This window comes from Myxococcus sp. AM010, from assembly GCF_013372585.1.
GTDB lineage: Bacteria > Myxococcota > Myxococcia > Myxococcales > Myxococcaceae > Myxococcus > Myxococcus vastator.
Window position 1 is genome coordinate 1 of the sequence record NZ_JABXEO010000003.1, and the last position, 57,671, is coordinate 57,671.

The window sequence follows — 57,671 nt, forward strand, 5'->3', positions numbered from 1 at the left end:
TCCTGGGCGAGGGCGGGGGACGCGAGCGAAATGAGCAGTGCCAGGGACCAGTGGCGCATGGAACCTCCGTGGGCGGCGGAGCCTAGCAGAGGACAGCGGGCGGGGCCCGGCGTCCGTGCGAGCGGGCGGCTTCAACACAGTCCTCGCATGTGGGGGCGGAGGTTGGTATGGGGGCGCCCCGATGCCCAAGCGTACCGATATCCGCAAGGTTCTGGTGATTGGCTCGGGTCCGATTGTCATCGGGCAGGCCGTCGAGTTCGACTACTCCGGTACACAGGCCATCAAGGCACTCCGGGACGAAGGCGTGGAGGTGGTGCTGCTCAACAGCAACCCCGCCACCGTGATGACGGACCCTGAGTTCGCGCATCGCACCTACATCGAGCCCATCACGGTGGAGGCGGCGGAGCGCATCCTCGCCGCGGAGCGGCCGGACTCGCTCCTCCCCACCATGGGTGGCCAGACGGCGCTCAACCTCGCCAAGGCGCTGGCGGAGCAGGGCATCCTGGCGAAGTACGGCGTGCGCCTCATCGGCGCGTCCCTGGAGGCCATCAACAAGGCCGAGGACCGCCAGCTCTTCAAGGCGGCCATGCAGAAGATTGGCGTGGCCCTTCCCAAGAGCGGCTACGCGACGACGCTGGACCAGGCGATGCAACTGGTGGAGGACATCGGCTTTCCGGCCATCATCCGCCCGTCCTTCACGCTGGGCGGCACCGGTGGCGGCATCGCGTACAACCGCGAGGAGTTCGAGACCATCTGCCGCTCGGGCCTGAAGGCCAGCCCCACCACCACCATCCTGGTGGAGGAGAGCGTGCTGGGCTGGAAGGAGTACGAGCTGGAGGTGGTCCGCGACACGGCGGACAACGTCATCATCGTCTGCTCCATTGAAAACCTGGACCCCATGGGCGTGCACACCGGTGACTCCATCACCGTGGCGCCCGCGCAGACGCTGACGGACCGCGAGTACCAGCGGATGCGGCAGGCGTCGCTGGCCATCATCCGGGAGATTGGCGTCGACACGGGCGGCTCCAACATCCAGTTCGGCATCCACCCGAAGGACGGCCGCATGGTCGTCATCGAGATGAACCCGCGCGTGTCGCGCTCCAGCGCGCTGGCGTCGAAGGCGACGGGCTACCCCATCGCGAAGATCGCCGCGAAGCTGGCCCTGGGCTACACGCTGGACGAGCTGCGCAACGACATCACCCGGGACACGCCGGCCTCGTTCGAGCCGACGCTGGACTACGTGGTGGTGAAGGTGCCGCGCTTCAACTTCGAGAAGTTCCCGCACGCGGACCGGACGCTGACCACGAGCATGCGCTCGGTGGGCGAGGTGATGGCCATTGGCCGCACCTTCCCGGAGGCGTACATGAAGGCGCTGCGCTCCATGGAGTTGGGCCGCGTGGGCCTGGAGTCTCCGGAGCTGCCCGCGGAGAAGGAGGAGCGGGAGAAGGTGCTGCGCGAGGCGCTGCGCATCCCCCGCCCGGAGCGCCCCTGGTTCGTGGCCCAGGCCTTCCGCGAGGGCATGACGGTGGAGGACGTGAACGCGTTGTCCGCCATCGACCCGTGGTTCCTGCGCTACATCCAGATGCTGGTGAACGAGGCGCAGTCGCTGCAGGAGTACGGCCGCCTGGACCAGCTCCCGGATGACGTGCTCCGGCAGGCCAAGGCGCACGGCTTCTCCGACAAGTACCTGGGCAAGCTGCTGGGCTACCCGGAGGATGAGGTGCGGGCGCACCGGCACGCGCGCGGCATCCGGCCCGTCTTCAAGCGGGTGGACACCTGCGCCGCGGAGTTCGAGGCGTACACGCCCTACCTGTACTCCACCTACGAGGAGGAGGACGAGGCGCCCCCCACGGACCGCCAGAAGGTCCTCATCCTGGGCAGCGGCCCCATCCGCATCGGCCAGGGCATCGAGTTCGACTACGCCTGCGTCCACGCGGCCTTCGCCCTGCGCGAGGCCGGCTACGAGACGGTGATGGTCAACTGCAACCCGGAGACGGTGTCCACCGACTACGACACGTCGGACCGCCTGTACTTCGAGCCGCTGACCATCGAGGACGTGCTCGAGGTGTCCCAGCGGGAGAAGCCGGTGGGCGCCATCGTCCAGTTCGGCGGCCAGACGCCGCTGCGCATCTCCGTGCCGCTGGAGAAGGCGGGCCTGCCCATTCTTGGGACGCCGCCGGACGCCATCGACCGCGCGGAGGACCGTGAGCGCTTCTCCAAGCTCATCGAGAAGCTGGGCCTGAAGCAGCCGGAGAACGGCGTCGCGCGCAGCCACGCGGAGGCCTTCAAGGTGGCCGAGCGCATCGGCTACCCCGTCATGGTGCGGCCCTCCTACGTGCTGGGTGGCCGGGCCATGGAGACCGTCTACGACGTATCCAGCCTGGAGCGGTACATGCGCGAGGCGGTGAGCGCTTCGCCCGAGCACCCGGTGCTCATCGACCGCTTCCTGAAGGAAGCCATCGAGGTGGACCTGGACCTGGTGGCGGACCGCACCGGCGCGGTGATGATTGGCGGCGTGCTGGAACACATCCAGGAGGCGGGCGTGCACTCCGGTGACGCCGCGGCCACGCTGCCGCCGCACTCGCTGTCGCCGGACCTGGTGGAGCGGATGAAGGACCAGGCCATCGCCCTGGCGCGCGAGCTGGGCGTGGTGGGCCTGATGAACGTGCAGTTCGCCATCCAGGGGAAGACCATCTACATCCTGGAGGTGAATCCGCGCGCGAGCCGCACGGTGCCGTTCATCTCCAAGGCCACCGGCGTGGCGATGGCGAAGATCGCCGCGCTCTGCATGGTGGGCAAGACGCTCCAGGAGCTGGGCGCCACGCAGGAGCCGGAGTTCAAGCACGTGGCGGTGAAGGAGAGCGTGTTCCCCTTCGCGCGCTTCGCGGGCGTGGACGTCATCCTCGGGCCGGAGATGAAGTCCACCGGCGAGGTGATGGGCCTGGCGAACGACTATGCGTCCGCCTTCGCCAAGAGCCAGCTCGCCGCGGGCGTGAAGCTGCCCAAGAGCGGCAAGGTGTTCATCTCCGTCAAGGACGACGACAAGCCGGCGGTGGTGGACCTGGCGCGTCGCCTGCGGAGCATGGGCTTCTCGCTCATCGTCACCGCGGGGACGCACACCTACCTGGCGACGAAGGGCATCGAGGCGCAGGTGGTGCAGAAGGTGAAGGAGGGCCGCCCGAACATCGTCGACAAGATTGTCGACGGCGAAATCGTGCTGGTCATCAACACCACCTTCGGCAAGCAGGAGATCGCCGACAGCTTCTCCATCCGCCGCGAGTCGCTGATGCACTCGGTGCCGTACTACACGACGGTGCAGGCGGCGCGCATGGCGGTGGGCGCGCTGGAGTCGCTCAAGCGCGCGGACCTGGAAGTGAAGCCGCTCCAGGAGTACCTGGGCATCACCGCGGCGCCCCCGGGCACCCGGCGCTGACACGCGGCCTCAGGTGGGCTGGTCCGTCACGAAGCCGCGCCAGTTGCGCATGTAGTTCACGAAGACGTCGGACAGGCCCTCGGCGTTGAGCGCGCTGGGGGACAGCGGCGGCACCTGGAGCGCGACGCCTCGCTGCACGCGGCGCGGCCAGTCATGATTCGCGATGGCCGCGCGGCCCACGGCCACGGCGTCCGCGCCGCGCGCGAGCTGGGCCTCTGCCTCCTCGCGCGTGCGCACCTCGCCAGCGACGACGATGCGAACACCGGGGCCCACGGCCTGCCGGAAGAGCGGCGTCGCGTGCTGCTCAGGCCGCTTCCGGGTGTTGAGCGCTGCCTTCCACAGGGACAGGTGGAGGATGTCCACGCCCTCGCTCGTGAGCATGCGCGCGACCTCCAGCGACTCGTCCAGGTCCAGGCCCTTGGCCTGCCCCGCGTCCTCCGGTGACAGGCGCACGCCGAGGACCAGGGAGGGCGCCGCGCGCCGCACCGCGCGCACGGTCTCCTGCAGCAGGCGCCAGCGGTTCTCCAGCGCGCCGCCCCAGCGGTCCTGCCGGCGGTTGAAGACGGTGCTCAGGAACTGCGAGAGCAGGTAGCCGTGCGCGCCATGGAGCTCCACGGCGTCGAACCCCGCCTCGGCGCAGCGGCGCGCCGCGCTCGCGAAGGCCGCGATGGCGCCCTGGATGTCTGCCTCGGTGGCTTCGCGGCAGCGGAGGCCGTCCGCGTCATACGCGCTGGCGCTCCACACCTCGCGCTGGCTGACCTCGGCGTTGGCGCGCAGTCCGCCGTGGAAGAGCTGCGCGGAGAGCAGGGCGCCCCCTTCATGGATGCGCGCGGCCAGGCGCTTCAGCCCGGGCAGCATCGCGTCGTCGTGCACGCCCAGCTCTCCTGGCCACGCCTTGCCGTCCTGCGAGACGTAGGCGGCGCACGTCTCCACCATGCCGAAGCCGCCGTCGGCGCGCATCGCGAGGAAGCGAAGCTCCGCGTCGGAGAGCGAGCCATCGGGATGGCTCTGGGTGTTCGTCAGGGGCGCCAGCCAGATGCGGTTGGGCGCGATGACGCTCTTTCGGAGCTCGAGGGGCGCGAACAGGTCTGTCATGTCGGAACCTTGCTTTCGAAGGGCGGGAGTCGCCACCCCGTGGGGGCGGACTCAGAGTGCGGGGTAATAACCTGCGCCTCGTGCCTCCGCATGGCCTCGTGCGGAAGCAGGGGCCGAGGGAAAGCGTGGCTGGACGCCCGCGGACCCTGGCGGCTACCTTTCGCGCCGCGCCGCGCCGTTGCCTCCTTCCCCCTCGCGCCACCTCCGTGACCCAGGAGAGCTCTTCATGCCGTCCCAGCCCGCCCCCGACTTCGACATTTCTTCCGTGGACGTGGAGGGGTTTCTCCGTGAGCTGAAGGCGCTGCGAGAGCAACTGGACGCATCGCTCGGCGAGGCGGATGCGGCGCACCTCCGGAAGATTGAGCGCTGGGGCAGGGCGGCGACCGTGCTGGGCGCGGCGACGTGCTGGCTGGCGCCGAACCCGCTCAGCGCGGCGGCGCTCAGCGTGGGGCGGTCCACGCGCTGGCTGCTGATGCACCACGTGGGGCACCGGGGCTATGACAGGGTGCCGGGACTGCCGGCGTCTCGCACGGGCAAGGGCTTCGCGAAGGGGCGCCGCCGCTATCTCGACTGGCTCGACTGGATGCTGCCGGAGGCCTGGGTGTTCGAGCACAACGTGCTCCACCACTCGCACACTGGCGAGGACGCGGACCCCGACCTCCTGGAGCGCAACGCGGAGGGGACGCTGCGCAACCCGGAGCGCTCGCTGGCGCTGCGGTACGTGCAGCTCACGCTGCTCGCGCTGACGTGGCGGGCCAGCTACTACGCGCCGGAGACGCTCAGCTCGCTGCGCCGCAAGGGCCGACGCAAGGGTGGGGACCTGACGCGCGAGGAGCTGAAGGAGCTGCTGCTGAGCTGCTATCTGCCGTATTCGGCCGTGCAGTTCGGGCTCTTCCCGGCGCTCTACCTGGTGCTGGGGCCTTGGGCGTCGTTCAGCGCGTTCTGCAACTCGGTGATGGCGGACGTCCTCACCAGCCTGCACACGTTCCTGGTGGTGGGCCCGAACCACACGGGTGAGGACCTGTACCGGTTCGACTCGAAGCCGGAGAGCCGTGGCGAGCGCTACGTGCAGCAGGTGATTGGCAGCGCGAACTACCGGACGGGCGGAGACCTGAACGACTTCGCCCACCTGTGGCTGAACTACCAGATTGAGCACCACCTCTGGCCGGACCTGCCGATGCTGAAGTATCGGGAGGTGCAGCCGCAGGTGAAGGCGCTCTGCGCGAAGTACGGCATCCCCTACGTGCAGGAGAGCGTCTGGACTCGCGCGAAGAAGATGGTGGACGTCGTGGTGGGCAAGACGTCCATGCGGAAGCTCGCGCCGAAGCGTCAGGCCGGTGATGCCGGAGTGGCGGCGGCGCCTGCTCCCGCGGCGTGAGGCACGGGCGTTCGGCTACCTGGTGTAGGCCGCGAGGTTCGCCAGGGTCGAGGTCAGTCCCTCGATGTGGTCCTCCTGGCGAATGCCTTCGGGCACGTCTTCACAGGTGATGGTGACGCGGGTGCCCCCGGCGACGGGCGTCAGCGTCCAGGTCATGGTCATCGTGCCCGCGTAGGCGGGGTCATCCGATTCGAACGCGAATCGCTGCACGACGCGTTCGTTGGGGACGAGCTCCACGAAGAGGCCCTCGACGACGTCCTCGTGCGCGGAGGTCTTCCCGGGCGCGCTGTGGTCCGCGGTGTCGTAGGACAGCGTCATCCGGTACGTCCCGCCCGCGCGGGGTTCAAACGCGTGGACGTGGCCCTTCATGCCTTTCGGTGGGAGCCACGTCGCCACGGCCTCGGGCTCCACGAAGGCCTGGTAGAGAGCCTCTGGCGAGGCCGCGATGACTCGTGAAGCCGAGTCGGTTCTCTTCCCCGGGCCTGTCGTGTCCGTCACTCGGTCATCCTGTTCGTGGGCGGGGCGACTCACGCGCGCCGCGTGGTGCGTGCCAGCGTCTTTCGCGGTGGTGCTTCGGCGGCGTCGTGCCGGACGGCCTCGACGTCCACCACGCGGGAGCCATCTGGCGGAACCGGCGGGCCCAGCGTCACCACGAGCACGCGGTAGGACTCCTCCAGCCGCTTGTGCAGCTTGGAGAAGATCAGCTGGGCGGTGCCGGGCATGTCCTCGGTGTACGTGAAGTACCAGCGCAGCTCGTCCAGGCGGCCGTAGAAGTGGTCCACCACGGCTTGCTCCTGTTCGGGCAGGTGGATGAGCTGGTCGAACGCGCCGCTGGCGTACCGCGACGCGATGGAGTCCAGAAGCGGTTCGCGGCTGCGCAGGCGGGAGAAGAGCGCGAACATCTCATCCTGGCGGGCCTCGAGCCTGCGCATGATGCCCGCGGCGTCCATCGCGAGCAGGTTTCGGACGCGGGAGGCCAATTCATCGGCCTTCTTGCGACGAGCCATGGCGCGTCAGCCTAGCATCAGCGTGGACGCGCCTGCGTCCGCACCGTGCGCTGCCCACCGCAATGACTCGCTGCGACAAATGCTTCCTTTCGCGCGGCCTGTCTCGCACGTCGGCTACGCTCAGGGCTTCGAGGCCACCATGAACGACGCTCCTGATGATGGCTGTCCGGCCGACCCGGGCCTGCCCCGAAGACCGGGGAGAACGATGCCGGCCGCGCTCCGGCAGCTCGTCGCGGAGACCTGGGTCTTCCGCAGGCAGGAGGAGCTGGACGCGAGCCTGCGCTTCGCCCGGCTGGCAGGAGCGCTCAAGGCGCTGACCACTCCCGAAGCGCTGGTGGAGCTCGCGCGCCGCGCGGCGGAGGACGAACGGCGCCACGCGGGCATGTGCGAGCTGATGGCGCGCGCCTACGGGCAAGAGGTGATGCCGCCCGTGCCCCTGGTGGCGCGGGAGACCGCGCCGCGAGACCTCGGCCTTCGCGAGCGAGTGCTCTACGAAGTCGTCGCCGCCTGCTGCATCTCGGAGACAGAGAGCACGGCCGGGTTGACCTCGGTCCTGGCCGTGGAAGGACCGCCGCGGGTGCGCGCGGTGCTTCGGGACATCCTTCGGGACGAGGTCGCGCACAGCCGCCTGGGGTGGGCCTGCCTCACGCATGCCGCCGAAGCGGGCGACGTGTCGCTCCTGTCGCCGTACCTGCCTGAGATGCTGGAGGAGAGCGTGTCGCCCAGGCTCTTCGCGAAGGGCCTGTCCGCTGCGGACAGCGCCACGCTCCTGGCGCACGGCGTGCTGCCGCATGCGCGCAAGCTCGAGGTGTTCATCCAGGCCCTGCATGACGTCGTCTTCCCTGGTCTGGAACGGTGCGGAGTGGACACCACCCCCGGACGGCAGTGGGTGGAGCGCCGTCGTCAGTCCGGCGCGTAGCGGGCCCTGCTACGCTGGCGGCATGGTGCTCAAGATTGTCCAGGCGGGGGACCCGGTGCTGCGGCGCAAGGCGCGCGATTTGACGCCGGAGGAGCTTGCCAGCCCGGAGACGGCGCGACTCATCGAGCAGATGCGCGACACCATGCGGGACGCGCCCGGTGTCGGGCTGGCGGCGCCCCAGGTGGGCGTGGGCCTGCGAGTCGTCGTCATCGAGGACCGGGCCGAGTATCAGGCGGGCCTGTCGGAGAGGGAGCTGGCGGCGCGAGGACGCAGGCCCGTTCCCTTCCACGTCCTCATCAATCCCAGGCTGGTGGTGGAGGACGCGGCACCCGCGGAGTTCCACGAAGGGTGCCTGAGCGTGGCGGGCTTCGCGGCCCTGGTGTCGCGCGCCAGCGCCGTGCGCGTGGAGGCGCTCGATGAGCACGGCCAGTCCGTGACAATCCAGGCCCGGGGCTGGTACGCGCGCATCCTCCAGCATGAGCTGGACCACCTGGACGGCGCGCTCTACGTGGACCGGATGGAGACACGGAGCTTCACCACCGCGGAGAACCATCGCCGGTACCAGATGGGGCGCGGCACCGCGGAGCTGCGCGCCGAGCTGGGCCTGCCAGTGCCCGACAAGGGGTAGGGCACGGGGCCTTTCGCGTCAGCCTTCGCGGCCGTGCGCCGCGGCCTTCAATTGGGCCGTGTCGACGCGGACGAAGATGGAGTCGCCCACCGCGGTCAGCGTCTCGCCGGCGAAGACGTCACAGAGGACTCGGCTCTTGCGTCCGACTTCGCCCTCCACCCGCGCACGGAGGGTGAGTGGGACGCCCATGGGCGTGGGCTTGATGAACTTCACGCCCAGGCTCCCGGTGACGCATTCGATGGCCGGCGAGCTGCCAGGTGAGCGGCCTTCCGCGCGGTAGTGGTACGCCATCGCCGTCCAGTTCGAGTGACAGTCGACCAGCATGGCAATCAACCCGCCGTAGACGAGGTCCGGCCAGCCGCTGTACCGGTCATCGGGCGTGTGGCGAGCCACCACGTGGATGCCGTCCTCATCCCAGTAGCTCTGGATGTGCAGGCCGTGAGGGTTCTTGCTGCCGCAGCCGTAGCAGATGCCTTCCGGCGCGACGACTTCCTGAAGAGAGGCGTTTTCCATATAGGGCCCTGACTGGAGGGGAGTCGCAACGATGCGTACATCGCTCACTGAAGTCCAGGCAGGTCCCTACACGGTCCGAGGCGTCTCCGTGGGCGGCGTGTACACGTCGCTCCAGGTGCCCGAGCTGGACGTGGTGCTCGACGTGGGGCTGCCCATTCGTTCCTTTTGTGGCTCGGACCGCATCTTCCTGAGCCACGCGCACCCGGACCATGCCAGCGGGCTGGGCTCGCTGCTCGGCATCCGCCGGCTCATTGGCAAGGGGGCACCCCAGGTCTTCCTGCCCGCGGAGATCGAGGAGAACGTCCAGGCGTCGCTCGCCGTGATGTCGCGCCTGCACCACACCTCCATGGAGGTGGACACGGTGCCGATGTTGCCGGGGGACGTGCGGCCCCTGGGGCATGGGCTGTTCGTCCGCGCCTTCCGGACGCATCACCCGGTGCCGTCGCTCGGGTATCAGTTCTTCCGCCGGGTCGCGAAGCTCCGTCCCGAGCACCAGTCACTGCCGCCTCAGGAGATCGCCAGGCGCAGGCAAGCGGGCGAAGCGCTCTTCGACGAAGTGGAGCGGCTGGAGCTGGCCTACGCCACCGACACCGTGTCTCGCGTCCTGGACACGGAGCCGAGCCTGTTCGACTCGCGAGTCCTCATCCTCGAGTGCACCTTCGTCGGCGCGCACCACTCCGTGCAGGACGCCCAGGCAAAGGCGCATCTCCACCTGGACGAACTCCTCGCGCGCGCGGACCAGTTCCGCAACGAGGCCCTGGTCCTCATGCACTTCAGCCAGGCGCTTCCTCCTGACGCCGTCCATGCCACGTTGCGCGCGCGGCTGCCGCCGTCGCTGGCTGAACGCGTCCGCGTCTTCGCGCCCGAAGCGGGCCGTTGGTTCGGGTGAGCCGCGCACTCAACGTGAGTGCGCATGTGTGCGCGTCCGCCGCGCTTCGGAATCCACCCGGCAAGTCAAGGCCAGGGGTGGGTTCAATCGACCGTGCGGAATCGGGTAGAGATTTACGCCGAGGGTGTTCGAGCGCCTCCGTCCTGGGGGCGGCGCGTCGCGGACATCCGTGCCCAGGGGGTACATCCTGATGCCGTTGGTCCGTCCAAGCCCGTCGTCCGCGCGGTGGCTCGTCTCCGCCGCCCTGTTCCTGTTGGTCGCTTGCAAGAAGGAGTCTGCGGAGGCTCCGGCGAAACCGCCGGCACCTGCTTCAGCGGCCTCGGCGAACCCGGAGGATTCACCCTTTCCGGAAGCGGCCCTTGCGCCCACGGGCGCCACCACGGAGTCGGTGAGCGCGCGGATGAAGGAGCCTCCGTTCAAGGGAGACCTCCCGGAGCTCCAGAAGCGGGGCGTGCTGCGCGTGTTGGTGGAGGGCACCGACGAGGACTTCCTCCCGCGCCAGGGCATGCCCAAGGCGCAGGACCGGGCGTTGTTGGAGCGCTTCGGGGCGAAGCACGGACTGGCGGTCGAGTTCCTCACCGTGGACAGCTTCGACAAGCTCATCTCGCTGCTTCAGGAGGGCCACGGGGACGTCATCGCCGCCGACCTGGCGGTGACGAAGGACCGGGAGAAGCAGGTCGCCTTCACGCGCCCCCTGACGCGAGTCAACGAGGTCGTCGTGGGCCGCCGGGGCGCGGACAACCTGCCGCGGAAGGTGGAGGACCTGGCGGGCCGCACCGTTCACGTCCGCGCCAGCTCCACCTTCGCCGCGTCGCTCCAGGCGCTGGCGAAGAAGGAGGCCCCGGGGCTCGTCATCGCGGAGGCCCCTGAGTCCGCCGAGCCCGAGCACCTGGTGTGGCAGGTGTCGCGCGGGGAGCTTCCCCTGACGGTGGTGGACAGCCACCTGCTAGCGGCCATCGAGACGTACAACACGGATGTGGAAGGACTCTTTCCCGTCGCCAAGGCCCGTCCGCTGGCGTGGGCCATGCGGCTGGAGAACCCGAAGCTCCGCACCGCGCTGAACACGTTCCTGGTGGAGTTCGCCCTCACGGAGTACCGCGAGAAGCGGTTCACCGGGGACCTGGACGGCATCCGCAAGCGTGGCGTGCTGCGGGTGCTTACGCGCAACAGCGCCGTCAGCTACTACCTCCACCGCGGCGACCAGGCCGGCTTCGACTACCACCTGGCGAACATGATCGCGAAGGAGCTCGACGTCCGGCTGGAGATTGTCGTGCCGCCGACCTTCGACCAGCTCATCCCGTGGTTGAGGGAAGGGCGCGGGGACCTGATCGCCGCGGCGATGACGGACACCGCGGCCCGCCGGGAGTTGGTGTCGTTCAGCCGTCCGTACCTCTACACGGACGAGGTGCTGGTCCAGCGCAGCGGAGCCCCCAAGCTCGCGTCGCTGGAGGCGCTGAAGGGGAAGACGGTTCATGTGCCGAAGGGCACCAGCCACGCCGCGACGCTGAGCGCCTTGAAGGGCGCGCACGGCTTCAACGTCGTCGAGGAGCCCGAGGACCAGGAGATCAGCGCGCTCCTGGACCGCGTGGCGCGCGGCGAGATTCCGTACACCATCACCGACAGCCACATCCTGGCCGCAGAGCTGGTGTTCCGGGATGACGTGGAGGCCGCCCTCACGCTGCCGGGGCAGGGCGAGCCTGCTGGGAAGGACGGCCACTACGGCATCGCCTTCGCCGTCCGGAAGGAGAACGCGAAGCTGCAGGCGTTCCTCGATGGCTTCGTGAAGAAGACGTACCGGGGCGTCGAGTACAACATGACGCGCCGCCGCTACTTCGAGGGCCGCCGCCACCAGCCGCCCCCGACGAGCCTCGCGACGGCAGAGGGCAGCATCTCGCCCTACGACCCCCTGGTGCAGTCGTATTCGGCGCGGTACGGCCTGGACTGGCGGTTGATGGTGGCGCAGATGTTCCAGGAGAGCCGCTTCAACCCGAAGGCGCGCAGCTACGTGGGCGCCCAGGGGCTCTTCCAGGTGATGCCCGTCACCGGGAAGGAGCTGGGCTTCGTCAAGCTGGAGGACCCGGAGCAGGGCATCCACGCGGGGGTGAAGTACATGCACCAGATGCTGGGCCGCATCGCCCCGGAGATTCCCTTCAAGCAGCGGCTGCGCTTCGCGCTGGCCTCCTACAACGCGGGGCTGGGCCACGTCCTGGACGCCCGCCGGCTGGCCATCGAGCAGGGGTTGGATCCAAACAAGTGGTACGGCAACGTGGCGAAGGCGATGCTGCTGCTCGAACAGCCGCAGTATTTCCGGCGAGCCCGTCACGGCTATGTCCGCGGCTCCGAGCCGGTGAAGTACGTGTCGGAGATCCAGACGCGGTACGGCAACTACGCGGCGGTGGTGCAGCACTGACCTCCCGTCACTGGGTTGCACATGCGTCGCGACTCGCCGAGCCAGACCTGCTAAAGCGCGGCGCATGAGCACGTCATCACCCAGGCATGTTCTCGTGGCTGGGGCTGGAATTGGTGGACTCACCCTGGCCTGCGCGCTTCGGCGCGTGGGCCTCTCCGTCACCGTCTTCGAGCGTGCCGATTCCCTGAAGTGGGTGGGCGCGGGCCTCACGGTGCAGATGAACGCCTCGGCGGCCCTGCGCCGCATCGGCCTGTGTGACGAGGTGGCCCAGGCCGGTGCGTGTCCCACGGACAGCGCGATCCTGAGGCCGTCGGGTTCGGCGCTCACGCGGCTCCCGGTGACTCGGATTCAGGAGGAGCTGGGGCTGCCGCTGGTGTGCGTCCACCGGGCGCGGCTCCAGTCCGTGCTGCTGGCCCATGCCGGGGAGGAGAACGTCCGGCTGGGGCTCACCGTGACGGCGTTTCACGACGACGGCCAGACGGTGACGGTGCGGTTGTCGGACGGGAGTTCGGTGACGGGCGATGCGCTGGTGGGCGCGGACGGGTTGCGCTCGGTGGTGCGTGGGGCGCTGCTGGGCGACGCGCCGCTGCGCTATTCGGGCTACACGAGCTGGCGGGGCGTATGTCCAGACGTCCCGAGCGCGACGCCGGGACTTGTCTCAGAGACGTGGGGCCCTGGGGCGCGCTTCGGTGTGGTGCCCATTGGCTTCGGACAAACGTACTGGTTCGCCACGCGGAATGCTCCGGCTGGTGGGCAGGATGCTCCCGGGGAGACACGGGCCCGGCTGCGGTCCATCTTCGGCGGGTGGCACGCGCCCATCGCGGACCTGATCGCCGCGACGGATGAGGCGAACATCCTCCGCACGGACATCCACGACCGGCCGCCTGCCAGCCGCTGGAGCCGGGGTCGGGTGACGCTGCTGGGAGACGCCGCGCACCCGATGACGCCCAACCTGGGGCAGGGTGGGTGTCAGGCCATCGAGGACGCCGTGGTGCTGGCGGAGTGTCTGGCTGGCGAGGGCCCCGTGGACGCGGCGCTGGCGGCCTACGAGCAACGCCGACTCGAGCGCGCCAACAGCTTCGTGACGCGCTCCTGGAGCCTGGGGCGCGTGGGCCAGTGGGAGAATTCAGCGGGGCGCTTCCTTCGCGATGCGCTCTTCCAGCTCGTGCCGCAAGGGCTCGCCGCCCGGCAGGTCCGGGAACAGGTGCGCGACGCGGCTTCTAGAGGTCCAATCCAAGCAGCGCCCCAGCGAACGGCCCATCCAGCGAAACCGTGAACGGGGCTGCCTCGGGAGTCGGTCGAAGCCCACCCGCCTTCTCGAAGTAGTGCGTATATCCGCCGTGCATGCGGGCATGCACATAGCGACCGAGCTTGAGCTGGATCGCGGCCAGTCCGCCCGCGCCGAAGCTCCACTTGCGCATGCGGCCCTCGTAGAAGTTGTTGTCGCCGATCCGGCCCGTGGGCAGGGAGACCTCCGCCGCGTTGCCGAACGCGCTCACCCCGAGCGTCACGATTCGCGTCAGCGAGAACCGCTTCTCCAGCCCCGGCCGCAGCGCCAGGACCTGGACGTCACCTCCCGCCAGGTACCAGTCGATGCCGTTCGTCCACCACCAGTCGCTCCGCTCGGAGCCGCGGACGAGGTTGAAGTGCAGCCCTCCGGAGAGTCGCGCCGCGCCTTTCCGGGCGCTCACCGTCTTCACCCGTGAACGCAGCGTCGGCACCTCCGTCGCGGGATGCCGCATGGGAGATAGCGTCCCACCGACCTCCACCGCGAGCTGTGGCGGTGGGAGCGTCGCTTCCTGCTCCGGGGGCGGGGCTGCCCCCACGGCCTGAGCGGACAGGCAGGCAGACACCAGCATGCCGACGGTGCACACCGCGCGAGTGACGCTCATGAGGCTTCCTCCCGGGGGGATGAATGCTGCCGCCGCAGCCGAGGCGGAAGTCCCGGCCCCCCAGGGCTGTTTCGCGGTGGAACCCGAGCCTGCTCAGAGCCCGGCCACCTTCGCCGCGCTCGTCACCACGTAGTCCATCGCCAGCTCCTGCTGCGAGCGGGGCGACGCCGTCAGCTCGAAGCGGATGATGCCCTCCTCGCTGACGCGGGCGGGCGCGGGCTTCGTGCTCTCCCTCAGCAGCTGAATCTCCACCGCCTCCACCTCGGAGACGGGAATCCGCTCCTCGATGGCCACCGGCACCGCCTGCGCGCCCATGTTGGAGAGGAACAGCCGCACCTTGTGCGTCGTCACCTTGCGACCGGTGAGCCGGCTGGTCTCCCGTCCCACGTCCTCCGTGCGCGCCACGCGCAGCGCGTCCTCGCTCCCGAAGCCCAGCTTCACGCGCTCACCCTTGCCGGTGAAGCGCAGCTGCGCGCGCCCCACATAGCCGTGGGTGCGCACCAGCTTCACGGGCCCCGCGAGCAACACCGTGGGGCCCGTGTTGTCGAAGCGGGCCACCCGGTGCACCAGCGGGGACTGCTCCGGCATGGCCACCAGCTCGGAGGCCGCGGGCGCGGTGAACTGGAACAGGGGGACGCGATAAGGCTCGCCGTCGGGTGGCACGGTGGCCCGATGCGGGGCCGTCACCGTCAGGGGCTCACCGCCGTCGTCCATGCCCGGCAGCGCATCCTCCTGCCGCGCCGCGCCGGGCTCGCCCGCGGTCTGGATGACCTCCTCGCGGATGGCCACCTCCACCACCTGCTTCTCGCGCTCCGTCTTGTCCCGCAGCCACAGCCGGTCCTCCTGGAGCCGCGGCGGCGTGGCGCCCAGCGTGGGCCGCGCGGTGGAGAAGGCCAGCTCCACGTCCTTCCACTCCTCCTCGGTGCGCTGCCAGACGACGGCCTCGCACTCCAGGGTGACGGACTCGCCGGAGCCTTCGCGGGACAGCGTGGCGCGGTAGGAGGGCCGCCAGGCCGTACAGGGCACCAGGTACGTGACGGACAACGTGGCGGGCCCGCCGGTGGGGTGGCCCACCTCCAGCTCCGCCTGGACGTCGGCCTTCGGCTCCAGGAGCTCGACGGCCGTCTGCGAGCCCCGCGCCTCGTCGAGCTGCTCCCGCAGTCGCAGCGTCTGGCGCTGCGCCTCACGGAGCGCCGAGTCCGCCGACACCTGCTCGCGGCGCACGGTCTCCAGCTGCTCCCGCCACGTCTCCGGCCGCGATTGTCCGGCGCCTGCCTGCTCGGAGATGGCGCGGTGGACCTCGGCGCGCGCGGTGTCCAGCAGCCGCAGCCGGGCCGACAGCCGGGTCTCGTCGGCCGCCACGCGCCGGAGCTCCTGCTCCAGCTCCGCGACGCGCTTTCCGAGCGCCGTGCGGTGTTCGCGCTCGGCCTCGGGCGCTTGCGGCTTCGCGGCCCTGCGGATGCGCGCCTGGGAGATGGTGCCACCCGCCACCTTCGCCTGGAGCGAGCGGTCCACAGCGAGCGGGGACAGTCCCTGGATGACCAGCCGCTGCGTTCCCACGGACAGGGGAATCTCCCCCCGCCGCTCGACGAGCGCCCGGTCCTCGAGGACGGTGACCTTGACCACGGGCAGGATGAAAGGGGTGCCCATCATGTCCTCCGGTTTCCGCCGCCGAGCATCTTGTTGCCCGGAATCTTGACGGTCCATGTCGCCTTCAGTGTCTGTGCTTCACCCGGCTGGAGCACCACGCGCCACGCGCGCTCGCCCTCCACCTTCTCTTCGCCGGGCAGGGGCAGGCGCTTCTGCCAGAGCGGGGCGACCTCCAGCTCCTCCACCTTGATGTCCTTCTCCGTGCTGGCGGGGACGGTGGGCACGCGCTCGCACACCTCCACCAGGACGCGGTTGGCCAGCCGGTTCGCCAGCTCCACCGAGACGTGGTGCGTCAGCATCGTCGAGCCGCCGAACATGCCGCCCGTCGCCTCGTCAAAGCGCGTGTTGCGCGCGACCTTGATGGACTCCTCCACGCCGAGCCCCAGCCGCTGCGTCGAGCCCGGGGCCATGGTGGGCAAAGGAGACGTCATCAGGAACTCGTTCTCCAGCGTGACGTCCACCGGACCTGCCAGCAGCGGATATGGCGTCCGGTTCTCCACGCGCACCGTGCGGAACGCCCGCGACTCCACGGAGGGGACGCAGACATATTCCGCGGACAACCCCACCGGCACCGACAACACCGGCACGGTGTGCCACGCGCCGTCCGAAGGCACGTCCGCGCGCGTCTCCACTTCGAAGCGCGCATCGAAGTGCGGTGAGGACGTCCGTGGCGGCTGCGACCAGGCCGGCGCGGGGGCCGCCCACACGGATGAGGTCTGCTGCAGGCTCAGCGCGACTCGCACGGTGATGTCGATCTGCGCGTGGACCTCCGCCAGGGCCACCAGCTCCCGGGTGACGTGCCCGGGACGCGGTTGCAGCCTGCCACGCGCGCCCAGGTCCTCCGCGGGCGCCATCGTCAAGCGGTCGTAGTCCAGCAGCGCGTCGGAGGGCTCCTGCCTCGGAGGAGAACGCTCGCCACCACCACCACCACCGCCCAGCGAGGCGGCATCCAGGCTGAGCCCGTCCTCGTCATCGTCGAACGAACCTTCGTCCTCCGCCTTGAACGGGTCCGGAGGTGGCGGCCGGCTCGCGCGCGGCATCATGACGCCGCCCCGGGACTTCTTCTTCTCTGGGAACGGGGCCGCGGCGCTGGGGCGCGCCGGTGCGCGTCGAGGCGCCGCCCCCGGTGGTGGAGGAGGTGGCTCGGCCACTTCCTCCATGGCGGAGTCTGGCTCGGCCTCCATGGGCATGGCGCCGCTCTTGTTCTTCTTCCGGGGTTGTTCGAAGACGGCGGGCTGGGGCGTGGGCTCGGGCTGAACCGGCGTGGGCAGGCTGGCGTCGTAGCCCGCGAACAGCTCCTCGAGCCCCGGTGGCGCCTCTCTCCAGCCCGAACGCGCGGGAGGCGGCTGGTGGCGGCCAATGCGCAGCGCCTTCAACTCGGGGACCTCCGCGTGGCGGGCGAGGTCCGCGGTGGAGACGGCGAGCTTCACCCCCGTCCAGTCCTCGCCGGTGCGCTGGAGCACGGACGCGCGCATGCGCAGCGTCCCCTCTTCCAGCGTGCGCGGCAGGCGCAAGTCATAGGTGGGAACCCAGCGCGCCCCCTGGACGGCGTACTCCAGCGCGAGCCGAGCACCCTGGTCCGCGGGGAGGGGGCCTGACAGCGTCAGCACGACGGCGCGGTACACGCGAGCGCGCTGGCCTCGCACGGATGATGAGGCCTCGGCCACGCGGCTGCGCCGCAAACGCAGCTCGGCTTCGGCGTCACGCTGCTGCCGCTCCAGCTCCAGCTTCCGCGAATGGAGCGCCGCCAGCTCCGTGTCCACGAAGGACATGAGCGACAGCATCGCGGACACGGGGGCGTCCCGGGGCTCCTGTGCTTCCTTCGGTCGGGGGGGGAATCCAGGGGACAGCTTCGACAGCGCCTCCAGCTCCTGACCCACGCGGGCGAGCTGTTGCGTGAGGTCGGAGAGGCGGTGCTCGGCCTCCTCGACGGCACGGTGCTCCGTGGGCACGTCGACTTCGGGCGGAAGCTGGACGTCGTAGGTGGGACGAAGGTCGCGCACGGCGAGCCCCGACGGGCCGTGGACCACGGACGCCCGGAGCGAGCCTGGCTGCAACGACAAGGGCAGGCCATTGATTCGCACCTGCGAGGGCAGCATCCCTCCCGCCATGGGAACCGTGGCGACCCGCGTACAAAGCGCCCCCTCCGCGTGGACGGTGACGGCTTCGAGGTTCGATGTGACGACGAGCATGGCTGCTCACCGTAATCGAGATGTCTGATAAAAATCAGTCCCCCCGGCCAAATGGCCCCAACCCGTGAGGTCGGGATGCCCTGGGGTCGGATTGACGACGCCCCGCGTTGGAGCTAGCGCGCCTCAGCTCTTCTCGGTGCTCGCCACGGGAGGAGGCCCGGGCCGCGGGCGCTTCAAGGGCCGGCCCACGCAGTCGCGGCCCGGCGCCGGCTCGCGGGTGCTGCGCGGGCGGTACTCCCAATGCCAGGGCTCGGAGCGCACCGTGCGCTTGAAGCCGAAGCGGCAGGCATTCGACACGAGCCAGTCATAGGTCGGCGTCTTGACGCCGCCGATGACCAGGTCCACCGCGAGGCCCCGTTGATGGTTGGAGCGCCCGGGCCGCGCCGCCTGGGGCCCCTTGCCCTTGCGGTAGCGCTCATAGAGCCGCCGTTGCTTCGCGGGGGAGCGGTAGCCACTGCGGACCCAGAGGTAGATGTTCTTCGAGCGGGCTTCAGCCTTCATCCGCCGGTACGCGTCCGCGGCGTCGTGGTGGAGCAGTTGCCCGTTCTTGAGACGCACGAGCCGCGCCCCTTTCGCCTCACTTCGCCGGGGCTTTGCGTCGCCGGCGAGGGCTTGGGGCGCGAACAGGCACAGGAGGATGAAGACTCCCCAGCGGAGCAGCGCGAGCGGCATGTTTGGACGCCGGCCCCGTGGCCGGAGTCCGAACTTTCGCGCGTCTGTGCCTTGACGCAAGCAGACGGGAAGGCGACCGCCTGTTCAGAACAGATTCAATTGCGCGCCGGGTGTCTTTACGACTTCGCGCGGAGGCAACGGCTGGAACCCATGGGCGCGGGCCCACGTCTCGCTGGGCCCAGTCCAGTGATGTGACGCCATCCGGACGTGGTCTCGCTCGTCGAAGGTGACGCCCTCCGCCTCCAGGGCCTCGCGCTGTCCATAACCGGAGGTGCTGATGCCTCCCGTGCGATTGATGATGCGTTGCCAGGGCACGCTGTCCGCGCGGGTGCCCAACGCGCCCAGTGCATGCCCCACGACGCGGGCATCGCAGCCCTCACCGACGATGACGGCGATGTCCCCATACGTGGCCACCTTCCCATGCGGCACCTGCGCGGTGACGGTGTAGATGCGCTCGAAGTAGTCGCGCTCGTCGCGTGGCGGTGTGGACATGCGGGCTCCTGTCGCGTTCGGAAACAGCGTGGGCGTGGGGACGCGTGAAGGGGCTCAGCCGCTGCGTGAGCCCAGCCCGGTGGCCTCGCCCGCGCGCAGGCGCTCATGCAGGGTGCGGGTGAGCAGGTACCAGAACTGCACGTTGCCCACGCTCAGGATGTCGCCGTCGCGCAGCACCGCCTCGCGGCCACCCAGGGAGCGGGCGTTGAGGAAGGTGCCGTTGGTGGAGCCCAGGTCCTGCACGGTGCAGCGCTGGTCGGCTTCGTTCCACCGCAGCTCCGCGTGCATCTTGGAGACGGACGCGTCGTCGACGACCAGGTCGCAATCCATGCGGCGGCCAATGCGCAGCCGGTCAGTGGCGTCGAGCGGCGGCAGGGTGGCGACGCGCAGGTGTTCGAATTCGAACAGCAAGGCCAGCATGCCCTGCTCGATTTCCGAGGGCGCCGCCATGCGCGTGGGGGCGAGCACCGCGGCCGAGGCCTCGGAGGGCGGGCGCTGGATGAGTGCGAAAGGCCCCAGTTGACGCTGGAAGGTACTGGAGGGCAGCGCGGCACCGAGCGCGCGCAATTCCTGGACGGACAGCACGGGGGCAGACTAGCGGGTCACCGGGCGCGCGCCCAGCCCATCTCCCGTTCCCTGTACGGGTTTCATTGACCAACTTGTCAGTGGTTCCCTACATTGGACGCTGGTCGCGGGGGCCGGGCTCTGGAAGCGGAGCGTCGGCCCTCCATCGTCTTGAACCTGGGTGTGGTGGAAGGAGCTGTGTCGATGAGCAGCGGGAGCGACAACATCCCGATGACCCCGTCCGGACTGCGCAAGCTGAAGGAGGAGCTGAAGCACCTCCAGTCCGTCGAGCGGGGGAAGATCTCGCGCGAGATCGAGGTCGCTCGCGCACATGGCGATCTGCGCGAGAACGCGGAGTACCACGCGGCGAAGGAGAAGCAGTCGCACATCGAGGGGCGCATCCTGACCCTCAACGACTGGATTGCTCGCGCGGAGGTCATCGACCCTTCGAAGCTGGGCGGCGACAAGGTCATCTTCGGGGCGACGGTGGACCTGCTCGATACCGAAACCGACAAGCCGGTGAGCTACCGGCTCGTGGGGGAGATCGAGGCCGACCTGAAGAAGCGGTGGATTGCCGTCACCTCGCCGGTGGCGCGCGCGCTCATCGGCAAGAAGGTGGGTGACGTCGCCACGGTGCAGAGCCCCGGCGGCGTGCGCGAGCTGGAGATCCAGGAGATCCGCTTCGAGGAGCCCGAGGAAGAGGCCGCGGCGAGCGAGAGCTGATTCTCGGAGGCCGCAGTGAGTTGCCGGGGGAGCGGGCCAGGGCTCGCTTCCCCGGTCTCGTTTTGTGGGCGACGTCATCCCCGTTCCGTAGGATGTACGGCGGACCCCCCGCGTGAACCACCCGCTCGCCAGCCTTGTTGGGCCCCTTCGGTACGTGTGCCAGCGCGACTTCGCGATGCTGGCCACCGTGAAGTCGTTGCGCCCGGTGCTGGAGCGCGCGCTAGCCGGGGCCAGCGGCGTGGACGCACGGGCCCTGGACCACCTGAGGGCCGCGCTGCCCGACGTGGACCACGCCATGCCCGAGCGCCGCAAGGCCGCGCTCCGGCGCGTCGTGGCCGGGCTGAAGGTCAGCGGTGTGGAGCTGCCCGCGGAGCTGCACGGCGTGACGATGGAGGGCGCGGTTCCGGCTCGGCCACTCACCCCGCAGGCTGTTCCGGTAACCTCGGGAGGCACGACGCCCCCGGGGTATGTGCCGCCCTGGAAGTCGGCGGAGCCACTGCCCTCGTCGCGCCCGCGGCCGGAGGCGCCTCGAGGACCGGCTTCGCGGGGAGCCTCGGCCCCTGTGCGTGGAAGCGGCGGTGCGGGGCCCCTGCCGCGCATGAGTCCCGATGGGCCGCAGGGACGTCAGGCCGGGATGGACTCGGACCTCCTGGCGGCCCGGCCCCCGCGGATGGCGCCGCCGCGGGCGAACGTCGCCGCGCCGCAGCCCTCGGACGGGCGGCAGGGCGCGCCGTCGTCTCGGGCGAAGCCGGGACTCCGGCAGGCCGCGCTCGACACGGGGCCGGAGGCGGTTCCCGGCGCGAAGACGCGCAAGGAGAAGGCGCAGCGAAAGAAGAAGCGGGCTGTCGCGGCGGAGGCCTCTCGCTCCGAGGCGAAGCTCCTCTCCATCGCGCCGCGCTCCGGGCCGCTGTCGTCGCCGCTGAAGACGCTGGGCAAGCGGCTGGGGCCCAGGCTCGTCTCGGCGCTCGACAAGAAGGGGCTGCGCCGCATGGGCGACATCCTCTTCATGCTGCCGCGCTGCTACGAGGACCGCCGCCGGTTGCGCACCATCGCGGAGCTGGAGCCCGGTGAGCGGGGCGTCACGGTGGGCATCGTCAAGGTGGCGGACTTCGTCGCGGGCCGCCAGGGCCGGCGCATGTTCCGCGCCGTCGTGGGGGACCGCTCGGGCAGCATCGCCGCCACGTACTTCAACGCGGGCCCCTGGCTGAAGAGCCGGTTCACCGTGGGCACGCGCCTCGTCCTCTCCGGCGAGGTCCGCGCCACCATGACGGGCCGGGAGATGGCCCATCCGGAGATAGAGCCGGCGGAGGACCTGGACTCCACGACGTCGGTCCACTTCAACCGCATCGTCCCCGTGTACCCGGGCTTCGAGCGCGGCGAGCAGCGCTCCTTCCGCGAGCTGACCTCCCGCGTCGGCGAGCAGTACGCGCACGAACTGGAGGACCCGCTTCCCGCGGACCTGCGCCGCCGCCTGGACTTGATGGGCCTTCCGGACGCGCTGCGCTTCATCCACTTTCCGCCCGGGGACGCGGACCTGGAGGCGCTCGACGCGCACCAGAGCCCCGCGCACCGGCGGCTCGCGTTCGACGAGCTGTTCTTCCTCCAACTGGGCATGGCGCTCAAGCGGCAGGGCGTGAAGGCGGAGGTCGGCATCTCCTTCGACGTGTCCGAGCCCCGGCTGGCCAAGGCGCGCGACGCGCTGCCGTTCCAGCTCACCGGCGCGCAGGCGCGGGTGGTGGAGGAGCTCTGCTGGGACATGGCGCGCCCGGAGCCGATGAACCGGCTGGTCCAGGGAGACGTGGGCAGCGGCAAGACGGCGGTGGCCATGGTCTCCGCCCTCATCGCGTTGCAGGCCGGCTACCAGGTGGCCGTCATGGCGCCCACGGAGATCCTCGCCGAGCAGCACGAGCGCAACTTCCGCAAGGTGATGGAGCCGCTGGGTTACCGCGTGGGCTTGGTGAGCGCGGCGGGCACGGCGAAGGCCAAGCGCCAGGCGCGTGAGGCCGTGGCCCGAGGCGAAATCCAGCTGGCGGTGGGCACGCACGCGCTGCTCCAGGCCGACGTCTCCTTTGAACGCCTGGGCCTGGCCGTCATCGACGAACAGCACCGCTTCGGCGTGCTCCAGCGCCACACGCTGATGAGCAAGGGCCCCAAGCCGGATGTGCTGGTGATGACGGCCACGCCCATTCCCCGCACGCTGGCCATGACGCTCTACGGCGACCTGGACCTGTCCGTCATCGACCAACTCCCGCCGGGCCGCACGCCCATCCAGACGCGGGTGTTCAACGACAAGCAGCGCGCGCTCGTCTACGAGTCCGTGGGCGCGCAGTTGGTCAAGGGGCACCAGGCCTACGTCGTGTACCCGCTGGTGGAGGAGTCGGAGAAGCTGGACCTGGAGGACGCCACGCGCGGTGTGGAGAAGCTCCGGAAGGTGTTCCCCGACGCGAAGGTGGGCCTGCTGCACGGGCGGATGAAGGCGGAGGAGAAGGACTCCGTGATGGAGGACTTCCGCGAGAAGCGCCTGGACCTGCTCGTCTGCACGACGGTGGTGGAGGTGGGCGTGGACGTGCCCAACGCCTCCGTCATGGTGGTGGAGTCCGCCGAGCGCTTCGGCCTGTCACAGCTTCACCAGCTCCGGGGCCGGGTGGGGCGCGGCGCGGCGGCGAGCTTCTGCCACCTGGTGGCCGGAAGCGCGCGCTCCTGGGAGTCCGCCGAGCGCCTGACGGTGATGGAGCAGAGCAGCGACGGCTTCGTCATCGCGGAGAAGGACCTGGAGATTCGAGGCCCGGGGGAATTCCTGGGCACGCGCCAGAGTGGCCTGCCCGAGCTGGCGGTGGCCAACCTGGCGCGGGACGGAGACCTGCTCTCCATGGCGCAGTCCGAGGCCCGGCGCATCCTGGAGAAGGACCCGGACATGAAGGCGAAGGAGAACCAGGGCCTCGTGAAGGCGCTCGAGGAACGCTGGGAAGGGCGGCTCGCGCTCGCACGGGTGGGTTAGGGCGCCTGTCATGGCTAGGCTAGGGGCATGGGTGATTGGGGAAGGGCCGACTACCTGTCGCGGCATGGCATCCAGGACTCGCGGGTCCTGGAGGCCATCTCCCGGCTGAACCGCGCCGACTTCGTGCCGGAGGACCTGCGCGAAGAGGCCCGCGCGGACGTGCCGCTGCCCATCGGCCATGGGCAGACCATCAGCCAGCCCTACGTCGTGGCGCTGATGACGGAGGCGCTCCAGCTCCAGGGGGACGAGCGCGTGCTCGAAGTCGGCACCGGCTCGGGCTACCAGACGGCGCTCCTGTCCCTGTTGTGCCGCGCCGTCTACACCGTCGAAATCGTCCCGGAGCTGGCCCGGTCGGCGCGGGAGGTGCTGGGACGGCAGGGCTTCGAAAACGTCTCGTTCCGGGAAGGAGACGGCTCGCTGGGCTGGCCGGAGCAGGCGCCCTTCGATGCCATCCTCGCCGCCGCGGCGCCGCCAGACGTTCCGCTTCAGCTCCTTTCGCAGCTCAAGCCGGGCGGGCGCATGCTCATTCCGGTGGGGCCTCAGGGAGGCACCCAGCAGCTGCTGCGCATCCAGCGCGCCCTCCGGCCCGGAGAGGTGCCCCAGGTGGAGTCCCTGCTGCCGGTTCGCTTCGTGCCCATGACAGGGCAGCCCCTGTCGCAGGGGTGACGTCCTGGGCTCGGGTGGCTCCTGACCCAGCGAGGCGGGAGACAGGCTGGGTGTCCGCTTGCTCGCCATGTCGGCGGCGGCCCGCTAACGTTCGCACATCATGATTATTTGTCCGCTCTGTGACCACGTTCAGCCCGAAGGGACGGAGTGCGACGTCTGCGGCAAGCGGTTCCCCGCGGCCGTGGCGGAGCCCGCGCCCATCGCGACGCTGCCGGAGCTGGAGGTGACACCGCATGCCGGAGGCCGCGCGCCAGTGGACGCGGCCGTGTTGCCCGACCTGGACGTGACGCGGCTCCGTTCCGGGCCAGATTTGCCGGCGCAGGTGGTCCCCGACCTGCAACTGACCCGCGCCAGGGACATGGGGGCCGTTCCGGTGATTCCCATGCCCGAGCTGGACACCGGCCGTGCCCCGGACGACGGTGTGCGCACCGCCGCGCCGCTGGGCGCCGTCGTCTGCCGTTACTGCCGCAACACCCAGGCGGCGGGGCTGCTCTGCGACCACTGCGGCATGCGGCTGCCTCGGGCGAAGCCCCCGGTGGCCGCGGCGCCTGGAAAGTCCCCTGCCGACGATGACGGCTGGCGCGCGTGCGTGTCGTGCCATACCCGCGTGCGGCTCGGGAAGAGCTGTCCGGAGTGTGGCACGCGGGCACTGGAGGAGGCATGAGCGAGGGGGCGGCTTCGGCGTTCCGCGCGGAGTACGCGTGCAGTGAGGGCTGTGACTTCCGCGCCTCGCTGATGGACGTGGTGTACCGGTGCCCGCGCTGCGGTGGCCTGCTGGAGGTCGCGCACGACGTGAAGGCCCTGGGCACGGTGTCCGCGGCGGAGTGGAAGCGCCGCTTCGAGACACGCTTCGGCTCCGCGCGCCTGCCGGACGGCTCGGGCGTGTGGGGCAAGCGGGAGTGGGCGTATCCACAGCTGCCCACGGAGGACATCGTCTCGCTCGGCGAGGGCCGCGTGCCGCTCAAGCCGCTGCCGCGCATGGCGGCGGCGCTGGGGCTGGCCGCGCTGGACTTGAAGGAGTGCGGCGTCTCGCCCACGGGCAGCTTCAAGGACTGGGGGATGACGGTCCTCGTCTCCGCGGTGAAGCACATGCGCGCCCGGGGCGTTCCGCTGCGCGCGGTGGCGTGTGCCTCCACGGGCGACACGTCCGCGGCGCTGTCCGCCTACTGCGCGGCGGCGGGGATTCCGGCGGTGGTGTTCCTGCCCCGCGACAAGGTGTCGCTCGCGCAGCTCGTGCAGCCCATCGCCAATGGGGCGCGGGTGCTGTCGCTGGACACGGACTTCGATGGCTGCATGAAGCTGGTGCAGGCGGTGACGGCGGACACGGGGCTGTACCTGGCCAACTCGATGAACTCGCTGCGCATCGAGGGCCAGAAGATGGTCGCCGTGGAGCTCTGCCAGGACCTGGGCTGGGAGCCGCCGGACTGGGTGGTGATTCCGGGCGGCAACCTGGGCAACGCCAGCGCCCTGGGCAAGGGCTTCGAGCTGATGCTGTCGCTGGGGCTCATCACCCGCCGGCCGCGCATCGCCGTGGCGCAGGCGCAGAAGGCCAACCCGCTGGCGCGCTCGTTCCGGGGCGGCTTCCAGGAGCTGGTGCCGCTGCGGGCCGAGCCCACGCTGGCGTCGGCCATCCAGATTGGCAACCCGGTGTCCTTCAAGCGCGCGGTGAAGGTGCTCAAGGCCTTCGACGGCGTGGTGGAGGACGCCAGCGAGTCCGAGCTGGCCAACGCCGCCGCGCGCGCGGACCGAGAGGGGACCTTCACCTGTCCGCACACGGGCGTGGCGCTGGCGGCGCTGGAGAAGCTGGTGGCGCGGGGCGTGATTGCCCGGGGCGCGCGCGTGGCGGTGGTGTCCACCGCGCACGGCCTGAAGTTCGCCGACTTCAAGGTGGGCTACCACCGCGGCGCGCTGGCGGAGGTGACGAGCCAGCTCGCCAACCCGCCGGTGGAGCTGCCCGCGACGCTGGACGCGGTGAAGGGCGCGCTGGCGGACCTGGGCTGAACTCCGGCCCTGGCCCGCCCGGCGAGGGGCGCGTCAGTCCGGCTGGAGCGGGACGCGCTTGTCGATGGTGAGCCCGAAGCCCGCGAGCCCGCGGTAGGTGAAGTCCGAGTTGGTCATCACCTGGAGCGTGCGGATGCCCAGGTCGGTGAGGATCTGGCAGCCCATGCCCAGGTCGCGCGAGTCCTGGGGGCCGCGCGTGGGGCCGGTGCTGCCGTCGGTGTTGCGCTTGTGGTGGATGCCGAAGTCATCCCCGTGCATGCCGGGCAGGTACACCAGCACGCCGGAGCCCTCGCGGGCGATGCGCGCCAGCGCCTGGTCCAGCAGCACGTTGCAGTTGCACGACGGGGAGCCGAACACGTCACCCAGGGCGCAGGCGGCGTGCAGGCGCACCAGGGCGCTGGGCCGCGACGCCGGGTCGCCCTTCACCAGGACGAGGGACTTCACGCCGTCGGGCAGCCACGAATAGGTGAGGGCGGTGAACTCGCCGTAGCGGGTGTTGACGGTCTGCTGGCCGGGCTCGCGGCGCACCAGCCGGTCCTTGCGGCGGCGGTACTCGATGAGGTCCGCGATGGTGATGAGCGACAGCTTGTGCTCGCGGGCGAAGCGCTTGAGGTCCGGCATCCGCATCATCGTGCCGTCGTCCTTCACCAGCTCGCAGAGGATGCCGGAGGCGGACAGGCCGGCGAGGCGGGACAGGTCCACGGTGGCCTCGGTGTGGCCGGCCCGGCGGAGGACGCCGCCCTCGCGGTAGCGGAGCGGGAAGATGTGCCCGGGGCGCAGGAAGTCGTCGGCCTTGCTGGTGGGGTCCACCAGGGCGCGGATGGTCTTCGCGCGGTCCGCCGCGGACACGCCCGTGTGGGTGCCGTGGCGGTAGTCCACGGAGACGGTGAAGGCGGTGCGGTGGGATTCGGTGTTGTCCGACACCATCTGCGGGAGGTGGAGCGCGTCCAGCCGCTCCGCCAGCATGGGCATGCAGACGATGCCACTGGTGTGGCGCACCATGAAGGCCAGGTGCTCGGGCGTCACCTTCTCCGCGGCCATGATGAGGTCGCCCTCGTTCTCACGGTCCTCGTCGTCGGCGACGATGACGAACTTGCCCTCCTGGATGTCACGGATGGCGTCGTCAATGGAGGAGATCTCGCTGTCGTGACTCATGGAGGTTTCGGTCCGGGCGGAGGGCTGCATGAGTCGCGCATGTAGCGTGGGCGAGGGTGGCTCGCAAGCCAACCCGTCGCGGGGCGCATGTGGGGATGATGGCGGGGATGAGGTGGGCAGGGGGCCGTTGGAGGGCCTCCGGCCGGCCGGTGGGTAGGCACCGACTCGACGCGACCGTCACAGTGATGTAGGGTATTTGGCGCCGTGATGACTTCCAATACCCAGGAACTCCGGGCTCGGCTCGACCAGCTCCAAGCCAGCCTTTCCACCCGCGAGAGCACGACGCGCTTCGCCCGAGCGGGGGTGGCCACCGTCATTGCCCTCCTGGTGGGTGGGGCGTCGGGCAAGCTCTTCTACGACTCTCTTCGCACGCCGCTGCTGGCGTGGGCGGCGGCCCTGGTGTCCGTGTCGTTGCTCGTCTACGCCTTCATCAGCTACCGCTCGGGTCGGAAGGTCCTGGTGGACGAGCTGAAGCAATACGAGTCGATGCTGGCCCTGCGCAGCGAGCTGCGGCTGGACGACCCCTCGGCGCTGCTGCCCCGGTGAGCGCCGCACGGAAGAAGGCCGCCGCGCGCCGTCCCGGGCGCTTCATCGTCCTGGAGGGGCTGGATGGGGCTGGCACCACCACGCAGGTGGAGCGGCTCGCCGCGGCCCTGCGCGCGGAGGGGCACGCGGTATTGACGACGCGGGAGCCGTCTGACGGCCCCGTGGGGACGCTGATTCGCCAGGCGCTCACGGGCCGGCTGGGACTGCCCGGTGGGGCGGGCCCGCTGGCGCCGGAGACGCTGGCGTTGCTGTTCGCCGCGGACCGGACGGACCACCTGACGGCCCGGGTGCTGCCGGCGCTGGCGGCGGGGCAGCTCGTCCTGTGTGACCGGTATGTCCTGTCGTCGCTGGCCTACCAGGGCGCGTCGCTGCCCATGGAGTGGGTGGAGGCGGTGAATGCCTGCGCGGTGTCCCCGGACCTGACGCTGTTCGTCGGCGTGGCGCCGGAGGTGGCGGCACGGCGCCGCAAGGCGCGCGGTGGGGCGGCGGAGCTGTTCGAGGCGGACGAGGCGCAGCGGCGGATCGCCAGGCAGTACGTGGCCGCCATCCGCCTCCGGGAGCAGCACGAGCGCATCGTCCACATCGACGGCGAGCAGGGCATCGAGGCCGTGACGACCGCGTCGCTGGTGGAGATTCGCAAGCTGCTGGCCCGCAAGCGCTGAACCGGGCTGGGCTGGTTCCTCCCTGCGACGCCAGCCCCCGCGTTCAGCTGTCCTGCTTCAGGTCCACGTGAAGTTCGGCCCGTCGCTGGCGACCTCTGGCATGGCTCTCCCCATGTCGAGCCCCGGATCCAGGTGGTGGAAGAGCGGGAGCAAGGCATAGGCGGCGCCGCCGTAGTGCGCTCCGTACGTCGCCAAATGGTTGAGGTTGTAGTTCGCCGCCACCTCGATGGTCGTGGGGTGGACAGCGTATCCCGGGTTGTAGTGGTTGAGCAGGTCCGTCAGCGCACCCTGCGCGACGTGAGGGGAGTCGACGAAGGCGGCGATCTCCCCGTCGTACTGCATGCTGCGGAAGGACCAGTTGGCGGTGCCACACACCAGCCAGCGGTCATCGAAGACCGCGACCTTGGAGTGCACATAGACGTTGCCCGCGCCAGCCGGGTTGAAGCAGGAGTAGAAGTGGAGATCCCCATCCACCGCGGTGATTTTGTGAAGGGGCACCGTCGTGGTGGGGTCGGCCAGGGTCGGCTTGAACTCGATGCAATCTCGTTCGAGCCACCGGTTCCTCAGTCCGGGGGTCGGACTGTTGGTATTGAAGCTGTCCACGACGTTCCAGGTGGCACACGTCGTGCGGTCGATTTGCCGGGCCGTGCCCGTGTCATCAAGGTAGCTGACGATGCGGCAGTAGGGCGTCCCATCGGGCCTCCGGAAGCGCAGCACCATGTGCAGCCAGGCACGGCGAGTCATGTAGGCCATGGAGCCGCCCTGCATGGGCACGACGATGGCGACCCTCAGCTCGTGACCCGCGAGTCTTCGCGCCTCATGGCGTCGATAGACGGCCTGGACCAGGTCGGGGTCCGCGAAGTGGTAGTTCTCGAAGTAGAGGTAGTCGTCCGCCGCGTTGATTCGCTCGATGACCGCGTCTCGGATGTGGCGGTAGCGGGTCGACCCCACGGAGCGCGTGAGCGCGATGCTCACGCTGCGGTTGTCAGGGTGGCGAGTCTGCCGGGTGGTGTTCTCGTGGATGCTGACGGCCTGCTGCTTCACGGTCGTGCTGGACCAGTAGGCGTAGTTGCGCGCCACGACGTCGCCGCCGCTCCCAAAGGCGTTCCATACCCATTGCGTGGCCACGTCGTTGGTCCTTCTCCAGCGCCGCATCCACTCCGCTTCGACGTCATCGGTCACCGGGCCTCGGAGGCGCACGGCGGTGTCGTGCCAGGTCTGGTCCCCGTGGTGGTCGTGGGGCGCGAAGTAGTGGTTGGAGAGGTTGAGCCCGCCGACCAGGGCCGTGCGCTGCCCCGCGATGGAGACAATCGCGATTTTCTGATGGTTCGCCGCGCCGACGAGGTCCCCCTCGTAGTGCTCCAGGTACATTCGCGCGCGTCCCACCTCGGGGCCCGTGGCGATGGCGTCGGTGTCGATGCGTCGGATGGCTTCGGCGAAGGACTCGTTCGCCTTCGCGACGTCGTCCGCCATGCCGTTGAACTGCCGCTCATGCTTCGGCGCATGCCAGGCGATGACGTCGACGTCGTGGCCCGCCCGCACGATTTTTTCGATGTAGGTCAGCAGGCGGTGAGGGGGCTGCTCGAAGCAGGTCGCGTCGCCCACCGTCACCGAGGGCTCAATCATCCAGAAGGCCAGACGGACATACGTGTTCGGGTCCGGCGGCGCCTGCCGGACCTGCTCCAGCAGCAACCGGAGCTCGTGGAAGTACGCCTCCCCATCCAGGATGAACACCACCTCGTTGTCGCCCGTCTCGGCGGGCGTGGTCACGTAGGTGAAGGCGTTGTTCAAGTTCGCACGATGGGGCTCGTCGGGGTTCTGCACGGAGAGGTCGACCGCGCCCGCTGCGTGTCCCGGAAGCCGGACCTCCAGGTGCTGGGCATCGACGAACCTCACTCCAGTGAGATCGGTGCCGCCCAGGAAGACCCGCGCGCCCTCGGTGAAGTTCTGCCCGGTGAGCGTGACCCACCGGCCACCGACAGGGCCTCGCGCCGGAGCCACCGAGATGAGCCGCGCCGCGTCCCGGTAGGTGTAGAGCCCGGCACCGATGACCGCCGCGGCGCCTGGGTTCGTGACACCGACATTCGAGGCGACCCGCACCCCACCCATGGGAGGAGGGGGCCCCAAAGGGGTCCTCGCGGTGATGGTGTTCGGCGACACCACCCGGACGTGGGTCGCGGGTTGCCCCTCGACCGTGACGGTCGCGCCTTCCTGGAAGTGGTCGCCCGTGAGGGTGATGGGGGTTCCTCCATCGAGCGGGCCCTGGCGGGGCTCGACAGCGCGGACGACCGCGAGCCCCTGGTAGACGAAGCCACCGGCGACCTGGTTCACCGCCCCGTTGTGGCGCACGGCGATGTCGACCGGCCCGACACCGGCGCCCACGGGCGTGGTGGCCGCCAGCTCCTGCGCTGAGCGGCGGACGAGCGCCGCGGCGGCGAGCCCTCCAAACTCCACCGTCGTCCCATCCGCGAAAGGGCCGCCGCGGAGGACCACCACGGTCCCTCCCGCGAGCGGGCCGACGGCGGGCTCGATGGCGGTGATGGGCGAATAGGCGAACCCGTTCGCGAGGGTGAGCGCGCCCCCGGGGTTGTGCACCTCCAGGTCCACCGTCCCCTCGACGTGCGCGGGGGTGGTGGCGGCGAGCTCGTTGGCCGAGCGCCAGACCACCCCCGTCGCGGGGACTCCCCCAAGGGTGACGGTCGCTGCCGGGTCGAAGCCGCTCCCTCGGATGACAAGGGCCGTTCCTCCCGCGACAGGGCCCCGGCTCGGCTCCACGGCGCTGACGTCCGAGTAGGTGAAGGCGTTGGCGAGCGTGACCCAGGCGCCGCCCGCATTCTGGACTTCGACATCCACCATCCCCGCCGCGTGCGCGGGCGCGGTGGCCGTGAGGGTGCTCGCGGAGACCCTGACGACATTCGTGGCCGCGACCCCTCCGATGCGGACGTTCACCTCCGCGGCGAAGTGGTCGCCCGTGAGCGTGACGGCTGTTCCACCGGCCGTCCCGCCTCGCGGGGGTTGAACCCCAGCGGCCACCGGGGCGCCAATGGACTTGAAGCGCCGGCGCAAGGTCACCGCGGCTTCGCCCGGGTTCTGGACGACGACATCATGCTCGCCCGCTGGAAGGGCGGGGGCCGTCGCGGTGAGCGTGTTCGCGTCGCCCCAGACGGTGGGCAGGGCGTTGACTCCGCCGATGGTCACGACGGCGCCGTTGGCGAACCGCTGGCCTTGTACCGTCACGACCGTGCCACCGGCCGCCGGTCCCAGCACGGGCGTGATGGCGGTCAGCGCCGCGCCGACGTACGTCAGTCCCCCCGCCAGCGTGCCAACGGGTGCGGCCCCGATGGTGACGACCACGTCCGCGGCCCCGGCGGCACGCGCGGGCGTGCGCGCGGTGATTTGCGTCTCGGACTGAACGACGACGTGGGTCGCGGGTGCGCCTCCGATGGTGACGGTCGCACCCGCGCCGAAGTACTGCCCCTGGAGGGTGATGTCCGTCCCACCTGCCAGCGGCACCTCGCGCGGACTGACCCCGGTGGTCGCCGGGCCACTGTAATGAAAGCCATTGCCGCAGCGCCCCCCAGCGGTGCGCGCCGCGCTGGTCCAGACGTCCACGTGTACCGCACCCACGGGGTTGGCAGGTGTCTGACAGGTCAGCTCGGTGTTGGAGATGATGTTGACGGCGGCCGCGGCAGCGCCGTTGAAGTCAACCACCATGCCGGCGATGAAGCCCCGGCCGGTGACGGTCACCTGGGTGGCGCCCGCGATGGTCCCCGCGTCGGGACTGCACTTGCTGACGACCGCGTAGTATTCGAAGAGGGTGCCCCATGAGGCCGACGTGCCGTCGGGGTTCGTCGCCGTGACGGTGACCTGTCCTGCCCGCTCCCGCTTGGGCGTGCGCACCCTTATCTGGGTGGGCGGCGTGACCTGGACGACCGTGGCGCTGGTGCCCCCAAAGGTGACCGTGGCCCCCGCCTGGATTTGCGTTCCGGTGAGGAGGACCTCCTCACCTCCGTCCACGGAGCAGCGGTCAACGCTGAGATGGGTGATGGTGATGGGCACGCTGGTTCCCTCGGGCCATGCGTGCACGGCCCATGCTTGCCGCGCCGTTGCTAGGCGAGGTGTTTTTCTTCGATGGCCGCGCGGGTGCTTGCGTCCGGCTCGCCGGTCACCGTGAGCTTTTCATCCCGCTGAAAGTCCTGCAGCGCGCGGCGAGTCAAGGCGCCCAGCTTCCCCTCATCCTTGTCGCAGGGATAGCCCAGGTTGGTCAGGCGCCCCTGCACTCCAGAGAGGGTGTCGAGCGGGTCGAGGTGGGCCGCGCGGAAGACGAACGTCTCCCGTTCGAGCCCCTGGCCCAGGGTGACCCGGACCTCGGTGGTGGTCGCTGAAACGGACTCACGCACGAAGCCGTCTCCGTCCGTCTTCCCCGTGCGCTCCTCGGTGCCATTCGGGCCGTCAATGGCTATCAGATAGGACTCTCCGCCTCGGGGCCGGTCCTGCCGGTCCAGGAAGCGGATGCGCAGCTCCTCGGCCGCATCCTTGCGGCGGATGCGATAGGCGTTCGCGGGCGCCACGTCCCGCAGCGCGAGCCGGCGCGGAGGGAGGATGACGGTGTCCCCTGGCAGGAGGATGTTCTTGTTCTTCCGCCGGCGCTTGAGGTCGCGGTTGTCCGGCAGGTCCCAGACGGTGTCCGCGTGGAGTCCATGCTGGTGGGCGAGCGTCGAAAGGCACTCGCCTTGCTGGATGACGTGGGCGGTGGGGCCCGTCCGCGCCACGGGGCGCGGCGCCGTCCAGCCTGCTTCGTCGCGGCAGGCGGCCCGCTCCGCTGGCAGGGGCGCACTGCCGATGAGCTCCCAGCGGTCCTGGTCCAAGTCGGGGAGCCCGAGCTGATACGTCCCCGGAGCGAGGCCCTGGAAGCGCAGCGTCCCCGCCGCATCGGTCCTGGCGGACAGGGCTTCGGTGGGGCTCTTGCGCAGCTCGATGAGGATGTCGTCGAGCGGCTTCCCCTCCATGTCGACGACCGTGGCCTCCAGCGTCTGCAGCGCCGCTTTCATGCAGGGCAGGATGACGTCGCCCCCGGCGGAGCTGGACGTGGCGGCGGCCTTCGCGGCCTTCAGTTGGGTGAGCTTCGCCGCGCTCGAATCCTGGGGGCTGGGAGGGGTCTGTCTCGGGCCACAGTTGCTGAAGTATGCCCGCTCCGGGTCGAAGACCGCCGAGGGCTTGAAGACGATGTCATGCGCCATGGGAGTTCCCTCCGCCGCGTTACGCGTCGATGCCGAATTCCGCGCGTGCCTTCGCGTTGCGCGCGGACGTCTCCAGCCGCCGCTGGAAGCGGGTCTCGACCCTGTTCATCCGCTCATCGGGTTCAAAGGTCGTGTCGGAGAGGGCCTCCGCCACCCAGGGCTCGTCCAGGTCGAAAGCCCAGCCAAAGAGGGCCGCGAGCCCGACGAAGCGCGTCTGCAGCTCGCCACTGGCGAGCCCGTAACCGCGGGCGCGCGTCAGCCCCTTCCGGAGCTCCTGTCGTAGCGAGTCCCCGGGGACGTCCTTGACCTCATCCGGGAAGTGGGTGTGCAGGTGCATCACCAGCTCTTCGATGAAGTTCGTCTCCCTGACGTCGCGCAGTGCTTCGACCTGTGCGTCACGGATGCGCACTTCACTCTCCCGGCGTTGCGTGGATTGAACGCTAACGGACAGTGAAGGCGAGTTCAAGCACGGCACGGGTTGACCGCCTTCGAGACCACCGGCGCCAGCGTCCAAGGCCCGTGGCGCGCGGGTGCGCTGTGAAGGGCTTGCGTCAAGTCACCGCGTGGCGGCGACTCCACAGGGCGTGCTCCTGCTCGATGAGCTGCACGGCGCGCGTGGTTCCGTCTTCCGCGCGGATGTGTTCGCCCAGCGCCGCTGCTTGAGCCCGCACCGTTGGGGACAGCGCCGTGCGGATGGCCTCCGCCAGACGTTCGGCCGTGAGCGCCTTCTGGGGCACCGGCGAGGGCCCGACGCCCGCGCGCTGGACGATGTGCCCCCAGAACGGTTGGTCGCCAAGGAAGGGGCAGATGACAGTGGGCCTGCCAGCGCGCAAGCCCGCCATGGTGGAGCCGGCCCCGCCGTGATGCACCACCGCGCTCATTCGAGGAAACAGCCAGTCATGCGGCGCGGCCTCCAGCCTGAAGACGTCCGGCGGCAGCGCGGCCGTCTTCAAGCCTCCCCAGCCCGTGGCCAGCACCGCGCGCTCGCCAGTCAAGGCCAGGGCCTTCAACACGGTGGCGCCACGCGCCTCCGCGTGCGCCGCGCCCATGCTGCCGAAGCCGACGTACACGGGAGGCGGCCCTGCCTCCAGGAACGCCTGGAGCTCGGCGGGCGGCGTCCAGCCATCCGTCTCGTCGAGGAACCAGCAGCCCGTCGCCTGCACATGAGGAGGCCAGTCCGCGGGCCGCGGCAGCAACTGCTCGCTGTACGCGTACAGCGCCGGCACCGCGGAGCCATCGGCCTTCATCATCGGGTCGGCGAAGCGTGAGCGCGGCGCGAGGCCCAGGGTCTTCACCCGGAAGTCGTTGGTCGCGCCAGCCCAGACCACGTTGGCCAACGTGATGAGGCGGTAGCTCAGCGCGTTGAGCCATCCGCCGAGCCGAAAGCTCGGGATCATCGGTACTGGAAATTCTCGCGTCGGAGTCAGCGGCAGCGGCATCGCCAGCAGCTCGGCGGCCCCGAGCTTCTCCGCGATGTGGTGACTGCCGAGCGCCTTGGAGTGGTACACGAGGACGTCCGGCTCGAGCTCCCGCGCCGCTCGCCACTCGTCCTCCAGGCCCGCCCGGATGATGGCGCCGAACCCCTTGAAGAGCCGCCGCTGCTCGGCGCGCGTGGGGGCGCGAAGGACCGCCTCCGTCAGCTCCAGCACCGCGTTGTCCATGTGCGCGTACGGAACGCCGTGGCGCTCCACCATGCCGCGAAACCCCGTGGGCGTGCAGAGCGCCACGACATGGCCACGCGCCATCAGGGCCTTGGCGAGCGCGACGAAGGGTTGAACATCACCTCGGGTGCCGTAGGTGGAGATGAGTACGCGCATGGAAGTTCCTCTCCGGAGCCTGGTCAGATTGGCACGTTAGCCAACAAGGTGACTCCTTCTCTGACACGGGGGGCGCCAAGGCGTCGCTCAGCACCTCCGGGGCGAACCTGACGCGGCCGTGACGCAGCACCATTCCCAATCGGATTCGACTAGAATCCCGCCCCTTATGGAGCGGACTGGCGCAGCGGCGGTCATCATCGGCAACGAGGTCCTGACGGCGAAGGTCCAGGACCTGAACGGGCCGCACCTCATCCAACGCCTGCGTGAGGTGGGCATCCCGCTGCTCTCGGTGGAGACGGTCCTCGACGACGTGGACGCCATCGTGGACGCGGTGTCCCGGGCCCGGCGCAAGGCGCGCTACGTCTTCACGAGCGGCGGAATCGGCCCCACCCATGACGACGTCACCGTGCGCGCGGTGGCCCTGGCCATGGGGCGGAAGGTGGTGCGCCTGCAGGAGATGCTGGACCTCATCATGTCCCGCGCCACCGAGGAGCGGCAGGTGACACCGGAAGCCCTGCGGCTCGCGGATGCCCCGGAGGGCGCCGTGCTGCTGCACCAGTCCAGCACCTGGTTCCCCGTGCTCACCGTGGACGACGTCTTCCTGCTGCCCGGCGTGCCGCAGTTGTTCCGGATGCAGTTGGAGACGGTGCTCGCGCGGCTGGGCGGGTCGCCCGTGGCGGTGAGCAGCCTCTACCTCCGGCTGGGCGAAAGCGACATCGCCGCCGTGCTGGACCGGGTGGCGCTCGACATGCCGCATGTGGCCATCGGCTCCTACCCGGAGTTCGACACGGCCAAGGACTACCGGGTGAAGGTGACGGTGGAGTCCGCCCAGCGCGGGCCCGTGGATGACGCCCTGACGCGCATCATCACCGGCCTGCCAGAGGGCGCGGTGGTGCGGCGGGAGTAGGGCTCCCGCCGCGCTCCAGGAGCGCCTACAGCCCCAAGCCCAGCCGCTGGCGCAGCCGGAAGAAGTCGTCCGTGAAGGCCCACGCCAGAATCGTGCGCAGGCGCTCGACTTCGCGCACGGCCTGAATCATGGGCTCGGGCGTATCCAGCCGGGCGCCCGCGAAGTTCGGGTCCTCGCGCAGCACCATGCCCAGGCCCACCGCCACGTCGGCGCACATCAGCAGGCCCGCGCGGTCCGCCGAGTAGTCGATGGCCTCCAGCCAGGGCGCCAGGTCCACCTTCTGCGCTTCGCCCAGCGACATCGCCGGACTCTCCAGCGCCTTGAGCGCCTTGCGCGGGAAGGCCCGCTTGAGCTGCTTCACCGACTCGTCGTTGCGCCGGCCCAGCGCGCTGAACTGCGGCGCGTGCAGGCGGATGGCGCTGCCGAAGAGGTCCGCCGTCTCTCCCTGCGACAGCTTCTCCAGCACCGCCGTCTTGTTGAGCAGCCCCAGCGCTGCGCGGCCCAGGAGGAACTTCTGCTCGCGCGCGTTGAAGCGCCGCACCACGTCCTGACCAATGCACACCGACATGGGCTCCGTGGTCTCCAGCACCGTCAGCCCGCGCCGCGCCTGGTAGACCTCGAAGCTCTCCACGCCGAACACCTGCGCCACGGCGCGGATGGCCTTGTACACGGCCGAGTCCGGCTTGAGCCGGTCCGCCTTCGGGTTGACACCCACGATGTCGAAGTTGGGCGGGTACACCTTCTCCAGGTGCTCACCCATGGCGCGCAGCACCTCGAGCAGCGGGCCCCGGGCCCCCGGGTGCATCAGCACCGAGTCCACGTCCGTGTGCGTCAGCGCCTCGCGCGCCTCCTGCGCCAGCCGCGTGCGGGCCTCCATGTAGAAGGCCAGCTCCACCTCGTTGGCGGAGCGCAGGAAGTGCAGCGCCGCCGCCGCGCAGAACGCCTTGTCGAGCTGCTTCAGGCCCTCCCAGAGCTTGAAGAGCGCATGCAGGCTGTCCACGCGCGTCGGGTCCTGCCGGAGGATCTGCCGGTGCTCCTCGATGGCCATCGGCACCGAGGCCGAGTCCCGCGCGTACAGCTCCGCGAGCACCGCGCGGGCCTGGAGGTTCGCGCCATCACCGTCCACCACCTGCCGGTACAGCGCGGTGGCGCGCGCGGGCTCGGACAGCGGCCCCGCGTACAGGTCCGCGGCCCGCATCCGCAGCGTCGCGGCGCGCTTGGGCTCCGCGGCCAGCGGGCCCGCGGCCTGGGCCTCCAGGAGCTGCGCCAGCTCCGGCAGGTTGCGCGCGCGCTCGTAGAGGACCACCAGCCGGTCCACCAGGGTGGGGTTGCCCGGAGACAGCTCCAGCGCTCGGCGGTAGAGCGGGGTGGCCGCCCCCGCGTCGCCCAGCCCCTCGTCATACGTGCGCGCCAGCTCCAGCGTGAAGCGGGCCCGCGGCTCTGGCGGCAGCTCCTGCTGGAGCAGCTTGTGCAGGCAGTCCACCGCGCCCGCCCAGTTGCGCGCCTGCGTGTGGAGCCCGGCCAGCCGCTCCAGCGCCTCCAGGTGACGGGGCAGGGTGGCCAGCACCGTCTGGTAGTGCGCCGCGGCCCGGCTCGGGTCGTTGAGGTGCGCCGCGTACAGGTTCCCCAGCGTCATGTGGAGCTGCGCCAGGACGCGCGGGTCGCCGCCCAGCTGCACGCGCTGGCTCAGCATGGCCGCGGCCTCGGGGTACTGCTGCGCCTCCAGCAGCAGCGCGCCCCGCAGCTCCAGCGCCTCCGGGTGCCCCGGCTGCGCCGACAGCGCCTTCTCCAGCAGCGCCAGCGCCCGCGCGCCGTCATTCAGCGCGGAGTGGTGCAGCCGCGCCGCGCTGATGAACGCCGTGGCCGCCGCCAGCCCGTCCCGCTGCGCCAGCTTCGCCTCGGCGCGCCGCTCCTGCAGGGCCGCCAGGTCCGCGGAGCCACCGCGCTGCGCCAGCAGCTCCTCCAGGCCCGCCTGCGCGCCCGCGTGCAGCGGATCCTTCTCCAGCGCCTGCCGGTACAGCGCCGTGGCGCCGTCCGGGTCATTCAGCCGGCCCACGGCCAGCTTCGCCGCGCCGAGGAGCGCCTCGATGGCGCCGCGCGGATCTCGCGACACCCGGGCCTCGGCCTCCCATGCGGCGCGGGCGCCCGCGAAGTCGCCCCGCTTCAAGGCCACGCGGCGAGCCCCCTGAAGCGCGGGCAGGCACTGCGGCTGAAGCTCCAGGGCCTGCCGGTAGAGCGCCGCCGCCCGCTCCAAATCATTGAAGCGCGTGTCCGCCAGCTCGGCGGTGCGCAGCAGCATCTCCAGGGCCTCGTCGGCGTCCTGCGCGGATGCCAGCCGCATGGTGTACATGCGCGCCAGCCCCGCGGCGTCACCCGCCTGCCGCAGGCCGCGCTCCAGCAGGAAGGCCAGCCGCGCATCACCCGGGTCTGCCTCGAACGCGCGCTTGTAGGCCTCCAGCGTGCCCTCGGCGGGGCTGCGGTCCAGGTCCACGGCGGCGGACAGCCGCAGGGCCGTGGCCAGCCGCGGGTCAGTCACCCGGTCGGCGATGCGCTGGCGCAGCTCGGCGCGGCGCGGCCGGTCCGAGGCGCGGATGCGCTCCAGCAGCGTGAGGGCGGTGAGGTTGCCGGCGTCCAGCGCCAGCACGGCCTCGCAGCACTGGGCCGCGCGTGAGGGCTCCTGGAAGCGGTCCAGGTACAGCCGCGCCAGCTTCAGGTACGCCGTCACCTTGGCCGCGGACGTGCTGCCCACCTGCGTCTCGCGGTCCAGGATGCCGACCAGCTCCTTCACGTTGTCCTGCGCCAGGTACAGCCGCTCCAGCGCGCGCAGCGTGGCGGCGTGGGCCGGCGTCAGGCGCAGCACCTCTTGATACGTGTCGATGGCCAGCTCGGGCCGCAGCAGCTGCTCTTCCCAGATGGCCGCCGCCTGGTAGAGGGCGTTGGCGCGCTCCAGCGGGTCGGTGCGGTTGGCGGCCTCCGCGCGAAGCACCTCCACCAGGCTCTCCCACGCGGCCTGCGCGCGGTAGATGCGGGCCAGCGCGCGCAGCGCCGGGAAGTAGCTGGGCGCCAGCATCAGCGCCTCGTTGTATGAAGCGATGGCCTCGTTGTCCTGGTTCAGCCGCTGCTCGTACAGCTCGCCAATCTTGTAGATGAGCGCGGCGGCCTGCTCGGTGGACGCGGAGCTCTCCGACTCCGCCCGGTACATGTCCACCAGCTTCTCCCACCGGCCATCCTGCGCGTACAGGCGGCCCAGCGCCTTGAGCGCGGGGAGGTAGGACGGGGACAGCGCCAGCACGCGCTCATACGCGGCGATGGCACCCGCGCGGTCCTTGAGGTGCTCGTCCAGGATCTCCGCGTTGCGGTGCAGCAGCGACAGCACCTGCTTGGTGTCGCCCGCGAGCGACGCCTCCAGGTCATGCGTCTCCAGCAGCTCGCGGAAGCGGCTGGCCCGCTCATGGAGCCGCGCGAGGTTGCGGATGGTGGGCAGGTGGTCCGACGCCAGGTCGAGGATGCGCTTCATGCACTCGATGGCGTGGTCCAGATCGCCCAGCCGGTCCTCGTACACCACCGCCATCTTGTTCAGCGTGGTGATGAGCTGATCCCGGTCGCTCGTCTGGAGCAGGTCCTGCTCGTACATGGCCACCAGCTCCGCGAAGCGGCCCTGGCGCTCGTAGAGGCGCGTGAGGGCCTTCTGCGCGGGGAGGTAGCCCGGCTGCAACTGGAGGCAGGTGTTGTAGCGGGAGATGGCGTCCTCCTGCCGTCCCAGCCGCTCCTCCAGGATTTCGGCCGCCTTGTACATGCGCGCGGCCTTCTGCTTCGCGTCCTCGGCGGCGGCGACCTCCGCGTCGAAGACGGCGACCAGCCGCTCCCAGTCCTGCATGCGGTAGTACAGCTTGCCCAGGCCCGCCAGCGCCGCCGCGTGGCCGGGGATGCGGGCGACAATGGCCTGATACCGCGCCGCCGCGTCCGACTCGCGCTTGAGGTCCTCTTCGTACAGCGCGGCCAGCCGCAGGTTGGTGGCCACCAGCTCGCTCTCGTCGTTGAGCGAGCCCACGCGCGCCAGCAGCACGTCCGCCAGCTCCTCGAAGCGGCCCTGCGTCTCGTAGATGCCGGCCAGCTCGCTCAGCACCAGCGGCTCGTTGGGGGACACCTGCCGCGCGGCGAGCAGCGCGGCCAGCGCGTCGTCCTTGCGGTTGTTGCGCTCGTAGACCTTGGCGATCTGCAGGTACGCGGGCGCCGCCTGCGCGCCCAGCGCGGCGGCCTCCGCACCCAGCGCGGCGAGCAGCTCATCCACGCGGCCCTCGCGCTCGGCCAGCCGCTTCATGGCCGCCAGGAGCAGGAGGTCCGACCGGTCCAGCGCGAAGGCCTCGCGGAACAGGGCCGCGGCGCCTTCCTTCTGCTTCAGCCGCTCTTCCAGCAGCAGGCCCGCGGCGGTGAGGTAGTGCGCGCGCAGCGCCGGCTGCTGCACGGCGGCGGCGATCAGCCGGTACACCTCCACCAGCGCGGGCGCGTCATTGCGCACGGCGTAGACGGACTCGAGCTGGGTGAGGACGACGACGTCCGTGGGCCGGCGCTCCAGGCACTGCTTCAGGCACGCGGCGGACTCCTCGTCCCGCGACAGGCGCTCCTGGAGGATGATGCCCTTCTCGAAGAGCAGCGCGGCCTGGTGGCGCGCGTCGTCGGTGGCCGCCAGCTCCGCGTCCATCAACTGGAGCACCATCTGCCAGTTGCCCACGTCCGCGAAGAGCCGGCGGGCCGCGCGGATGTTGACGAGGTAGCGCGGCGCCAGCTTGTAGGCGTTCTGGAACGCCACCGCGGCGTTGCGCGGATTCTTGAGCGGCTCCTCCCAGAGCAGGCCCACCTCATGGAAGAGCAGCGCCGCCGAGTGGGGCTCCGAGACGCTGAGGGCCTTGGCCTCGCGCTCCAGGGAGGCGATGCGCTCGCGCGCTTCATCCTCGGCGCGGGTGTTGGCGGCGGCAGCGGGCGCGGCGGTGGCCTGGGCCGACGTCTCAGGGGCCGGAGCGTTGGGGCTCGCGGGCGCGCCAGACACAGGCAGGGGGGCCACGGGAACAGTGGTCCTCGGGACGTCGTTGCGCTCGCTCATGGAAACCCGGCTCCGAATGGCCAATACGGGGGAGGAGGGATTGGCCATCGCCGGTCGTAACATGCGCTTGGCTAGTCCCTCAACTTCCCGTCTTTCCTGGCGATTTGGGTGCCAGCCACCCCAGGGGACGGGCAGGCGGACCCTGCTCTGGCGCTACGCGCCGCCTATTTGCGTCGAGCGCGCCACTCGTCGCGGCTCTGCCCCCAGCGGTCGACGCGGATCGTGTCGTGCGGCGGTGGCATGTGTGCCGGGCCCAGCACGCGCGACCCCAGCCGGAGCGCGACCTGCTGGGACGGGGTGTTCTCCGGCACGATGCAGTGGATGACGTCGGTCCAGCCCAGGTGGTCGAAGGCCCAGTCCATGGTCGCCGCCGTCGCCTCGGTGGCGTAGCCCCGGCCCCAGAACTCGCGGAGCAGGCTCCAGCCAATCTCCGTTCCCGGCCAGCCCTCCGGCTTCCACGGGCCTACCCGTCCCACCCACGCGCCCGTGGACTTCTCCAGCACGGAGAACATCGCGAAGCCCTGGAGCGACCACGCGCCCGCCATCGCATACAGGTTGCGCCACGCCATCAACCGCGGCTGGACGCCTCCGATGAAACGCGCCGACTCCGGGTCGGCCGACAGCGCGGCGAAGCCATCCAGGTCCTCGGCCAGGGGAGGCCGCAGGAGGAGACGCGGCGTTTCGAGCACGGGGCCCTTGCTTGCCAGGTGAGACATCTCAAACGACCTCAGGGCTGATATTGAATTCGAACCGCCAACGCGGGAGCGACGGCCGCGCGCCTGCAAGCCGGGCCGGCACCCCTCGCCGTCAAATGACGTCTACCAGATGCGGACGCGCTGCTCGGGAGCCAGGAACAGCGTCTGCCCGGGCTTGACGTCGAACGCGCCGTACCAGGCATCGAGGTTGCGCACGGTGGCGGTGCGGTACGGGCCCGGCGAGTGGCCGTCCGTCATGATGATGCGGCGCAGGTACGGCTCGCGGTAGCTGGTGCGCCACACCTGTCCGAAGCCGAGGAAGAAGCGCTGGTCGCCGGTGTAGCCGTCGATGACAGGCGCGGGCTTGCCGCCCAGGGAGAGCTGGTAGGCGTCATGGGCCACCGCCACGCCCGCCATGTCCGCGATGTTCTCTCCCAGCGTCAGCTCGCCATTCACAGCCAGGTCCGGCAGCGGGCGGTAGGCGTCGTACTGCGCCGCCAGGGCCTTCCCCGCGGCCTGGAACTTCGCTTCGTCCTCCTTCGTCCACCAGTTCTCCAGCTTGCCGCGCGCGTCGAACTTCGCGCCCACGTCGTCGAAGCTGTGGACGATTTCGTGACCGATGACCGCGCCGATGCCGCCGTAGTTGACGGCCGGGTCCGCGTTCGCGTCGAAGAAGGGCGGCTGGAGGATGGCGGCCGGGAAGATGATGGAGTTCTGCTGCGGTGAGTTCAGCGCGTTCACCAGCTGCGGCACCATGTACCACTCCTTCCGGTCCACGGGCTGGTCCAGCTTGGCGACGTTGCGCTGGTACTCGAAGCGGACGGCGCGCTCGGCGTTGCCGTAGGCGTCACCGGCCACGATGTCGAGCCCCGAGTAGTCACGCCACTTCTCCGGGTGACCGATGCTCGCCTGGAGCGTGCCCACCTTCTCCTTGGCGCGGGTCCGCGTGTCGGGCGACATCCACGTCAGCGCGTCAATGCGCTTCTCGAACGCGGTGATGATGTTGCGGACCATGGCCTCCGCCTCCGCCTTCACCTCCGGCGGGAAGTGCTTCGCCACGTAGAGCTTGCCCACCGCTTCGCCCATGGAGTGGTTGGTGGCGTCCACGCCACGCTTCCAGCGCTCCTTCAGGGCCGGCGTTCCGGTCAGCGTCTTGCCGTTGAAGGCGAAGCTCTCGTCGACGAAGGCCTTGGGCAGGTACGGCGCCGCGCGGGCCACCGCGTGGAAGGCCAGGTAGTCCTTCCACGCCTGCAGGGGCTCGCTCTGGGCGAGCTTCGACAGGGCCGTCAGCGCGCTCGGCTGCCAGACGATGAACTGCTCCTGCGTGCCCAGTCCCGCGGCGGCGAAGAACGCCTTCCACGCGAGGCCGGGCGCGCGCTTCGTGAACTCCGCGCGCGGCCAGGGGTTGTTCGCCTTGGAGATGTCCCGCGTGTCGACCTGCGACACGTGCGCCTGGGCCATCTTCCGCTCCAGGGCGAAGACGCGGCCCGCGCGCGTCTCCACGTCATCGAAGCCGGCCAGCTTCAGCATCGCCGCGATGTGCGCCTGGTAGCGCTCGCGCAGCTCCGTGAAGCGCGGGCTGTCGGCCAGGTAGTAGTCCCGGTCGGGTAGCCACAGGCCGCCTTGCAGCAGGTAGGGGGCGTAGCGCGACGGCTCGTTCAGGTCCTCGGCGACCCAGAGGCCGAAGAGCCGGTCCGTGGTGACGTCGCCCATGTTGAGCGCGTCCACGTCCGCGCGCAGGGTGGCGCCCAGCACCGTGGCCAGCTGCTCGCGCTGCCCGATGGCGGCGATGCGCTCCAGCTCCGGCTTGAGCGGCGTCACGCCCCTGGCCTCGATGGCCGCCTCATCCATGAAGCTGGCGAAGAGGTCTCCCACCTTCCGGGCCTCGCTGCCCGCGGGGGCCTGGCGCTGCGCCTCGATGAGCTCGCGGTTGCGCTGGTCCGCCTGCTCCGCCAGCGTGGTGAACATGCCGTAGCTGGAGCGGTCCGGCGGAATCTCCGTCCGCCTCACCCAGGCGCCGTTGGCGAAGCCGTAGAAGTCGTCGCCCGGCGCGATGTCGCGGTCCATGCCGGAGGAGTCGAAGCCGAAGGTCCCATACGTGGGCTTCGGCTTGGACGCGGGCGGCGCGGCGGGCGCCGCGGCGACAGGGGCGGGCGGCGCGGCTTTCTCCGCGGAGGTGGAGGACGCGCAGGAGGTGAGCAGGGCCGTGGTGCACGCGGAGGCCAGCACATGCCTGGCGCCGGGGAATCGTCGGTGGGGAGGTGTCAAGGGTTGCTCCTGAAACAAGGGGCTGCGAGCCGAAGACCGGGGATATAGACGGTCTGACATCCGAAGGCGCGGGCCGAACAACGGATTCAGCGGTTTCATCCCGAGCGGGCAGACCTTCCGCTCGGCCCCGCTCCGCCACAGTCGCCGGACGTGCGGGCCGTACCCGAGGGTCGCGTGACGGACGCCTAGGTTTGCAGGGAGCCGGTGCCGCGATGTGTCCGCGCCCCGACATCCTGGAGGCTCCCATGCGGCTGTTGTTCCGAATCACCCCCGTGCTGTTGGGGCTGGCGCTGGCGGCCTGCTCGGGCATCCGCGTCAACACCAACTACGACCCCAGCGCCGTCGAGCGAATCGAGGACTTCCGCCGCTACGCCTGGCTGCCGCAGCCCCAGGGCAAGGACGCCCGCGTCTACAACGACATCGTCGACGTGCGCGTGCGCATGGCGGTGGACCAGGAGCTGAAGGCGCGCGGCTACCAGAAGGTGGACATGGGCGCGGACCCGGACTTCTTCGTGGGATGGCAGGGGGCCATCGACACCAAGGTGTCCATCGACACGGTGGACTCTTTCTATGGCTACCCCTGGGGCCCGTACTGGAGCCCATGGAGCTCCTTCTACGGGCCCTATGGCTATCCGTACGGCATGGGAGGGCCGCGCACCTACGTCCGCGAATATGACGTGGGCACGCTCATCCTCGACGGCGTGGATGCCCGCGAGCAGCGGCTGGTCTGGCGCGGCACCGCCCAGGCGGAGCTCCACCGCGACCTGTCTCCCGATGAGCTCCAGAAGAAGATCAACGACGCCGTGCACAAGCTGCTGTCGCGCTTCCCTCCAAGTCCGGAAGCGTCCTGAGCCGGCCAGGCAGGCACTCCCGCGCGTTTTCGGTTGCGAGCCCCCAGGCCGGTCGTCAGTATTAGACCAGTGGTCCAACTGACGGTCTAGGGTGGGTGTTCGATGAATGAAGCGACGGGCTCGAAGCACGCCGAACAGTGGGCGGCGCACTGGTACGCGGTGGCGCGGTCACCGGCGCTCGGGGCGGGACGGCCCTTGGGAATCCAGCGCCTGGGGCGGCGGCTCGTGCTCTGGCGGGACGCCGCGGGCGAGGCCCACTGCGCGGATGCGGCCTGTCCCCACCGGGGCGCGGACCTCGGGCTTGGACGCGTGCGGCGGGGGGCGCTCGAGTGCCCCTACCACGGCTTCCGGTACGACGGAGGCGGCGCCTGTCTGGCCATGCCCTGTGAGGGCCTTGACGCGAAGCCCTCGCGTGGGCTCGCGCTGCGCTTGCATCCGGTGCGGGAGGCACATGGGTTCATCTGGGCGTGGCTGGGGGGCCGGGCGCCAGAAGCCCTTCCCGCGCTGCCCTGGCTCGCGGACGCGCCGGAGCCTGATTCGAGCAGCGCCGCGGTGGAGGAGGTCTGGAACGCGCGCTTCACCCGGGTCATGGAGGGGATGATGGACCTCCACCACTTCCCCTTCGCGCACCGGCGCTATGTCCCGCCGGGCTACACGCGGCTGGACCCCTACGAGGTCCATGTGGATGCGGGGGCCATCCGCACCGTCGGCTGGCTGCGCAAGGAGGCGCGTCCGCCTGGGACGGGGTTCCGGTTCGACATCGACGTGGGCTATCCGGGCGTGCTCCACCTGCGCTTCTCGCCCCGGCTGGACGCCGCCGTGGTCTGCACGCCCGTGGATGTCGAGCACACGTGGATCGCGGCGCGCTTCCATCAGCGATACGTCCGGCTGCCAGGGCTGCGGTGGCTCGCCGCCCGGCTGGCGATTGCGTTCGAGTTCCGCTTCATCCAGCCAGACGACTACCGGATGGTTCGCTCCAGCCTGCCTCGCTCGGGAGCGCTGACGCACGGGACGCTCGTCCGGGCGGACCGCGCCATCGCCGCGTGGCACCAGTTGCATCACGCGGCGCTCGGCGACACGCCTGACGCATCCTGATAGAAGCGCTGCGTCCGATGCCCCGTCCCCGCGCCAGCAGGCTCGACCCCGAGCGCAGACAGACACTCCTCGACGTGGCCGCGGAGGAGTTCGCGGAGCACGGCTTCGATGGGGCCTCCTACAACCGCATCCTGGAGCGCGCGGGCTTCTCCAAGGGCGTCGCGTACTACTACTTCGAGGGCAAGGACGACCTGTACGCCGCCGTGCTGGCCCTCACGCTGGATACGCTGGCGCGGCGCTTCGGCGCCTGGCAGCGGCCCGCGGACGCGGACGGCTTCTGGCGCGCCCTGCGTGCGCGTTACTTCGCGCTGACGACGCACATCGTGAACGACGAGCGTTCGGCCCGGCTCCTCCGGAGCATGTCGCAGGCGCGCACCCATCCGAAGCTCCAGGAGGCGTGGCTGCGCTTCGAAGGGCCGCTGGTGGCGTGGTTCCAGCGTGTCCTGGAGGACGGGCGCGCGCTGGGCGCGGTGCGTGGCGATATGCCGGAGTCCCTGCTGCTCACGTCCCTCATGGGCATCGGACAGGCCACGGATGGGTGGCTGCTAGAACAGTGGGCGCACAGCGGGGTGCCGGCGCTCCAGCGTGGGGCGGAGCAGGTGTTCTCCCTCTTCGAGGACCTGCTGGTCCCCAGGCCCGTGGGCCCGCCTCCCGCGAAGCGGCGCTGAGGCGGACCCTGGCGGGCAGTGCGTCTCAGTAGGCGCAGGCCCGGTTCGCGCAGTACCCCTGGACGCCGCGGCAGACACAGTCCGCGTCATCAATGCACCGGGTCGACGGACACGTCGGACCGCCGCCTCCGCCTCCACCGCCGCTGTACGTGTAGCTGCACGCATTGAAGGAGCACGTCGCCGTGCGCGCCGTGGGGCACGCGTTACGGCACTCCTGGTCGGAGCTGCACCGGACCGTCACACAGGCGAGGCCCGAGAGGTCGCCCTCACTGAACTCCGCGTCGGACTGCACGCTCTGCGAGCACTCCGCCGCGCTCGCCACGGCGACGTTGGGCTCAGGGGACTCCGCGCTCGCGGCGGTCGCCGCGAAGGCCAGCAGGACGGCGACGCTCCAGGACAGACGGTGTCGGCGGGAAGACATGGTGACGTTCCTCTCAATCCCCGAGGCTGGGTCCCTGTCGGTGTGCAGGGTTTTCGGGGATGTAAAGGCTATCATGGCTGAAGCTGGCCATTCGCCGGACGCGAAACCTGTTCCCCTGGCGGGCAGGGGCGTCAATCATCTGGCATATGCCCCCGCCATCATGGACTTCTCCCGTGCCCCGGAACGTGCAGCGACGGGTACGGGCGCTCGTCTTCGTCACGGTGTTCCTGGACCTGGTGGGCTTCGGCCTCATCATCCCATTGCTGCCGTTCTACGTGGAGTCCATGGGCGGGACGGCCACGACGGCGGGCGTGCTGTTGGCGTTGTTCTCCCTCGCGCAGCTCGTGGCCTCGCCGGTGCTGGGGCGGCTGTCGGACCGGGTGGGGCGCCGTCCCGTCATCCTGCTGAGCCTGCTGGGCAATGCCATCTCCATGGCCCTGTTCGCGTACTCCACCCACGTCCAGTGGCTGCCGTGGTTGTTCGCGTCGCGGCTGCTCGCGGGTGCCACCGCGGGCAACCTGGCGGCGTGTCAGGCGGCGGTGGCGGACGTCACGGAGGAGCGTGGGCGGGCCGCGGCCATGGGCCTCGTCGGCGCGGGCATTGGCCTGGGCATGGTGCTGGGGCCCGTCATCGGCAGCGTCCTCCATGTGCATGGCGCCTGGGCGCCACCGCTGGCGGGCGCGGTGATGGCGGCGGCGGCGATGCTGGGCGTGTTCTTCTTCTTTCCGGAGACGCACCGCCCGCGGGCGGAGCGGCACGAGGAGCCAGGCCGTCCCCGGGTGCGGCTGTCCGACGTCCTGGCCCGGCCCGGGCTGGGCGCGGTGCTGGCCCTGACGTTCCTGGTGTTCATCGGGATGACGAACCTCCAGGTGTCGCTGGGGTTGCTGGCCCAGGCGCGGTTCGGCTGGGGCGAGCTGGAGATCGGTCGGCTCTTCGCGTTGATGGGCCTGGTCACCTTCGTGCTTCAGGCCTTCGTCATCGGCTGGCTGACACGTCGGGTCCGGGACACCACGTTGGTGCTGGTGGGCGCCGCGTGCATGGGGACCGGGCTCACGTGCATCGCCGCAGCGAGCCACGGGGCCATGTTGGTGCTGGCCATGGTGCTGGTGGGCTCGGGGACGGGGTTGTTGCAGCCGCTGATGGCCAGCCTGGCCTCCGGGTTCGCGGGGCGCGAGCTGCGTGGCGGGGTGCTGGGCGTGGTGCAGTCGGCGGGCGGGCTCGCGCGCGTGGTGGGGCCGGTGTGGAGCGGCTTCCTCTACTCACGGATAGGGCCCGGTGCGCCCTTCACCAGTGGGGCGGTGGCGGCGGGCGTCGCGCTGTTGGTGGGCGCTTCGCTCCTGCGGCGGCGCGTTCCGGACGCGCCGCCGCCGTCGAGCTTGAAGGTCTGAGCGCGGCGTCGCCTACAGGCAGTACCGCGCGAACGCCGGGCTGCTGCACAGGCTCTGGAAGGCCGCCAGGTTGCAGGTGTCAGCGCCGGGACCGACATTGCACGGATTGCCGTGCGGGCTGCCGTAGTCGTTGCAGGTGAACTCGACGCGTTCGCCGAACAGGGAGGTGACGGCCACGGTGTTGTTCGCGTACTGGCCGTTGACGACGCAGCGGTCCAGGGTGCCCGCGTGGTCCACGGTGTAGACGCCATGGGACAGGAAGCCGGGGCACTCCACCGTGCAGCTCGTCGGCGACTCCGGCGGGCGGAAGCCGAACATGAAGGTGTTCGGCTGGCCGGTGGTCATGCCGAACGTCCCCGTGGGGGCGCCGGTGGGGCTCAGCGGATCCCCGGTGCCGTTCCAGTTCCCCTTGGCCAGCGAGTACGTGCTCGCGCCCACGGCCCACAGGGCACTGAGCGCGTCCGGCTCGTTGCCCGCGGCGCCGTAGAACATGCGGAAGGAGAGGACCTGTCCCACGGCGAGCGCGCCCAACCGGAAGTCGAGCTGCGCGCCCAGGTCACCGGGCCCCACGTTGGAGAAGTCCCCCGTGCCGCCCATGAGCGAATAGTTGAGGGCCAGCGGGTCCAGCGACACGAAGTTGTTGTCGACCGCGCCCACAACCCAGGGGTTGCCCGCGGTGCCCGCGACGGTGACGTACTCGGAGAAGGTGTTGGGCAGGATGTCGTAGTCGATGCCGCGCGTGTAGCGCAGGTCGGAGACGAAGGCCGTGCCGATGTTTTCGATGAGGACGTCCACCTGGTACAGGTGGTTCGTCACGGGCGACGGCCTGTAGATGTGCGTCACCCGGAACGTGTTCCCCACGCGGACGACGGACATGGTGGAGATGGGAGACGGCGCGTTGAGCTCCACCGTGAGGTTGGAGGACGCGCCGCAGTCCGCGGAGCTGTGGCCGGAGATGCCCAGGTCGGCGCTCGCGACACCCCAGCCTTCACACGCGCTGCCTGGCGCGGCGGCCTCGCCGTTGGTGGGCAGGTAGCGCAGGCCAATCGTGCGCGTGCCGAAGGTGCCGCTGGAGATGGGGTTGGTGGGACAGGGGAGGTTGAGGTGCCCCGCGGGCGCGACGCCGAGCCGGACGACGCCGTTGTCAATCATCCCGGGACAGTCGGGCAGCGGCGGCGGAGTGAGGTGCGGCTCGGACGCGAGGAGGCGCTCCTCGTGCAGCAGGGCCTTCGCGTTCTGGGGATGGGGCCGCGCCTTCGCGCCGGCGGGGGCAAGCGCCTCCGCGCCGGAGGCCAGCGTCTGGCCGCTCCAGGACAGGGCGCAGAGGAGTGCCGCGTGCAGCAAGCGCTGGGGATTCTTCGATGCGCGCATCCAGGTTCTCCTGTGCCCGGTGGTGCCGGGCAGTGAGAGGGCCATGACGGGCCCGCCGTGCAGCCGCGGGTCCTGACCTGGATGCGCTGCCACTGCTGGCGGCGGCGCCCGGTGGACCCGTGGCGCGCGTAGCCTAGCCAGTTACGGAGCGTGCGTGTGTACTGCGCTCGCTGTTACGCGGACTGTGTGTGGAGTCCGCTCAGACGGGAATGAAGACGCGCTGCGTGCCACCCGTGCTGAGCCGCGCGACGTGGTCGCTCGCCTCCATGCCGTTGCCCAGGGTGACGGCGATGTGGCCGTGGGGGTTGCCCGGCCGGTTGTAGGCGTCGGTGACGACGATGGCGCCCGGCGGGAGTTGGTGGATCTGCGCGTCCGAGAGCCGCACCTCGCGGAAGCGCGAGTCGCGCGCCAGCACGTTCCCGTACATGTACGCGGAGGGCAGGGGGTTGACGTGGAGGCCCGCGGCCGCGAGGGACCGGTTGACGCCCTTGGCGCACCAGCCGGTCGTGTTCATGCTGGACGCCATGGAGCGGGCCGAGGCGGCCAGCCGCTCCGCGTTGGAGCCGAAGCGGCCTGGATCCGTTCCCGCGGCGCCCGCGTTGCCAGCGGCGCCCGCACGGCCCCCGCTCGCACCACCCGCGGCGGCCCCGCCGGACGCCTGGAAGTCGTCACTGCGGCCCGGAATCTTGAGCGTGGCGCCCGCGTAGATGAGGTCCGGATTCTTGATGTCGTTGGCCTTGGCGAGCGCGGACACGGACGTCCCGTAGCGGTTCGCGAGTGCCGACAGCGTGTCACCCGACCGGATGCGGTAGCTCATGATGGAGTCTCGTTCTTGGAAATCGGGAAGCTTGGCGGGATTATCGCCCGAGCCTTGCCTGGGTTGCGTCCCACCCGGCAATTTTCGTTCGAGGAATCTCTGGTGAACCGCGTCCGCTCGGTCGATGAATGGGTTGTCCTGCTCTCCACGTCATCGGGGCCCGAGCAGGAGGAAGCCCAGGAGTGGTTGGGGGACGCACTGGGAGCGGAGGACGACCTCCTCCGGGAGCGGACGGCCCAGTTCCTCCTGGATGCCATGGCCCGGCCGGGCGCCGCGGTGGGGCCCATCCTCTCCGTGCTGCAGCTGGCCTGGTGGCCTCCGCCGGCGCGGCTCGCGGACGCCGCCGTGCGCGCCGTGACGGCGGCCCTGACGGGGCTGGAGGCGGGCCACCCGGCGGTGGAGGACGCGGCGCTGGTGCTGGCGAATGTGTGCCGCGTCGCGCCCGCGCAGCTCGCCGCGTTGGAGGCGGCGCTGGGCCACGCGCATCCCGCGGTCCGGCGCGCGGCGGCGGGCGCGGTGGGGCGGGTTGGGGACGCCGCGGTGCCCCTGCTGCCGCGCCTGGTGCCCTTGTTGAAGGCGGAGGAGGACGTGGCGGGCGCGGCGCTGGAGTCGCTCGGCGCGCTGGCGTCACTGGCTCCGGAGGTCGCCACGCCCGCGTTGCTGGAGGAGGCGCGGACCGCGGAGGGCACGCGGCTCTACCTGGCCCTGACATCGCTGCGGAGCCTGGTGGAGGACGCGCGCCGCAAGGGTGGGGCGCTGCCCGCGCTCCCCGGCCTTCATGAGGCGATGCGCCGCGCACTGGAGGCGTCGGAGCCCGCCATTCGCGTGGAGGCCCTGTCGCTGCTGGGGCTCACCGGCCCCGCGTCGCCCGCCGTGCAGGAGGCCGTGGCGGGGCACCTCCAGGACGCGAATCCCTCCGTGGCCGCCTGCGCCGCGGTGGCGCTGCTGCGCCTGGGGGCGCCCGCGCAGCCGGCCCTGTCGCTGCTGCAGACCCAGCTCTCCTCGGTGGATGCGCCAGAGCTGCGAGGGGCCGCGCTGTCCGCGCTGGAAGAGGTGGAGCCCGCGACGCTGGGGCAGGCGAAGGGCATGTTGAGGACGGTGGTGGACACGTCCTCGGGCCCGACGCGTGACGCGGTGAAGGTCCTGCTCGACGCGCTGGGCTGAGCCGCGGGCGGGCGCTGGGCCTGACCTGTCGGAATGGGCTATGCACGGTGTGGAATCCTCCGTTGAGGACATCCTCGACGGCCCACCTGCCCCAAGCGCCCCTCAAGCCGACCTTCGCCTCCATGAACCGCAGACCCGAGTTCGACAGCCTGCGCGGCATCCTGCTCGTGTTGATGACGCTGACGCACCTGCCGACGCGGCTGAACACGATCAGCAACCAGCCCTTCGGCTTCGTCTCCGCGGCCGAGGGCTTCGTCTTCCTGTCAGCGTTCCTCGTGGGCGTGGTGTACGCCAACAAGCTCGAAGTGGCGGACCCGAACGTGCTGTGGCGCAGCCTCTGGCAGCGTGCGCTCAAGGTCTACGGCTACCATGTGGCGCTGCTGGCCTTCGCGTTCGCGGTCATCGGGACGTTGGGCATGGCGACGCACCGGCCCGCCATCCACAACCTGCTGGGCTTCTTCCACGAGGACCCCGTCACCGCGCTGTGGAGCAGCTTGTTCCTGCTCTACTGTCCGCCGCTGCTCGACATCCTCCCGCTCTACGTCGTGCTGCTGTTGCTGACGCCCTTCATCCTGCTGGGCGCGCGCAAGGGAGGGTGGACGCGCATCCTGTGTCTGAGCGGGCTGGTGTGGTTGTCGGCGCAGCTGGGCTTGAAGCGCTCGCTCTACGACTTGCTGGTGTTCATTCCGGTGCTGCCGTGGCCACCGCTGCGCATCGAGCTGTCAGGGGCCTTCGACGTCTTCGCCTGGCAGTTCCTGTGGGTGCTGGGCGTGTGGCTGGGCGTGGGCCGTGCCACGGCGCCGGAGAAGCGCGAGGCCGTTTCGCCCGTGCTGCTCAGCGGGGCGCTGGTGGTGAGCGTGGCGTTGCTGCTGATGCGCTACCAGGTGGGCATCTTCAGCATCGACCTGGACCTGTACGGCGCCCTCATCGACAAGTGGACGTTGGCGCCCGTGCGGCTGGTGAACTTCCTGGCCGTGGCGCTGCTGGCGAGCTGGCTGAGCCCCAAGCTGTTCCGCTGGCTGCGTCCCCGCGTGCTGGAGGCGCTGGGCCGCGCGTCCCTGCCGGTGTTCTCCGTGCACCTGGTGCTGTGCCTGCTCAGCCTGGCGCTGCTCAATGAGAACGAGGACCCGCTGGCGGACTGGGAAGAGGTCGTCGTGCTGGTGGCCACGTTCACCGTGATGCTGCTGGTGGCGTGCAGACAGGCGGCGGCGCCGCGCAAGCGCCCCACCCAATAGGGGTTCTCTGAGAATTCTCTCAGGATGCCCTCAAGCGGCATGCGGGCGCCCTCCCTAGGGTGCGCCGCATGTGGGTCCTTCTCGTCACGCTCCTCGCCGCGGCTCCGGCGCAAGAGTCCCCGCCGCTCACCTTCGCCGAGTCCCAGGCGATGGCCGCGAAGGCCGCGCTGCCCGCGAGCCTGGCGCGCGCCGTGGAAGCGCGGCGCGTGTGGGACGCGCGGCTGCCGTGGCTCGCCGCCAACCCCACGCTCAGCGTGGTGCCGGGGCGCCGCGCCCAGCCCGACGGTTCGGGCTTCGAGCTGACGGTGTCGGTGGAGCAGCCGCTCTTCCTGTCGAACCTGGCGGGGGCCCAGCGCGACGCGGCGAGCGCGGAGACCCGGGCGCTGGAGCGGGAGGCCGTGGCCGCGCTGCTGAACCGACGGCTGGAGGTGGCGCGGGCCTGGCTGACGCTCTGGTCTGCCCAGCAGGCCGCGGCGACGGCCGAGCAGGAAGCGACGCTGGCGGGGGCGCTGCGCACCTCCGTCGAGGAGGCGCTGGTGCTGGGCGGCGCCACCCGGTTGGAGCTGGCGGAGGCGGAGGGCTTCGAGGCAGAGGCCCGGCTGGCGCTCCTGGCGCGCGAGGCGGAGGTGACACACGCGCGGCTGTCGTTGGCGGTGCTGGTGGGCCGCCAGCCCGATGCGCACCTGGTGGTCGCGGAGGCCCTGCCGGAGGTGGCCTTGCCGCCACCTTCCGAAGAAGCGCGGTGGCTGGCGCGCGCCTCCGAGCTCCCAGAGGCGGAGGCCCGGCGGCTGCTGGGGGTGGCGGAGCGGGCCCGCGCGGCGGAGGTCCGGGCCGCGCGGGGCTGGCAGGTGACGGTGGGCGCGCAGGGCGTGCGTGAGTACTACGGCGGGCTCAGTGGCCTGTTGATGGTGGGCGTGACGCCGCCGATGTTCGACGCTGGCCAGCGCGAGCGTGGCGCGCTCCTCGCCGCCGCTGAGCGCCTGGAGGGCGAGGCCCAGGAAGCCGCGCTGCGCGCCGCCGCGGAGCTGGCCCTGGCGTTCCATGAGCGCGAGCACACCGCCGCGCAGCTCTCCGTCGTCGAGGAGTCCCTGGTGCCCAAGGCCGAAGAGGCCGCGCGGCTGGCTGACGTGCTGCTGCGCGCGGGCCAGAGCACGCTGCCTGACGTCCTGCGCGCCCGCCGCGCCCGTGCCTCCGCCAACATCCGGCTCGCGCTCGCCCGTGGCGAAGCCTCGCTCGCCGCCGCGCGGCTCCACCTCCTGCTCTCCGCCCTGCCATGACGCCCTTCGTTCGACGTTTCGTCGCTGTGCCGATGCTCGCTCTCTCCGGGGCGTGCACGTCCGGTTCCTCCACCGCGGAGGCCCCTCCCGCGGCGCCCCCCGCACGCGCGTCCGCGCCCTCGGCGTGGGTGCCCGTGCGCGCGGCGTCTCGCGTCGCCCTGGCGGAGGCCCCCGCGTTGGTGCTGTCCGGCCCGGACGCCGTCGCCGCGCTCTGCGCGCCGTTCCGCGCCCGCGTGCAGCAGGTGCGCGCGCGGCCGGGCCAGCAGGTCAAGGCGGGAGCCCCGCTGGTGGAGGTGCTGATGCCGGAGGTGGTGGAGGCGGCGGGGGCCGCCAGCGCCGCCTCGCTGCGGCTGGAGGCCTACTCGCGGCAGGTGGAGCGCCTGGAGGCGCTGCATGCCCAGGGCCTGGCGAAGCTGCCCGACCTGGCCGACGCCCAGACGCAACAGGCCGAGGCCCGCGCCGCCCTGGTCGCGGCGCACGCGGTGCTGCGCGTGGCGGGCCTCGCTCCCGGGGAGGCCCGGGGCGTGGCGGAGCGCGGCACCGTCTGGCTCAAGAGCCCCATCGGCGGAATCGTCACCGAGGTGCGCGCGGTGCTGGGGGAGATGCAGCCCGAGGCCAGCGCCGCCCTGGTGCGCGTGGCCGCCGACGGTCCCGCGCGCCTGGAGGCCCGCTTGTCCGCGCGTCCTCCCGAGGGCGCCAGCTTCGCCTTCGTGTCGTCCCAGGGCATCGCCGTTCCGGTGCGATGGGTGGGCCAGTCTCCCGTCGTCGACGCCGCGGATGGAACGTGGCGCGCGTGGTTCGAGCCGGAGGACAGCGCCGCCGTGCTGCGCGCGGGGCAGGGTGGCCGCTTGCGCATCCATGCCGCGGCGGGCGACGACACGGTGCTGGTGCCGGCGCGCGCCCTGGCCTTCGACAGCGCGCGCACGGTCGTCTTCACGCGCGGCGCTGAGGGGCAGGCCGAGCGTCGGGAGGTGGAGGTGCTGGCCACCTCCGGCGCTGAGGCGTTGGTGAGGGGGCCGCTGTCCGCCCGGGACGCGGTCGCCGCCGACGGCGCGGCCTTCCTGCAGGAGGCTCAGGCCGGTGACGGCGACGAGGTGACGCCGTGATTGAAGCCCTCGTGCGGTGGTCGGTGCGTCACCGGGGCTGGGTCCTGGCCCTCACGGGCGTGCTCGCCCTGGCGGGCGTGGCGGTGTCGCTCCGGCTGGAACTGGACGCGATGCCGGACATCACCACCAACCAGGTGCTCGTCCTGACGCGCGCGCCCGGCCTGACGCCCGAGGAGGTGGAGCGGCTGGTGACGCGGCCAGTGGAGGTGGCCTTGGGCGGCATGCCCGGGCTCGAGGAGCAGCGCAGCCTGTCCCGCTACGGCCTGTCCTCCGTCACCGCCGTGTTCGCGGACGACGTGGACCCATACCGGGCCCGGCAGCAGGTGCAGGAGCGCCTCAACGTGCTCGGCCCCACGCTGCCCCCGGGCGTGGACCCACCGGAGCTGGGGCCGCTCACCGGAGGGTTGGGTGAGGTGTTTCACTTCACGCTGTCCTCGCCGGAGCGCACGGGCGCGCAGCTGCTCGAGCTGACGCAGCTTCGCGTGGCGCCCCGCCTGCGCTCGGTGCCGGGCGTGGTGGAGGTCAACAGCTGGGGAGGCCATCAGCGCACGCTGGAGGTGCGCGCGGACGCGGTGCGCCTGGCCCAGCGGGGCGTGACGCTCGCGCAGTTGCGTGACGCGCTGGAGCGCGCCACCGGCAGCGCCCCGGGCGCGAGCCTCCCGGTGGGGGAGCGCCACGTCCTGATTCGGGCCGTGGCGCGGCCTCGGGTGCCGGCCGACCTGGCGGAGGCGTTGATTCCCCGGCCTGGGGCCATGGCCGTGCGCCTGGGCGACGTGGCCGAGGTCACCGAAGGCGCGCTGCCCCGCATCGGCAGCGCCACCTCCAATGGGCGCGGCGAGACGGTCTACGTCATGGTGCAGATGCTCCGGGATGCCAACGCGCTCGCCGTGACGAGCGCCATCTCCGACGCGCTCCCCGAGGTGCGCGCGCTGCTGCCCGAGGACGTGCGGTTGGACGTCGTCTACGACCGCGCCACCCTGGTGCGCGGCACGGTGCGCACCGTGGGCAAGAACCTGCTTGAGGGCGGGCTGCTCGTCGTGGGAGTCCTCTTCCTGTTGCTCGGCAGCGTGCGCGCGGGCCTGCTCGTCGCTTCGGCCATTCCGTTGTCCATGCTGGGCGCGACGGCCGCCATGGTGGCGCTGGACATCCCCGGCAACCTGATGAGCCTGGGGGCCATCGACTTTGGCCTGCTGGTGGATGGCGCGGTGGTGATGGTGGAGGGCCTGTTCCACCGGATGGCGCACCTGTCGCCCGAGGAGAAGCAGCGCCCGCCCCGCGAGCACGTCGAGGAGACGGCCGTGTCCCTGGCCCGCCCCGTCTTCTTCTCCGTGCTCATCATCCTGCTCGTCTACCTGCCCATCCTGTCCCTGCGCGGCGTGGACGGGAAGATGTTCCGGCCCATGGCGATGACCGTCGTCTTCGCGCTGGCCACCGCGCTGCTGCTGTCGCTGACCTTCATCCCCGCCGCCGCGAGCTGGCTGATTCGCCCCGAGCACGTCCCCGCGCGTGCGCCGTTGCTGGTCCGCTGGTTCGAGCGCCTCTACGCCCCGGTGTTGGGGCAGAGCGTGCGCCGGCGCGTGCCCGTGGCCGCCGTGGCCGTGTTCCTGCTGGGCGTGGGTGGGTGGATCTTCGCTCGCGCGGGCACGGAGTTCACGCCGCAGCTTGACGAAGGCGACATGGTGATTCAGACCACGCGTGTCCCCGACATCAGCCTGGAAGCCGCGGTGCGCGAAGCGGGCCGGATGGAGCGCGTCCTGCTCGAAGC

The 57,671-nt window shown here is 70.8% G+C and carries 45 protein-coding genes (1 of these 45 running past the window's edge); 24 read left to right on the plus strand and 21 right to left on the minus strand.

Going from position 1 to position 57,671, the window contains the following annotated elements; all coding sequences use genetic code 11:
- Positions 1-181 precede the first annotated feature (181 nt).
- A complete protein-coding gene (gene carB / locus HV826_RS02510) occupies positions 182-3,433 on the plus strand; it encodes a carbamoyl-phosphate synthase large subunit (RefSeq protein ID WP_176415407.1) in 3,252 nt (1,083 codons plus the stop codon).
- Between the two features lie 9 nt (positions 3,434-3,442).
- Here carB and HV826_RS02515 read toward each other — a convergent pair whose 3' ends face one another.
- Positions 3,443-4,528, minus strand: a complete 1,086-nt coding sequence (locus tag HV826_RS02515; RefSeq protein ID WP_176415408.1) for an NADH:flavin oxidoreductase — start codon at positions 4,526-4,528, stop codon at positions 3,443-3,445.
- A 226-nt stretch (positions 4,529-4,754) separates the two neighbouring features.
- On the opposite strand from HV826_RS02515, the gene HV826_RS02520 reads away from it, so the two are divergent.
- Positions 4,755-5,906: a fatty acid desaturase gene (locus HV826_RS02520; protein ID WP_176415409.1), complete on the plus strand. Its 1,152-nt coding sequence runs from the start codon at positions 4,755-4,757 to the stop codon at positions 5,904-5,906.
- 15 nt (positions 5,907-5,921) lie between these two features.
- Here HV826_RS02520 and HV826_RS02525 read toward each other — a convergent pair whose 3' ends face one another.
- On the minus strand, positions 5,922-6,404 hold the full coding sequence (locus HV826_RS02525) for an SRPBCC family protein (RefSeq protein ID WP_176415410.1): 483 nt from the start codon (positions 6,402-6,404) through the stop codon (positions 5,922-5,924).
- Positions 6,405-6,433: 29 nt separating this feature from the next.
- The gene (locus HV826_RS02530) at positions 6,434-6,913 is read right to left on the minus strand and encodes a hypothetical protein (protein WP_176415411.1); all 480 of its coding nucleotides are present in this window, start codon (positions 6,911-6,913) and stop codon (positions 6,434-6,436) included.
- A 205-nt stretch (positions 6,914-7,118) separates the two neighbouring features.
- Between HV826_RS02530 and HV826_RS02535 the strand changes: the two genes are divergently transcribed.
- Positions 7,119-7,832 (plus strand): ferritin-like domain-containing protein, encoded by a 714-nt coding sequence (locus tag HV826_RS02535; RefSeq protein ID WP_255217010.1) that lies wholly within the window; start codon positions 7,119-7,121, stop codon positions 7,830-7,832.
- Positions 7,833-7,854: 22 nt separating this feature from the next.
- Complete coding sequence (def, locus tag HV826_RS02540; RefSeq protein WP_176415413.1) at positions 7,855-8,460, plus strand: peptide deformylase; 606 nt, start codon at positions 7,855-7,857, stop codon at positions 8,458-8,460.
- 18 nt (positions 8,461-8,478) lie between these two features.
- On the opposite strand, the gene HV826_RS02545 is transcribed toward def, so the two are convergent.
- Positions 8,479-8,973 (minus strand): PaaI family thioesterase, encoded by a 495-nt coding sequence (locus tag HV826_RS02545; protein ID WP_176415414.1) that lies wholly within the window; start codon positions 8,971-8,973, stop codon positions 8,479-8,481.
- Positions 8,974-9,004: 31 nt separating this feature from the next.
- Here HV826_RS02545 and HV826_RS02550 point away from each other — a divergent pair, with 31 nt between their 5' ends.
- From HV826_RS02550 to HV826_RS02560, 3 genes are all read left to right on the plus strand, one after another.
- On the plus strand, positions 9,005-9,862 hold the full coding sequence (locus HV826_RS02550) for an MBL fold metallo-hydrolase (protein WP_176415415.1): 858 nt from the start codon (positions 9,005-9,007) through the stop codon (positions 9,860-9,862).
- Between the two features lie 400 nt (positions 9,863-10,262).
- A complete protein-coding gene (locus tag HV826_RS02555) occupies positions 10,263-12,272 on the plus strand; it encodes a transporter substrate-binding domain-containing protein (protein ID WP_303623571.1) in 2,010 nt (669 codons plus the stop codon).
- 64 nt (positions 12,273-12,336) lie between these two features.
- Positions 12,337-13,548 carry an FAD-dependent monooxygenase gene (locus HV826_RS02560; protein WP_176415417.1) on the plus strand — a complete coding sequence of 404 codons (1,212 nt, stop codon included), beginning with the start codon at positions 12,337-12,339 and terminating at the stop codon, positions 13,546-13,548.
- Here HV826_RS02560 and HV826_RS02565 read toward each other — a convergent pair.
- The 6 genes from HV826_RS02565 to HV826_RS02590 form a co-directional block, all read right to left on the minus strand.
- On the minus strand, positions 13,493-14,164 hold the full coding sequence (locus HV826_RS02565; protein WP_176415418.1) for a hypothetical protein: 672 nt from the start codon (positions 14,162-14,164) through the stop codon (positions 13,493-13,495). The two genes, HV826_RS02560 and HV826_RS02565, sit on opposite strands and share 56 nt — an antisense overlap.
- Before the next feature lie 93 nt (positions 14,165-14,257).
- Positions 14,258-15,814: a mucoidy inhibitor MuiA family protein gene (locus tag HV826_RS02570; RefSeq protein ID WP_176415576.1), complete on the minus strand. Its 1,557-nt coding sequence runs from the start codon at positions 15,812-15,814 to the stop codon at positions 14,258-14,260.
- Positions 15,814-18,006, minus strand: coding sequence for a mucoidy inhibitor MuiA family protein (locus HV826_RS02575; protein WP_176415419.1), 2,193 nt, complete (start codon positions 18,004-18,006; stop codon positions 15,814-15,816). The genes HV826_RS02570 and HV826_RS02575 overlap by 1 nt, the downstream gene beginning before the upstream one ends.
- A 123-nt stretch (positions 18,007-18,129) precedes the next feature.
- Positions 18,130-18,564, minus strand: a complete 435-nt coding sequence (locus tag HV826_RS02580; RefSeq protein WP_368670823.1) for a D-alanyl-D-alanine carboxypeptidase family protein — start codon at positions 18,562-18,564, stop codon at positions 18,130-18,132.
- A gap of 198 nt (positions 18,565-18,762) precedes the next feature.
- Positions 18,763-19,170, minus strand: a complete 408-nt coding sequence (locus HV826_RS02585; RefSeq protein ID WP_176415421.1) for an MGMT family protein — start codon at positions 19,168-19,170, stop codon at positions 18,763-18,765.
- Positions 19,171-19,224: 54 nt separating this feature from the next.
- Positions 19,225-19,755 (minus strand): FHA domain-containing protein, encoded by a 531-nt coding sequence (locus HV826_RS02590; protein WP_163780879.1) that lies wholly within the window; start codon positions 19,753-19,755, stop codon positions 19,225-19,227.
- A gap of 183 nt (positions 19,756-19,938) precedes the next feature.
- On the opposite strand from HV826_RS02590, the gene greA reads away from it, so the two are divergent.
- The 5 genes from greA to thrC all read left to right on the plus strand — a co-directional run bounded on the left by greA (position 19,939) and on the right by thrC (position 26,122).
- Positions 19,939-20,457 carry a transcription elongation factor GreA gene (greA, locus tag HV826_RS02595; RefSeq protein ID WP_163780877.1) on the plus strand — a complete coding sequence of 173 codons (519 nt, stop codon included), beginning with the start codon at positions 19,939-19,941 and terminating at the stop codon, positions 20,455-20,457.
- Positions 20,458-20,569: 112 nt separating this feature from the next.
- On the plus strand, positions 20,570-23,455 hold the full coding sequence (gene recG / locus HV826_RS02600) for an ATP-dependent DNA helicase RecG (RefSeq protein WP_368670824.1): 2,886 nt from the start codon (positions 20,570-20,572) through the stop codon (positions 23,453-23,455).
- A gap of 27 nt (positions 23,456-23,482) precedes the next feature.
- Entirely contained in the window at positions 23,483-24,121 is a 639-nt protein-coding gene (locus HV826_RS02605) for a protein-L-isoaspartate(D-aspartate) O-methyltransferase (RefSeq protein ID WP_176415422.1), read from the plus strand.
- Between the two features lie 100 nt (positions 24,122-24,221).
- Positions 24,222-24,785: a hypothetical protein gene (locus HV826_RS02610; RefSeq protein WP_176415423.1), complete on the plus strand. Its 564-nt coding sequence runs from the start codon at positions 24,222-24,224 to the stop codon at positions 24,783-24,785.
- Positions 24,782-26,122, plus strand: coding sequence for a threonine synthase (gene thrC, locus HV826_RS02615; protein ID WP_176415424.1), 1,341 nt, complete (start codon positions 24,782-24,784; stop codon positions 26,120-26,122). Before HV826_RS02610 ends, thrC begins: the two co-directional genes overlap by 4 nt.
- A 33-nt stretch (positions 26,123-26,155) precedes the next feature.
- Here the strand turns inward: thrC and ribB are convergent, their stop codons facing one another.
- A complete protein-coding gene (ribB, locus tag HV826_RS02620; RefSeq protein ID WP_176415425.1) occupies positions 26,156-27,307 on the minus strand; it encodes a 3,4-dihydroxy-2-butanone-4-phosphate synthase in 1,152 nt (383 codons plus the stop codon).
- A gap of 177 nt (positions 27,308-27,484) precedes the next feature.
- On the opposite strand from ribB, the gene HV826_RS02625 reads away from it, so the two are divergent.
- Entirely contained in the window at positions 27,485-27,823 is a 339-nt protein-coding gene (locus HV826_RS02625; RefSeq protein WP_176415426.1) for a hypothetical protein, read from the plus strand.
- On the plus strand, positions 27,820-28,485 hold the full coding sequence (tmk, locus tag HV826_RS02630; protein WP_176415427.1) for a dTMP kinase: 666 nt from the start codon (positions 27,820-27,822) through the stop codon (positions 28,483-28,485). Before HV826_RS02625 ends, tmk begins: the two co-directional genes overlap by 4 nt.
- Before the next feature lie 57 nt (positions 28,486-28,542).
- Here the strand turns inward: tmk and HV826_RS37960 are convergent, their stop codons facing one another.
- The 4 genes from HV826_RS37960 to HV826_RS02650 form a co-directional block, all read right to left on the minus strand.
- Positions 28,543-32,571: an IPT/TIG domain-containing protein gene (locus HV826_RS37960; RefSeq protein WP_176415428.1), complete on the minus strand. Its 4,029-nt coding sequence runs from the start codon at positions 32,569-32,571 to the stop codon at positions 28,543-28,545.
- 23 nt (positions 32,572-32,594) lie between these two features.
- The gene (locus HV826_RS02640; RefSeq protein ID WP_176415429.1) at positions 32,595-33,725 is read right to left on the minus strand and encodes a peptidoglycan-binding protein; all 1,131 of its coding nucleotides are present in this window, start codon (positions 33,723-33,725) and stop codon (positions 32,595-32,597) included.
- A gap of 19 nt (positions 33,726-33,744) precedes the next feature.
- Positions 33,745-34,134, minus strand: coding sequence for a hypothetical protein (locus HV826_RS02645; RefSeq protein WP_176415430.1), 390 nt, complete (start codon positions 34,132-34,134; stop codon positions 33,745-33,747).
- Positions 34,135-34,276: 142 nt separating this feature from the next.
- On the minus strand, positions 34,277-35,542 hold the full coding sequence (locus HV826_RS02650) for a glycosyltransferase (RefSeq protein ID WP_176415431.1): 1,266 nt from the start codon (positions 35,540-35,542) through the stop codon (positions 34,277-34,279).
- Between the two features lie 166 nt (positions 35,543-35,708).
- On the opposite strand from HV826_RS02650, the gene HV826_RS02655 reads away from it, so the two are divergent.
- Positions 35,709-36,449, plus strand: a complete 741-nt coding sequence (locus tag HV826_RS02655) for a molybdopterin-binding protein (RefSeq protein WP_176415432.1) — start codon at positions 35,709-35,711, stop codon at positions 36,447-36,449.
- A 25-nt stretch (positions 36,450-36,474) separates the two neighbouring features.
- Here HV826_RS02655 and HV826_RS02660 read toward each other — a convergent pair whose 3' ends face one another.
- From HV826_RS02660 to HV826_RS02670, 3 genes are all read right to left on the minus strand, one after another.
- Positions 36,475-41,550, minus strand: a complete 5,076-nt coding sequence (locus HV826_RS02660) for a tetratricopeptide repeat protein (RefSeq protein WP_176415433.1) — start codon at positions 41,548-41,550, stop codon at positions 36,475-36,477.
- 164 nt (positions 41,551-41,714) lie between these two features.
- Entirely contained in the window at positions 41,715-42,266 is a 552-nt protein-coding gene (locus HV826_RS02665; protein ID WP_176415434.1) for a GNAT family N-acetyltransferase, read from the minus strand.
- 102 nt (positions 42,267-42,368) lie between these two features.
- Positions 42,369-44,513: a M13 family metallopeptidase gene (locus tag HV826_RS02670; RefSeq protein ID WP_176415435.1), complete on the minus strand. Its 2,145-nt coding sequence runs from the start codon at positions 44,511-44,513 to the stop codon at positions 42,369-42,371.
- A gap of 245 nt (positions 44,514-44,758) precedes the next feature.
- On the opposite strand from HV826_RS02670, the gene HV826_RS02675 reads away from it, so the two are divergent.
- The 3 genes from HV826_RS02675 (at position 44,759) to HV826_RS02685 (ending at position 47,127) form a co-directional block, all read left to right on the plus strand.
- The gene (locus HV826_RS02675) at positions 44,759-45,364 is read left to right on the plus strand and encodes a DUF4136 domain-containing protein (RefSeq protein ID WP_176415436.1); all 606 of its coding nucleotides are present in this window, start codon (positions 44,759-44,761) and stop codon (positions 45,362-45,364) included.
- 102 nt (positions 45,365-45,466) lie between these two features.
- Positions 45,467-46,459: an aromatic ring-hydroxylating dioxygenase subunit alpha gene (locus HV826_RS02680; protein WP_176415437.1), complete on the plus strand. Its 993-nt coding sequence runs from the start codon at positions 45,467-45,469 to the stop codon at positions 46,457-46,459.
- 17 nt (positions 46,460-46,476) lie between these two features.
- The gene (locus HV826_RS02685) at positions 46,477-47,127 is read left to right on the plus strand and encodes a TetR/AcrR family transcriptional regulator (protein ID WP_176415438.1); all 651 of its coding nucleotides are present in this window, start codon (positions 46,477-46,479) and stop codon (positions 47,125-47,127) included.
- Positions 47,128-47,152: 25 nt separating this feature from the next.
- Here HV826_RS02685 and HV826_RS02690 read toward each other — a convergent pair whose 3' ends face one another.
- Complete coding sequence (locus tag HV826_RS02690; protein WP_176415439.1) at positions 47,153-47,548, minus strand: hypothetical protein; 396 nt, start codon at positions 47,546-47,548, stop codon at positions 47,153-47,155.
- A 173-nt stretch (positions 47,549-47,721) separates the two neighbouring features.
- On the opposite strand from HV826_RS02690, the gene HV826_RS02695 reads away from it, so the two are divergent.
- Positions 47,722-48,936: an MFS transporter gene (locus tag HV826_RS02695; RefSeq protein WP_176415440.1), complete on the plus strand. Its 1,215-nt coding sequence runs from the start codon at positions 47,722-47,724 to the stop codon at positions 48,934-48,936.
- Between the two features lie 12 nt (positions 48,937-48,948).
- Here HV826_RS02695 and HV826_RS02700 read toward each other — a convergent pair whose 3' ends face one another.
- Entirely contained in the window at positions 48,949-50,307 is a 1,359-nt protein-coding gene (locus HV826_RS02700) for a hypothetical protein (RefSeq protein ID WP_255217011.1), read from the minus strand.
- 199 nt (positions 50,308-50,506) lie between these two features.
- On the minus strand, positions 50,507-51,124 hold the full coding sequence (locus tag HV826_RS02705) for a LysM domain-containing protein (protein ID WP_176415442.1): 618 nt from the start codon (positions 51,122-51,124) through the stop codon (positions 50,507-50,509).
- Positions 51,125-51,226: 102 nt separating this feature from the next.
- On the opposite strand from HV826_RS02705, the gene HV826_RS37965 reads away from it, so the two are divergent.
- The 5 genes from HV826_RS37965 to HV826_RS02730 all read left to right on the plus strand — a co-directional run.
- Entirely contained in the window at positions 51,227-52,288 is a 1,062-nt protein-coding gene (locus HV826_RS37965) for a HEAT repeat domain-containing protein (protein ID WP_176415443.1), read from the plus strand.
- A 122-nt stretch (positions 52,289-52,410) separates the two neighbouring features.
- Positions 52,411-53,523, plus strand: coding sequence for an OpgC domain-containing protein (gene opgC, locus HV826_RS02715; RefSeq protein ID WP_255217012.1), 1,113 nt, complete (start codon positions 52,411-52,413; stop codon positions 53,521-53,523).
- Between the two features lie 68 nt (positions 53,524-53,591).
- A complete protein-coding gene (locus tag HV826_RS02720; protein ID WP_217918473.1) occupies positions 53,592-54,800 on the plus strand; it encodes a TolC family protein in 1,209 nt (402 codons plus the stop codon).
- Between the two features lie 32 nt (positions 54,801-54,832).
- The gene (locus tag HV826_RS02725; protein WP_255217013.1) at positions 54,833-55,906 is read left to right on the plus strand and encodes an efflux RND transporter periplasmic adaptor subunit; all 1,074 of its coding nucleotides are present in this window, start codon (positions 54,833-54,835) and stop codon (positions 55,904-55,906) included.
- Positions 55,903-57,671: the 5' portion of a CusA/CzcA family heavy metal efflux RND transporter gene (locus HV826_RS02730; RefSeq protein ID WP_176415446.1), read on the plus strand. It continues 1,321 nt past the right edge of the window; 1,769 of the gene's 3,090 nt are visible here — the first part of the coding sequence; it begins with the start codon at positions 55,903-55,905; its stop codon lies beyond the right edge, outside the window. The genes HV826_RS02725 and HV826_RS02730 overlap by 4 nt, the downstream gene beginning before the upstream one ends.

Bases quoted from the DNA above. Each gene is read 5' to 3' on its own strand.
- carB (WP_176415407.1), top strand. From the start codon at position 182: ATGCCCAAGCGTACCGATATCCGCAAGGTTCTGGTGATTGGCTCGGGT.
- HV826_RS02515 (WP_176415408.1), bottom strand. From the start codon at position 4,528: ATGACAGACCTGTTCGCGCCCCTCGAGCTCCGAAAGAGCGTCATCGCG.
- HV826_RS02520 (WP_176415409.1), top strand. From the start codon at position 4,755: ATGCCGTCCCAGCCCGCCCCCGACTTCGACATTTCTTCCGTGGACGTG.
- HV826_RS02530 (WP_176415411.1), bottom strand. From the start codon at position 6,913: ATGGCTCGTCGCAAGAAGGCCGATGAATTGGCCTCCCGCGTCCGAAAC.
- HV826_RS02535 (WP_255217010.1), top strand. From the start codon at position 7,119: ATGCCGGCCGCGCTCCGGCAGCTCGTCGCGGAGACCTGGGTCTTCCGC.
- def (WP_176415413.1), top strand. From the start codon at position 7,855: ATGGTGCTCAAGATTGTCCAGGCGGGGGACCCGGTGCTGCGGCGCAAG.
- HV826_RS02545 (WP_176415414.1), bottom strand. From the start codon at position 8,973: ATGGAAAACGCCTCTCTTCAGGAAGTCGTCGCGCCGGAAGGCATCTGC.
- HV826_RS02550 (WP_176415415.1), top strand. From the start codon at position 9,005: ATGCGTACATCGCTCACTGAAGTCCAGGCAGGTCCCTACACGGTCCGA.
- HV826_RS02555 (WP_303623571.1), top strand. From the start codon at position 10,263: ATGAAGGAGCCTCCGTTCAAGGGAGACCTCCCGGAGCTCCAGAAGCGG.
- HV826_RS02560 (WP_176415417.1), top strand. From the start codon at position 12,337: ATGAGCACGTCATCACCCAGGCATGTTCTCGTGGCTGGGGCTGGAATT.
- HV826_RS02565 (WP_176415418.1), bottom strand. From the start codon at position 14,164: ATGAGCGTCACTCGCGCGGTGTGCACCGTCGGCATGCTGGTGTCTGCC.
- HV826_RS02570 (WP_176415576.1), bottom strand. From the start codon at position 15,814: ATGGGCACCCCTTTCATCCTGCCCGTGGTCAAGGTCACCGTCCTCGAG.
- HV826_RS02575 (WP_176415419.1), bottom strand. From the start codon at position 18,006: ATGCTCGTCGTCACATCGAACCTCGAAGCCGTCACCGTCCACGCGGAG.
- HV826_RS02585 (WP_176415421.1), bottom strand. From the start codon at position 19,170: ATGTCCACACCGCCACGCGACGAGCGCGACTACTTCGAGCGCATCTAC.
- greA (WP_163780877.1), top strand. From the start codon at position 19,939: ATGAGCAGCGGGAGCGACAACATCCCGATGACCCCGTCCGGACTGCGC.
- HV826_RS02605 (WP_176415422.1), top strand. From the start codon at position 23,483: ATGGGTGATTGGGGAAGGGCCGACTACCTGTCGCGGCATGGCATCCAG.
- HV826_RS02610 (WP_176415423.1), top strand. From the start codon at position 24,222: ATGATTATTTGTCCGCTCTGTGACCACGTTCAGCCCGAAGGGACGGAG.
- thrC (WP_176415424.1), top strand. From the start codon at position 24,782: ATGAGCGAGGGGGCGGCTTCGGCGTTCCGCGCGGAGTACGCGTGCAGT.
- ribB (WP_176415425.1), bottom strand. From the start codon at position 27,307: ATGCAGCCCTCCGCCCGGACCGAAACCTCCATGAGTCACGACAGCGAG.
- HV826_RS02625 (WP_176415426.1), top strand. From the start codon at position 27,485: ATGACTTCCAATACCCAGGAACTCCGGGCTCGGCTCGACCAGCTCCAA.
- HV826_RS02640 (WP_176415429.1), bottom strand. From the start codon at position 33,725: ATGGCGCATGACATCGTCTTCAAGCCCTCGGCGGTCTTCGACCCGGAG.
- HV826_RS02650 (WP_176415431.1), bottom strand. From the start codon at position 35,542: ATGCGCGTACTCATCTCCACCTACGGCACCCGAGGTGATGTTCAACCC.
- HV826_RS02655 (WP_176415432.1), top strand. From the start codon at position 35,709: ATGGAGCGGACTGGCGCAGCGGCGGTCATCATCGGCAACGAGGTCCTG.
- HV826_RS02660 (WP_176415433.1), bottom strand. From the start codon at position 41,550: ATGAGCGAGCGCAACGACGTCCCGAGGACCACTGTTCCCGTGGCCCCC.
- HV826_RS02665 (WP_176415434.1), bottom strand. From the start codon at position 42,266: ATGTCTCACCTGGCAAGCAAGGGCCCCGTGCTCGAAACGCCGCGTCTC.
- HV826_RS02675 (WP_176415436.1), top strand. From the start codon at position 44,759: ATGCGGCTGTTGTTCCGAATCACCCCCGTGCTGTTGGGGCTGGCGCTG.
- HV826_RS02680 (WP_176415437.1), top strand. From the start codon at position 45,467: ATGAATGAAGCGACGGGCTCGAAGCACGCCGAACAGTGGGCGGCGCAC.
- HV826_RS02685 (WP_176415438.1), top strand. From the start codon at position 46,477: ATGCCCCGTCCCCGCGCCAGCAGGCTCGACCCCGAGCGCAGACAGACA.
- HV826_RS02690 (WP_176415439.1), bottom strand. From the start codon at position 47,548: ATGTCTTCCCGCCGACACCGTCTGTCCTGGAGCGTCGCCGTCCTGCTG.
- HV826_RS02700 (WP_255217011.1), bottom strand. From the start codon at position 50,307: ATGCGCGCATCGAAGAATCCCCAGCGCTTGCTGCACGCGGCACTCCTC.
- HV826_RS02705 (WP_176415442.1), bottom strand. From the start codon at position 51,124: ATGAGCTACCGCATCCGGTCGGGTGACACGCTGTCGGCACTCGCGAAC.
- opgC (WP_255217012.1), top strand. From the start codon at position 52,411: ATGAACCGCAGACCCGAGTTCGACAGCCTGCGCGGCATCCTGCTCGTG.
- HV826_RS02720 (WP_217918473.1), top strand. From the start codon at position 53,592: ATGTGGGTCCTTCTCGTCACGCTCCTCGCCGCGGCTCCGGCGCAAGAG.
- HV826_RS02725 (WP_255217013.1), top strand. From the start codon at position 54,833: ATGCTCGCTCTCTCCGGGGCGTGCACGTCCGGTTCCTCCACCGCGGAG.